Below are 57,671 nucleotides of genomic sequence, written 5' to 3'. Positions count from 1 at the left end.
TGAAACGTATTTTGATCGTGACAGGTCAATCGGGTTCAGGAAAATCTTCGGCATTACAAGTGTTGGAAGATTTGGGTTATTACTGTATTGATAATTTACCTTTGGCATTGCTCCCCGAAATTGTGGATAAACTGGATCAGGAAAATAACTTGGAACAGTTGGCATTGGGGGTAGATGTACGCAGTACCCGTGCCGACTTGCAAGAGTTTGATTTGGTATTTGAGCAACTGCAAAAGCATGGTTCAGTCGATATTATTTATCTGACCACGCAAGATCAGGAATTGATTGCCCGTTTTAGCGCATCACGCCGTCCGCATCCACTCTCTAGCCGTTTTAAAAGCTTGAATGAATGTATTCAAGAAGAAAAAAACTTGTTGATGCCGATTCAGTTCCGCTCTACGGTTCATATTGATACCACTGACAAAAGCGTGCATGATTTAAAACATGTGTTGTTGTCTAAGCTTGGGCAAACTGACAAATTGATTGTAATTTTACAATCCTTTGGCTATAAGCACGGAATCCCCTTAGATGCCGATTATGTGTTTGATGTGCGTCATTTGCCCAATCCACATTGGGATTTGGAGCTCAGGAAATATTCAGGCTTAGATGCCCCTGTGCAGGAATTTTTGCAACAAAGTTCACAAACGCATGAAATGTTTCACGACATTCAGCAGTTTTTAGAAAAATGGTTGCCAGCCTTTGCCGAAGGACATCGACACTACATCACCATTTCAATTGGCTGTACGGGTGGGCAACACCGTTCCGTTTATATCGTAGATAGACTAAAAAAAGCACTTGAGGCAAAATGGTCTATTCAAGTCTTACACCGAGAAATGAAGCACTGGTCATGATTGACACAACTGTTGACGTAATTAATAAACTAGGTTTACATGCACGGGCATCTGGGAAGCTGATTGAAGTGACCACCAAATTTCGTTCGTCAATCCAAATTGGTAAAGGCGACAAATTGGTTGATGCCAAAAATATTATGTCCTTGCTCATGTTAGGTGCAGGCAAGGGAACTACTTTACGCTTGGTGATTGATGGTGCAGATGAAGAAAAAGCTTTATCTGATATTCAAGCACTGTTTGCAGCAAAATTTTACGAGGCAGATTAATCGTGGCACGTCGACCGCAACGTTTTACCGAAGATGACTTTGAATCTTTAGAAGGGCGTGCAAGTAAAACCGAACAGAAAAAAGCCGTACAACGTATGGCCGCGCTTGGCGAACAATTGGCGCAGTTAAGTACTAAACAAATTCAAAAACTTCCAGTAGAAGAGCGTTTAATTGATGCTTTACTGGAATTGCAAAGTATTACTTCACATGAAGCACGTCGTCGTCAGTGTCAGCGTATTGGTAAATTGTTGCGTAATGAAGATGAAAGCGTAATTTTGTCTTATTTGACGCCGCAGCAAGGTGCGAAAAAAACCGCACAGTTACAGCGTTGGGTAGAGCGAATTATTAAAGACGGCGACCCTGTGATTAATGATTTTAGTAAAACCTATAAAGCAGCTGAGCGTCATACGCTGCGTCAGCATGTGTTGCGTATCCACCGTGATATGAAACAGGAAGTGTCTGCGGAAGAACTTGAAGCATCTAAACTTAAGTTGTTTAACTATGTGCAGCAAGTGGCTTTGCTGTCAGAAAACTAAGCTATCAGAGAACCAAGTGATCAAACGCGAGCTTGTCTGATTGCAATAAAAAACGACTCATAACGAGTCGTTTTTTATTGTCTTTTATATGTAAGGATTTTTAAATTTTAGCCGAACTCACCGACTGAACGCTCTTTGGCCCATTCACGCAGTACAAATTTTTGTAATTTACCTGTCGACGTTTTGGGAATTTCAGTAATCACCACATCCTTTGGTACTTTAAAACGCGCCAAATGTTGACTGCAATAGGCAATAATTTCTTCAGGGCTGACCTGCTTGCCTTCTTTCAGTTCAATAAAGGCACACGGGACTTCCTGCCAACGTGGATCTGGTTTTGCCACCACTGCAGCAGTCAAAATTGCAGGATGTTGATACAACACCTCTTCCACTTCGAGTGAAGAAATATTTTCACCACCTGAAATAATCACATCTTTAGAGCGGTCAGTAATTTTGGCGTAGCCATCGGGTTGGCAGACAGCTAAATCGCCCGTATGGAACCAGCCACCTGCAAATGCTTCTGCGGTGGCTTCTGGGTTTTTCAAATAGCCTTTCATCACGATATTGCCACGGAACATAATTTCGCCCATGGTTTTGCCGTCTTTTGGTACAGGTTGCATGGTTTCTGGGTCTAAAACTTTCATGCCATCTTGCAGCGGATAAGGCACGCCTTGACGCGAATGTAATTGTGCTTGTTCTTGAATGGATAGGTCGCTCCAGCCTGCTTGAGAAGCACACAGCGCAGATGGGCCATAGGTTTCAGTTAAGCCATAAACGTGAGTTACGTTAATGCCAATATTGCGCATACCTTCAATAATTGCTGCTGGCGGTGCAGCACCCGCAACCATCACTTCAACACGGTGATCAAACTGGGTCTTTTTCTCCTCAGGGGTGTTGATGAGCATCGACAAGACAATTGGCGCACCGCAGAAATAATCGACTTTGTGCTCTGCAATTAATTTAAAAATCAGTTCAGGGTCGACTTTACGTAAGCAGATATTTGTGCCACCGTTGGCTGCCATCGTCCATGCAAAGCACCAGCCATTACAGTGGAATAGGGGCAGTGTCCATAGGTAGGTTGCACGTGGGGTCATCCCGCAGGCAATAATATTACTGGCTGCATTAATGTAGGCACCGCGATGATGATAGACCACGCCTTTCGGGTTGCCTGTCGTGCCAGACGTATAGTTCAGGCTAATTGCATCCCATTCATCTTGTGGCAAATGCCATTCAAAATTTGGGTCACCTTCAGCCAGCCAAGTTTCGTATTCAATCTGTCCGATGCTAAGGGCATTGGCAGCATGCTCATATTCTGCATCGTTGACATCAATCACGTAAATTTCATGATTGACCATCGCTAAGGCTTCTTGTGCCAAAGCCGCAAATTCAGGGTCAACCAAAAGCACTTTGGATTCTGCATGATCGAGCATAAACGCCAGTGTTTTGGCATCTAAACGAGTGTTTAGTGTGTTCAGCACTGCACCCGCCATTGGCACAGCAAAGTGTGCTTCTAGCATGGCAGGAACATTCGGAAGCAGCACCGAAACAGTGTCATTTTTGCTGATGCCTAAATTTTGAAGTTGATGTGCAAATTGGCAGCAGCGCAAATAAGTTTCGCGCCAGGTAATTTGACGTGAACCGTGAATAATCGCGTTTTGGTGCGGGTAAATATAAGCTGCCCGTTCTAAGTAACGTAACGGGGACAAGGCGACAAAGTTCGCAGGGGTACGCGGTAATTCATCGTATGCGCTGACCATTGTTATTCTCCATAATATGTGTCGTTATTTTATCCAACTTAAAAAGATAGGGATTTTATGACAGCTTTGCAGTTATGCTTTAGTCGAAAATCTGTTGTTTTTGTTTTGAATCGCTTGTAAGTAAATTTAAAAAATAGTTTAAGTAAAATTTAGCAGCTATTTTTTATTCAATAAAAATAGTAGCTTATTGGAAAATATTAACTTATTCTGTCATTTGGCTTTTATAGAGTGATGGGCTGAGACCTGTCCAACGCTTAAATGCACGTCGAAATTCGCGTAATTCACTAAAGCCAAGTTGTTGGCTAATTTCAGTCATGCTCAAAGGCTGTTGTAGCAGTTGTTTGGCTTTATTTTCCAAAACGTGTTGGCGCAGGTTTTGGAAGTTGCAGCCTTCGGCAAGTAATTGTCTGCGTAAATGTCTTTCGCTCATTTGAAAATGTTGTGCCGCTTGGTGCATATCAAAGTGCTGAGGTAAATGCTGTTCGATTAGATAACTCAACACGTGTGCATATTGCTGTTGATTAATCGCCTGCATATCCTGATACGCTTGTTGGCAGACACGCAGGGCGGTGCTGTAATTGGCGGCACTAGAGGTTTTAATTTGGCGTCCTAAAATCTCTGGTCGGAACACCAAAGCATTCATGTATGATGAAAAGTGCAGAGGACATTGATAATGCACCTGATAAGCCTCTAAATAGTCGGGTTGGGCAAAACTAAAATGCACTTCGACCAAATCTTGATGATTGCCAAGCATGACGTCTAAGCAGCTAACAATACTGGAGAGGACTTCATCGCAAAAAAAGCGCAGTAAGTTCCCCGTGGGATAACGCTCTTTCATCACCAGTGTAGGAGAGGTCGAGGAAAAATCGTACTCTAAATCCATCACACTGCCTGAAATGGGATGGTACTGCAGTCCTGTCTGTAAGGCTTCTACAACATTTTGACTGGACACCATGGCAAAACCGAGCATGCCCATGGAAATCAGCCCCTTGTCACGTCCAATTTCTAAGCCTAAATGTGCACATTGAGTGTCTTGCAGGGCGCGTGTCACCACTTTGCAAATATCTTGAAATGAAACAAAACCATTGCCTTGGACGATTTGATCAAGATCTTGAGAAATTCCCTGAAACCATGGTTGATAGGGGATCTGTTGTTCTTTGGCGTAATGAATCAGACCTGACAATAAGGCAGGCGGCACGTGCTGCAGCAAGTAGTTTGAAGTTGCTGACATAAGTCCGATTATCCCCCCATGCCATTGTCGCTTTGACCCTTATTTGCCGTGATGCAATTTTGTTTAATGGCGTTGATCAGCGTCATGACTGATTGTATAGATGAAAAGGAATACGATTGCAATGTATTTGGTGGGTTGGGATAAACAGGAAATTCATATTCAGCCAAAAGGGCTTGCCATGTTTGGTTATGGCAACTGGAAACATCGTGCCTATGAACAACGAACAGCTTTATTTGCCCGCAGTATTTGTATTCGAACCTTAGACAATGACTTATTAATTTTTTGCTGTCTGGATATGGGGTGTGTGACCTATGCCATGCGTCATTTAGCGATACAGCGTTTACAGCGTAAACTGGGGGAGCGTTTTCAGCCGCAGCGTTTGGTATTGATGGCAACGCATACTCATTCTGCACCTGGCGGCTGCGGCTATGAAGCCCTCTATAATATGCCAACTCCAGGCTTTGTACCCGAACATTTAAATGCAGTAGTCGATGCAATTGTTAGTAGTGTAATTAAAGCCTTAGCCACACAGAAAAAAACCGATATTTACATGAGTAAAGGCTGCTTTGATGAAGACACTCCAGTGGCATGGAATCGTGCTTTGGACTCTTACAACCGTAACCCTGATATCAGCCGAAAAAATCCTGAGCAATGTCATTTGGCGGTTGATCGTGACATGCAATTGCTTGGTTTTTATAGAGAGGGTGCGTTACAGGCTGTCTTATCTTTATTTGGCGTGCATGCGACTTGTTTAAGCAGTCGTTTGAGTGCGCATGATGGTGACAATAAAGGCTATGCTGCAACTTGCACAGAACGGGTATTACAGCAGCGTGGAGTGAAAAATCCTGTCGCTATTTTTGCGCAGGCTGCTGCTGGTGATGTTTCACCGCATTATCATGGGCCTGAACAGTCACAGATACGCGCTGCAATCTGTGGTGAAAAAGAATACGAATATGCGCAGCAAAATGGCCGCTATCAAAGTGAATTGGCACTGAAAGCTTTGGCACATAGAGGTACGCCGTTAATGGGAGCTTTAGATGCTGTGTGCCATTATGTCGATTTAAGCAATATTGAAATTCCAGTTGAATTTGCGATGGGGCAAACAGATGCAAAAACCAGTGCAGCCTGTCATGGTGCAGCATTTTTTGCAGGAACACCTGTAGATGGTGCAGGTGTGGCACAACCGATTTTTAAAGGTATGCAATGGTTAGCGCAGCGAGTGAAAAAGAAAAAGTTGAGTAATCCTCAAGCCGCAGATTATACCTATTATCAACAGCTATATGCCTCACAAGGCCCCAAAGATATTGTGCTGGAATGTGGTTCTAAAACCATTTTTGGCAAGCCACTGAATCATTATCCTAAATTTTTAGACAAACTGATTGCAGAAATGAACAAGCAGGCCAGTGTAGGCGCAATTGATCATAGCTTGTTGGTACCGAATGTAGTGCCATTACAATTAATTAAAATTGGCGACTTAACCTTGCTGTGCTGTCCTGGGGAAATTACTACTGTTGCAGCTAAGCGGCTCAAAGTAACCGTACAACAAGAATTGGAATCGACTCAAAAAGTATGGTTGGCTTCATATTGCAATGATTATATGGGCTATGTGACCACCTTCGAGGAATATCAACAACAAGCCTATGAAGGTGGTCACACTTTATATGGACAGTGGACTTTGGCAGCGTTGCAAACTAAATTTCAATATTTCGCAGAGCAATTGAATTTGCCTATTCCACAACGCGATACAGCATCGTTATTACCGCCCGCTGTACCTTTGGATGAATTAGAAAGAAGAACATATCGTGACAGTTTGAAAGCTAATGCGCTAAATGAATTGTAGTTTTTTTATACATTGTTCCATGTGAAACATATTCTAAATCATGTACTAGTCAGGAGGTTAATCTAAATCAATATGGATAGAGAGGTCATTTATCTCATCCATGTGTCTCTATTTTTTTAATGCGGTACTTTAAAAAGTAACGCAAAACAAACTGCAATAAAAATAAATGCCACGCAGAAAAAGGAAGGATTATGAAACAGCGTTGGAGTAACTGGTCTGGAAAGCAAACAGCCTATCCAGACTTTTTACAGCCGAAAAATGTAGATGAACTGAAAAAAATTGTGCGAAAGCACGACAAAATTAGAATGGTCGGAGCAGGGCATTCCTTTAGCCCCTTAGCCACAACCGATGATGTGATGGTGAATTTAGATCATATTCAGGGGGTGCATCAATTTAATGCACAAAAGCAGCAATGCACCTTACATGCAGGGACTCGGCTGTACAAACTGGGTGAATGTCTAGCTCCGATTCATCAGGCGCTGCAAAATCAGGGCGATATTGATCATCAGAGTTTGGCAGGTGTGGTTGCAACAGGAACACATGGCACAGGTGTGGATTTACCTTGTCTATCGGCTTTGGTGACTGATTTTGAACTGCTCACAGCAGAGGGTGAGGTGTTGCAATGTTCACCTGAACACAATGCTGAAATTTTTCAGGCAGGTCGGGTCGCGCTGGGCAGTTTTGGGGTGATGACCAAAATCACTTTACAAAACCGTTCGCGCTATAAACTCAAAGAGCAGCTACGTTTATGTGCCTTGAGTGATATTTATCAATATATAGACCGTTGGAAGCATCAACATCGCCATATTGAGTTTTGGGCATTTTTACACAGTGATCAGGTGATTTTAAAAACCTTAGATGAGAGCCGAGGATTGACGGATCCTCGTCCGCAATATTGGTTATCAGAAGACCGTTTATTAAATTTTTGTTCGGAAATAACCCGTGTTTTTCCACAGTTAAATCCGTATTTACAATCTTTGTTGGGCGTGTTTATCAAACCGAGTACTCATGTCGATTGGTCGAGTCAAATTTTCCCAACGCCACGCAATACCAAATTTAACGAAATGGAATACCAATTGCCTGCCGAGCAAGGTTTGGCGTGTTTAGAAGAATTATTGGCGGTTTTGAAACAACAGCGTGTCGCCATGTTTTTCCCAATCGAGTTTCGCTATGTCAAAGGCGATGATATTTGGCTGAGTCCTTTTTATGGACGGGATTCGGTGTCTATTTCAATCCACCAATTTTATAAACAAGATTGCCAACATATTTTTAAATGGGTCGAACCGATTTTACAAAAATATCAGGGACGTCCACATTGGGGCAAATTGCACAGTATGCAAGCGGATCAATTACGTGAGTTATATCCAAAATGGGATGATTTTATGCAACTTCGTGAGCAGCTTGATCCACAGCAAAAATGGATTAATCCATATTTAAGACAAATTTTCACGATTCCAAGTTTGAGTGCAGCGTGATGTTCAATAAACAACTCAAGCAATCGCAAAATAAGAGCATTCAATTAGGGAGCGTGACATGCAAAGTGATTATTTTCAGCAACTCACCCACAGTTTGCAGCAACAGGGTACAGGAACACCGCAACTGATTGTGGATATGGCACGTTTTCAGCATAACTTGGATTATGTTGCAGCCCATTTGCCTGCACGGTTGCAACCACGACTGGTGGTGAAATCGCTAGCGTGTTTGGAGATATTGCAACACGCAAGCCAAAGTCTGAATACGCAGCGTTTTATGTTGTTTCATCTGCCACATTTGTATGAAGTGATGCAGCACTTTCCACAAGCAGATGTACTGTTTGGCAAGCCAATGCCAATACGTGCGGTAGATGCTTTTTATCAGCAGGTGATGGCGTCTGCTGAGAATATCCAATTGCATTTACAATGGTTGGTTGATCAACCTGCACGTTTACAACAGTATTTACATTTGGCACAACAACGCCAGCTTTGTTTGAATATTAATCTTGAAATTGATATCGGTTTGCATCGTGGTGGGGCGCAAGATCATGCTGGATTTATGCAAATGCTGGAATTGATTCAGCAGCATCCACAACATTTAAAACTGTCAGGTTTGATGGGGTACGATGCGCATGTGGTGAAATTACCAAATGTATTTCATGCACAAGCCAAAGCCTATCAACACTCACAGCAGCAATATAGAAATTATAAACAACTGATTCAGCATCATTTTCCAAAGTTGTGGCAGGATGACTTGTGTTTTAACGGTGGTGGTAGCCTGACATTTATGCAGCATTGTCAGCACAGTGAATGTAATGATCTGGCTTTTGGTTCGATGTTGCTTAAACCCAGTGATTTTGATTTAAAAATCTTGTCAGATTTGCAATCGGCTTTGTGGATTGCAACACCTGTTTTAAAGGTATTGGCTGCGGTACTAGTGCCTGGCTTAGATCGTTTGCAGTCCTATTTGCCACAATCCAATCAAGCCGTTTTTGTTTATGGTGGCTATTGGATGGCAGATTATGTTTATCCTGAGAGCAGTCATCCACATGCTTTATACGGACGCAGTAGCAATCAAGAGTTGATTCAAGTACCCAAACAGCATCGCATCCAAATAGATGATTATGTATTTTTACGCCCGCAACAGAGTGAGGCGGTGTTGCCACAGTTTGAAGCGGTGTATGCCTATCAACATGGACAATTCACGCCGTGGGCAACCTTTAGGGAATAAAAACAGCTGAAATGCCGATTCTTTGGCTTTTTTAGTACACAAAGGTTTAAACCTGTACGCAAGCCGTGTAAAATTTAAGGCGCTTTTTATTTATACACCGTTTTTATCTTTTGAGGGTCTCCCTTAATCATAATCTCGCGGTGATATGCTCCATGGTACGGGGCATCACTCCTTAAGGATTTTTATCTATGCCTATTATCACTTTGCCAAATGGCGATCAAAAACAGTTTGATCAAGCCGTATCTGTGATGGAAGTTGCTCAAAGCATCGGTCCGGGTCTTGCCAAAAATACAGTTGCTGGACGTGTGAATGATCGTTTGGTCGATGCCTGCGATTTAATTACCGAAGACGCAACCCTACAAATTATTACGCCTAAAGATGAAGAAGGCGTAGAGATTATCCGTCACTCATGTGCGCACTTGGTGGGGCATGCGGTAAAACAGCTTTTTCCTGAAGCGAAAATGGTGATTGGTCCTGTCATTGAAGAAGGTTTCTACTATGACATTTGGATGCCACGTCCATTTACGTTAGATGACTTGGCAGCAATCGAAGAGCGCATGAAAAAGCTCATCGACCAAGATTATGATGTTGTAAAAAAAATGACCCCGCGTGATGAAGTGATTGCAGAATTTACAGCGCGTGGCGAAGAATATAAATTACGTTTGATTGCAGACATGCCAAACGAAACCCAAATGGGCTTGTACTATCATCAAGACTATTTGGATATGTGTCGTGGTCCACACGTTCCAAACACTAAATTCTTAAAGTCGTTCAAACTCACCAAAATTTCAGGCGCTTATTGGCGCGGTGATGCGAAAAACGAACAGTTACAACGTATTTATGGTACGGCTTGGGCGGACAAAAAACAGCTCGCGGCGTATATCAAACGTATTGAAGAAGCAGAAAAGCGTGACCACCGTAAAATTGGTAAAGCTTTGGACTTGTTCCATATGCAAGAAGAAGCACCAGGCATGGTGTTTTGGCATCCAAATGGTTGGACGATTTACCAAGTACTTGAGCAATACATGCGTAAAGTACAACAAGACAACGGTTACCTAGAAATTCGTACCCCGCAAGTGGTCGATTTCACGCTATGGGAAAAATCAGGACATGCTGCCAACTACGCAGACAATATGTTTACCACCCATTCTGAAAACCGTAACTATGCAGTAAAACCAATGAACTGCCCATGTCACGTACAAGTCTTTAACCAAGGGCTAAAGTCATATCGTGATTTGCCAATTCGTCTGGCAGAATTTGGTTCATGTCACCGTAACGAGCCATCAGGTTCACTGCACGGCATTATGCGCGTACGTGGCTTTACTCAAGACGATGCCCACATTTTCTGTACCAAAGAACAAATTGGGCCAGAAGTTGCAGACTTCATCAAACTGACTTTAGATGTTTATAAAGATTTCGGTTTTGAAGAGGTGCAAATGAAACTGTCTACACGTCCTGAAAAACGTGTGGGAGATGATGCACTTTGGGATATGGCAGAAAAATCTTTGGCTGATGCCTTGGATGCTGCAGGTCTGGAATGGGAGTTACAACCGGGTGAAGGTGCGTTCTACGGCCCGAAAATTGAATTCTCACTGAAAGACTGCTTAGGTCGTGTGTGGCAATGTGGTACAATTCAGTGTGACTTTAACTTGCCTGAGCGTTTAGAGGCATCTTATGTCACTGAAGACAATGATCGTGATCAGCCTGTAATGTTGCACCGCGCAATTCTTGGCAGCTTTGAACGATTTATTGGTATACTTATTGAGCACTATGCAGGCTTTATGCCACCATGGTTAGCGCCAGTGCAAGCTTGTGTCATGAATATTACCGATTCACAAGCTGCTGCAAGTGAACAGGTCGTCGCAAAACTTAAAGAAAACGGTATTCGTGCTATTTCTGACTTGAGAAATGAGAAAATCGGCTTTAAGATTCGTGAGCGTACATTAGAGCGTATTCCATACTTACTGGTACTTGGGGACCGTGAAGTGGAAGAAGGAACGGTAAACGTCCGTACTCGCTCAGGAACAAATTTGGGTACTATGTCAATTGATGCTTTCATTGACCTAGTGAAAACAGCCGTCGCAGAACGCGGCCGGTATATTGTGGAGTAACAGCGATTAAACAGCCTGACCGTAATCAACAGGGCGGAAAATCTAACCGTCCTGCTTTGAATGATGAAATTCGTGCAAAAGAAGTCCGTCTTGTAGACGAAAATGGTGAGCAAAAAGGTATTGTAAGCTTGGCTGATGCATTACGCGCAGCAGAAAGCGTTGACCTTGACTTGGTGGAAATTGTGGCAAATGCCGAACCACCGGTGTGCAAAATCATGGACTTTAACAAGCATTTGTTTGATCTAAAGCAAAAGCAGAAAGAAGCGAAGAAAAAACAGCATCAAGTACAGGTGAAAGAAATCAAGCTCCGCCCTGCGACTGATGTTGGTGATTACAACGTAAAATTACGTGCAATTATCAAATTCCTTGAAGAAGGGAACAAGGTAAAAATCACTTTACGCTTCCGTGGTCGTGAAATGGCTCACCAACAGTTAGGTTTGGCTCAATTGCAAAAAGTTGAAGCAGATGTAATTGAATATGGTGTAGTTGAACAAGCACCAAAAATGGAAGGTCGTCAAATGGGTATGTTGCTTGGTCCTAAAAAGAAAAAGTAATCCCATCTTGAACAAAAGAAGCACTGCACCTTGGCGGTGCTTTTTTTTGCGTGATGAAAGTGAGCATCTATGTTTCATGTTTATGAGATATGCCATTCGATAAAAAAACTCTACGCAGCGACACGCAACAAACGCTTAAAAACATGCTATAACTAAAACCGCAGTAGAAGAATGCTGGTCAAAAAGCAAAAAAAGTAATGAAGGATAAAACATGATTGATCTTTATTATTGGGGCACCCCCAACGGTCATAAAATTAGTATTGCACTTGAAGAAATGGGTTTGGAATATCAAATTTTCCCCATCAATATTTCAGAAGATGATCAATTTCAGCCAGATTTTTTAAAAATTTCGCCCAATAATAAAATTCCTGCAATTGTCGATCAGAACGGTCCGCGTGGTGAGCCAATCTCTGTGTTTGAGTCGGGTGCAATTTTGCAATATCTAGGGCGCAAAACTGGCATGTTTTATCCTACCGATGAACAGGAGCGTGTTGAAGTAGAGCAGTGGCTCATGTGGCAAATGGGTGGTTTTGGTCCAATGTTAGGACAGAATCATCATTTTAGCCGTTATGCACCAGAGAAAATTCCTTATGCGATTGAACGCTATATCAATGAATCCAAGCGTTTGTATGGCGTGTTAAATAAGCAGTTGATGGGGCAAAAGTACGTGGCGGGCGAATATTCAATTGCTGATATGGCTATTTTGCCGTGGGCGTTACGTCATGACTGGCAAAATATTTCGCTGGAAGATTATCCGTATGTACAAGACTATATTACACGGCTGACTGCGCGCCCTGCAGTGCAGAAAGCACTCGCGATTCAAGTTTAAATCTACTTTTATGCTAAGATGCCAGCCACCTGATACCTCACTTTTTCAGGTGGCTTTTTTATTGGATGAGCTATGCAAGAATTTTTTTTAAACTTTACCAAGATTGTTGAGCAAAATGCCAAAGTGTATTGGAGCATTATTTTGGGCATTGTGTCTTGCTTGATCTTATTTGTGATCGAAGCATTTCATGTGCAGAATATGATTGTGGCTTTAAATAGCACAGATCAACAGGTTTTACGTGCTGCGATTGAGCCTGTTACTCAGCGTTATACATGGGCACGTGCGGCACTTATTTTGCTTAGTATTTTTTGGGCGAGCTGGGAATATCGTAAAACCAAGCAGGCTTTAGGGCTTTAAATCGTCTATGCTTTGGACGCTGTTTGGTTTATTTTTATCTGCATTTGGTGCGGCAACTTTATTGCCTTTACAGTCCGAAGCTGTGTTGTTGGGGCTGTTATATGAAGGCAGCTATGCACCCATTTGGCTGATTAGCATTGCCAGTCTAGGCAATATTTTAGGTTCTTGTGTGAACTGGTATTTGGGACTCAAGATCGAACATTATAAAGATAAAAAGTGGTTTCCTGTTTCGGCTACACAATTAGAAAAAGCACAGCACACCTACGCCAAATATGGGTTTTGGTCTTTACTGCTCAGTTGGGTGCCGATTATTGGTGATCCAATTACGCTGATTGCAGGTTTAATGAAAGAACATTTTGCCCGTTTTGTGTTGATGGTGAGTCTAGCCAAAATCGGGCGTTATCTGTTTATTTATTTTGTTTATACATGGGTTTAAGCAAGCAACCCCTATTATCTATAGACACTTATGACTGTTCTTGAGCATCACACGTGTTTAAATCAAAATAAATTTCATCTTTTAATTTTGACTTTTTATACAGCCAAAATTGACGCGGTACATCTACTTGAGCAGCTTTCACTGCAGCTAAAACTTGTTGATCAAGTGCGTATTGTCCCGAACCTTGTGTCAATTTCACACGTTTCACTTCGCCATGCTTATTTACTTTGAATTGAAACTTTAACTTACGTGAGTGATTTTTTAAATCTTCCGCACTTAAGTTTAATTGTGGTTGACTACGATACTTAAATTGAACTTTTTGCTGTTGTTGCTGTGCTAACCATTGTTTAGATTGAAAATCAAACTGGCAATCTTCGTGCTGGTTATCCTGAAATCTTAAATTAAAGCTTTGAAAACCAATGGTCGGTACGGCAGTATCTTCTACATAGGTCGGTTGAATTTCAGCAGTGCGAACCGCTTGTAATAAGGCATCATCTAATTTTTTCAGCCCTGTACTTTCTTGAATAGTGGCTTGACTGATTTTGCCGGTTTCATCTGCATAAATACGCACAATTGCAGCTCGGTTTTGTTGATTTAAATCTTCATTTTTATATTTGGGTTGTGGAAACTTGCGCCATGCTAAGCGTGTGGTGAGATGAGCAGGCAAGGCAGCACTTTTTTGTACTTCGAGTGTGGCTTTTGGTGTCGATTTCTGCTGCGGTGGTTTTGCAAAAAGATGCGTCGCACTGAGTCCAAGCAATAGAGTTATATATAAAGATGTTTTCATCATATTACGGTCTTTTTTATCTCACACAAGACGAGGCGAAGTATTGATGGAATTGTGAATAATCGCAAGGGTAATCCGCAACTTATTGCAAGTTTTTAGGGTGTTGATCTGCACAATTTTTGACAGAGCTTTAGCTTTATTTTGAATTGTAGTGGGTGTTCACAATTCCAGTATTTTTTCCTGAGTTGAATTACGGCAAATGAGTGAGGTAATGATCATTTTTTATTTAGCCAATATGCTTTTGTTTTAAGCAAAGATGCTTTAGAATACTCGCTCCCTTACCTGCAGGTCGTTTTTGCAATGGTGCAGACGTGCCGAACAGGTGTTTAAAGAGGTTGTTATGGCTAAGTTAAAAACTCGCCGTGGTGCAGCTAAACGTTTCAAAGCGACTGCTAACGGTTTCAAGCGTAAACAAGCGTTCAAACGCCACATTTTGACCAAAAAATCTGCTAAACGTATCCGTCAATTGCGCGGCTGTGTAATGGTTCACGTGAGTGACGTTGCTGCTGTTCGTGCTATGTGCCCATACATCTAAGGAGATTATAAATGGCTCGTGTAAAACGTGGTGTACAGGCTCATCGCCGTCATAAAAAAATTCTTGCTCGTGCTAAAGGTTACTATGGTGCTCGTTCACGCGTATATCGCGTAGCGTTCCAAGCGGTAATCAAAGCAGGTCAATACGCTTACCGTGACCGTCGTCAAAAGAAACGTCAATTCCGTGCTTTATGGATTGCGCGTATCAATGCGGGCGCTCGTCAAAATGGTTTATCGTACAGCCGTATGATCGCTGGCTTGAAAAAAGCACAAGTGATTATCGACCGTCGCGTACTTGCTGACATCGCTATGCATGACGCAGTTGCATTTGCTGCTTTAGCTACAAAAGCTAAAGATGCATTAGCTGCATAAGTCTTTATGACTTAAAAGAAAGACCGCATTTGCGGTCTTTTTTTATGCCTGAAATTTAGGGTCTCTGCCAAGTTTCATAACTCAATCTGAGAAATTTTTAGCCACAGCCTGAGCAAAAACAAGCACTGCTTTGTTTGCAGCGGAAGGCGCAGCGAAGGACAAGCATATTTTTTGCTGCTATTGCGTTATGTGCCGGTCATTTAGAATGACTAAATTTCCTGTCCCATGCCTTATATCAGCTAAAAAATATGCGTTGTCGCAAACATAGACGAATTGTCAACAGCCCCTAAGCTTATAAACCAAAATAATAGGCAGCTGCACAAATAACCACAGTCATTAAAATCAGTTTAATCACGGCAGATGTACCCACTTTATGCGTAGCTGCAGGTGTTGGTATTTGTGGTGAAGCGATGTTTTGTACTTGGCTAGGCGTTGATTCAAAAGGATCAGGTGTTTGCACTGGCGTGAGCTGTGCGGTCTGATAATGGTTCGCAACCTTGGTGATAAATTTGGCGTGTAAATCTTCAAGTTTCTGAGAAAAATGACGTAAATTGAGTTGTTCGCTTGGTTCAAGTTCTGTGCCATCGGCATGATAAGGATGCTGGATTTTATTCTGAATGTGTTGATCCAGTGCATCTAAATGATACAGCATCTGATGTGCATAGGCAGCAGGGTAGTCTGCGGGAATTAACGCCAAAGTTGGGTACATGCTTTCAGTTGCGTTTTGAGTAAGATCTACACCGAAATAAGGTTTAGCGCTTTGCTCTGGTTCAACAAACTCTGTAGCACAAGGATTTAAAAATAACTCGGAGCGAATAAAGCGATCAATTTCATCCCAGTTTGGAGAGGCAAAATCTGTATCGAGCTGTCTGGCAAGTTTGTGATTTAATTGATAACGCCACATGACTTCTTGACGTAGCTCGCTCTGTTGGGAAACAGGCGCCATATAATCTTGTTCTGCGGTATACCATTCTGCAAGCTCTTTTCCGAAAATCCAAGCAGATTTGTGCTGTGCCTCGTGACTCACAATAAAGTGTGCAAAAGGCAATAACTCTACATTTGGATTGGGGTTTTTTTCATCATTTAAAATACTTGCCTGATGTAGGCTTAAACGTCGCACACCTTGTTGTTTAAGATGCTCTAACCAGATTTGAAAGTGTTGTGCCAGTAAATGTTGTGACAATAAATCACGAAACTGAATTTGATGCTGGTTAAACACTTGATGCTTGAGCCAATGATTAAAACTTAAATCTTGAGCCAAATATTCATTGCCATAAGTCACAAGGGCAAGTTGCTGTTTCCAAATCTGATCGAGCGCCATAATGTTGAGATCTCGTGGTGATTGGCTTTATCTTATACTTTTTGTATTTCAAGATGCTAATCTAATTTTCATTACATCGAAGCTTCATCAAAGCGACTAAAAACTGTTAGAATACGGGGTTTTTAAATTATTTCTAAATTGTTGCTTTTGAGAGTTACTATGTCACTGGAAGCCCTGACCAATGAAGCGCTCGCTGCAATTGCAGCAGCAGAGGACCTTGCTACACTCGACCAGGTGCGAGTGCAATTTACGGGGAAAAAAAGCCAGCTTGCGGAACAATCCAAAGCACTGGGTAAAATGGACCCTGAACAGCGTAAAGAATTTGGTGCACAAATTCATGCTGTGCGTGAAGCAATCAATGCGGCATTAACTGCGCGTCAAACTGAATTACAACAAGCGGCTTTGGCACAAAAACTGGCGAATGAAACCGTTGATATTACTTTGCCAGGTCGTGGTCAAAGCATCGGCAGTATTCACCCAGTTACGCAGGTACAGGAACGTATTTGCCAATTCTTTACCAAAGCAGGTTTTACCGTGGCAACGGGCCCAGAAGTTGAAGATGACTATCACAACTTTGAAGCGTTGAATATTCCAGGACATCACCCTGCGCGTGCCATGCACGATACTTTCTATTTTGATGTGAATCATTTATTGCGTACCCACACGTCGGGCGTACAAATTCGCACCATGGAAAATCAACAGCCGCCTATTCGTATTGTTTGTCCTGGTCGTGTGTATCGCTGCGACTCAGACCAAACACACTCACCAATGTTCCATCAAATTGAAGGCTTATACGTCGCAGAAAATACCAGTTTTGCAGAACTCAAAGGTTTGTTGATTAACTTATTAAATGAATTCTTTGAAAAAGACTTAAAAGTACGTTTCCGCCCATCTTATTTCCCATTCACAGAGCCAAGTGCTGAAGTGGATATTATGGATGAACGTGGTCGCTGGTTGGAAGTTTTGGGCTGCGGCATGGTGCATCCAAACGTGTTACGCGCTTCAGGCATCGACCCAGAAAAATATAAAGGTTTTGCCTTCGGTTTAGGGGTAGAGCGTTTTGCGATGTTGCGTTATGGCATCAATGACTTGCGTATGTTCTACCAAAATGATGTGCGTTTCTTGCGCCAGTTTGCTTAAAACTTTTTAAACAACCTTTCCTAAAATTAGGAGAGGGAAAAGAGATTATTTTTAAATTTTAAAAATCCCCCTAAATCCCCCTTTGTAAAAGGGGGACTTACGCGAAATAAATAGAAGTGTGGGAATTCCCCTCTTTATTAAAGAGGGGGTAGGGGAGATTCAGGAAATGAATGTATGAAAATTAGCGAAAATTGGCTACGCACGTGGGTTAACCCAGCCATTGACAGCGATACTTTATCGAATCAACTCACGATGCTGGGTCTAGAAGTTGATGATATGTCACCAGCAGCAAAGCCATTTACAGGCGTTGTGGTGGGTGAAGTCTTAACGGTTGAACAGCATCCAGATGCAGATCGTTTACGTGTGACTACGGTAAATATTGGTTCAGGTGAGCCGTTGCAGATTGTGTGTGGTGCGCCAAACGTGCGTGTAGGTATGAAAGCACCTGTGGCAACCATTGGTGCGGTATTGCCAGGCGACTTTAAAATCAAAAAAGGCAAACTGCGTGGTGTGGAATCACAAGGGATGCTCTGTGGCGCATCAGAAATTGACCTTGAAGATAAACTTGATGGTTTATTGGAACTGCCTGCAGATGCACCTGTAGGTGTGAATGTACGTGAATATCTTGATCTAGATGACCATGTCATTGATATCAGTATTACTCCAAACCGTGGTGATTGTTTCAGTATTCGTGGTATTGCCCGTGAAATTGGGGTGATTAACCAATTGCCAGTGAATACACCTGACATTCAGGCAGTAGCGGCAACTATTCAGGATGAAAAAACTGTACAAAGTTTGACGGAAGGCTGCCCACGTTATTTAGGTCGTGTGATTAAAAATGTAAATACCAAAGCCGCTACACCTGAGTGGATGGAGCGCGCGTTGGCACGTTCAGGTATCCGTCAGCACAGTATTTTGGTTGATATTACCAACTATGTCTTGATTGAATTGGGTCAGCCAATGCACGCTTTTGATGGTGCTAAAATTCAAGGTGGCATTCAAGTTCGTCAAGCGACTGCAGCAGAAAAATTGGTGCTGTTAAACGAGCAAGAAGTTGAGCTGCAAGATGATGTGATGGTGATTGCCGATGACGCAAAAGTATTGGCGATGGCGGGCATCATGGGTGGTTTATCTTCTGCGGTAAGTGATGAAACCACAGAAATTTTCCTTGAATCCGCTTTCTTTGCACCATTGCATATCGCAGGTCGTGCACGTCGTTATGGTTTGCATACCGATGCCTCACAGCGTTATGAACGTGGTGTCGATTTTGAATTGCCATTATTGGCGATGAACCGTGCATCACAACTGATTGCAGAATTTGCTGGCGGCGAATTTGGTCCAATTACAGTGGCAGAACAAGCAGCACAATTGCCAACACGTGAAGCAATTGCGTTAAATCAAGCGCAAGTCGATCAGCTCTTGGGTTATCACGTTGATGCTACATTTATTACCGATGCTTTAACTCGTTTAGGCTGCGAAGTTACTGTTCAAGCTGAAGGTCAGTGGAGCGTTGTACCACCATCACATCGTTTTGATATGGCAATTTACCAAGACTTAATTGAAGAGGTTGCTCGTATTCACGGTTATGACAACATTCAAATCAGTTTGCCTGTGATTGATGTGCAATTAGCAAAATACCAAGATCAGTTTGAAGTTGCGCAATTACGTCAAACCGCAGTGACTTTAGGTTATCAAGAAGCAATTAGTTTTAGCTTTGCCGATGCAAAATTGGAAAAACAATTAAACCCTGCAGTGAATCCGTTGGCATTGGCGAATCCAATTTCAAGCGATTTGGCAGTAATGCGCTCAACGTTGTTATCCAGCTTAATTCCATGCGTTCAGTACAACGTGAATCGTCAACAAAACCGTGTGCGTTTCTTTGAGTTGGGTTTACGTTTTGATTATCAACATGCAGCAAGCATTCATGACTTGAAGCAAATTCCAACTTTGGCATTGATTGCGGTGGGTGCTAAACATGCAGAATCTTGGCATGCTAAAGCTCAGCCTATGGATTTCTTCGATTTTAAAGGCGATATTGAAGAAATTTTAGCTGCAGGTCGTGTGCAGGTAGAGTATGTTCGTTCAGAGCGTACTTGGTTGCATCCTGGACAATCTGCTGAAATTTTGGTAGATGGTCAGTCTATTGGTTACTTTGGTCGTTTACATCCATCTTTAGAAGATGAGCTGGATTTAGGCACGGCTTGGGTAGCAGAACTCGATCAAACAGCAGTTTTGCAAACTTATGTATCTAATTTTACAGAATTATCACGTTTTCCATCGGTTAGACGTGATATTGCGCTTTTAATTAGTGATAAGATAAATGTAAGCGAAATTCAGCAACTTATTGAAAAAACGGGTGGAGCGCTGTTAGACTCAACTTGGTTATTCGATGTGTATACTGGACAAGGTGTTGAACAAGGCAAGCGTTCTTTGGCTTTTGCTCTGTTATGGCAACATCCAACACGTACACTTGAAGATGCTGAAATTAAATCTGGTATGGATAACATTCTGCAAGTGTTGGAAAACACTTACCAAGCGACATTGAGGGCTTCATGACAGCATTAACAAAAGCAGAAATGGCTGATCATTTAAGTGAGCTCACGAGTTTAAACCGCCGTGAAGCGAAACAAATGGTCGAGTTATTTTTTGATGAGATCAGCCAAGCACTGATCTCTGGCGAGCAAGTTAAACTTTCAGGGTTTGGGAACTTCGAGTTACGTGATAAACGTCAACGACCTGGTCGCAACCCGAAAACAGGCGAAGAAATTCCAATTTCAGCCCGCCGTGTAGTCACATTCCGCGCAGGGCAGAAATTCCGCCAGCGTGTGGGAAATGAGCAGATCGATTGATCTGCTTTTTTTTATGCTTTTTATAAGAGATTTTAGAAAGACGCTGTGATTTAGCAAGACATAGTGATTGATCTTGCAATTGAGAGACTTGAATCAAACTATGGATATGAATGAAAACACTGTAGAGCTGAACAAGACGCTACCTAAGAATTGAGCGTGGAGATGAGAAACCAAAAGGTTATATCGAAATAAATGCCGAATGGGGTTAAGTGTTTTGGTTAAATGCTTTTATATGCTGAATCATCTACTTGAAAAAGATGGATTGAGCGATTTGGAGATATTGTGCTGAGTAAAATAAATTTTAGACAAAATATTCAGAAATAAAAAAGAGAGCCATCGGCTCTCTTTTTGTACTGCATAATCGTATCGATTATTGAGCAGCAGCTTCAGAAGCAGCAGCAGCAGCGTCTACAGCAGCATCAGCAGCGTCAGTTGCAGCAGCAGCAGCAGTGTCAGCAGCATCTACAGCAGCTTCAGCGCCAGAAGCAACTTCTACAGCAGCAGCGTCAGCAGCAGCTTCAGCTTCAGATGCAGCTACAACAGCTTCAGATGCAGCAGCGTTAGCGTCAGCAGCAGCTTCTTCAGTTTTTTTAGCACAACCAACGAAAGCTAAAGTAGTAGCAACTGCAGCAGCAATAGCGATTTTTTTGAATAACATGGCATCACTCTCTAAAATATGAGATTAAAAAAAACCGACGTTAGTCTGTTGTATGCTTTTATTATTCCTAAATTTTGTTAGGCACTAACAACGCAGGCGCAGTCTAACTGGTCTGCGAATATGCTATCACTGCGCTTTTTGAATTGCTACTAGGTTGATTGAAAAAAAGGCAAAAAAACGCGAAAAATACGTGCTTTTTTAACAGAAAATAACAATTAATTTGGCATTTTAGATTGGAGAGTTGCACGGTAACTGGCTAAAAACTAAAAGGTTTTTACTAAATATTTTTTTATAATCATTTACTTAAAAATAAGTTTACATATACCGCGTGCAATTGTGTCTTTATGTAAATTTTGTCAACCAAATAAAAAAGCCATCGTTTTAAGATGACTTTTTTAGGTGTTCTAATATTTATAGCCGTTTAATTGGCTGCTTTACGTTTCATTTGATCAAAGAAGTCGTCATTAGTTTTGGTTTCTTTCATGCGATCAAGCAAGAATTCCATTGCTGCCAATTCATCTTGAGTGTGTAACAATTTACGCAAAATCCAAACTTTACGCAAATTATCTTCACTCATTAAGCGCTCTTCACGACGTGTACCTGATTTTTTGATGTTCATGGCAGGGAAAACACGTTTTTCTGCAATACGACGGTCTAAGGTAATCTCTTGGTTGCCTGTACCTTTAAACTCTTCGTAAATCACTTCATCCATTTTACTGCCAGTTTCAATCAGTGCAGTCGAAATAATGGTGAGTGAACCACCTTCTTCAATATTACGTGCAGCACCAAAGAAGCGTTTTGGACGTTCTAAAGCGTGCGCATCAACACCACCTGTTAAAACCTTGCCTGAAGAAGGTACGACAGTGTTGTAGGCGCGTGCCAAACGGGTAATCGAATCCAGTAAAATCACCACGTCTTTTTTATGTTCAACTAAACGCTTGGCTTTTTCAATGACCATTTCTGCAACTTGAACGTGACGAGCAGGTGACTCATCAAATGTTGATGCAATCACTTCACCGCGCACGGTGCGTTCCATTTCAGTCACTTCTTCAGGGCGTTCATCAATGAGAAGTACAATCAAGAACACTTCTGGGTTGTTACGAACAATCGACTGAGCGATGTTTTGTAGCAACATGGTTTTACCCGCTTTAGGCGGAGCCACAATAATTGAACGCTGACCTTTACCAATTGGCGCAACCAAATCTACCACACGTGCAGTTAAGTCTTCAGTTGTTCCATTACCTAACTCCATCACCAACTGTTCTGTTGGGAAAAGCGGGGTTAAGTTTTCAAATAAGATTTTATTACGTGAATTTTCAGGGGTGTCATAGTTAATTTGATTGACTTTGAGCAAAGCAAAATAACGTTCGCCTTCTTTTGGTGGACGAATCGTACCTGTAATGGTGTCACCCGTGCGCAGGTTAAAGCGACGAATTTGCGAAGGGCTGACATAAATATCATCTGGGCCAGCAAGGTATGAACCTGCAGCTGAGCGTAAGAAACCAAAACCATCAGAGAGAATTTCTAGAACGCCATCACCAAAAATCTCTTCACCATTCATGGCATGGCGCTTTAAGATGGCAAAAATAATGTCTTGCTTGCGGTTACGCGCCATTCCTTCAAGGCCCATAAACTCGGCAATCTTGATGAGTTCGCCAATCGGTTTTTTCTTGAGTTCGGTTAAATTCATAGAGGTTCTGATAGAATTAAAATTCTGGGGTACAGGTTAGAGAGGGAGCAACATTTAGCCGCATTCATACAATAAAATGAAAGCAATTGTATTTGCACAATAACGATTCAGAGCACTGATTCATTGTTTGATTGAAAAATGTGAAAAACAATTTCTGTTGCCGAGCGGCATTTTTGTGTTGTGTCTTTTCAGAAAGAGGATGAAAGATCCTGCGTTTCCTGAGCATGCAATATAAGAGAGAAACGTCTACTTGTCAATTTGTAGGCAAAAAAAATACGCCAATGCGTGGCGTATTTTTTTTCATCATCTCTATAAATAGACGATGGATCAATCGACTTAGATATTTTCGTCAATAAACGCAGTCAATTTAGATTTAGGTGCTGCACCGACTTGCTGTGCAACCACTTCACCATTTTTGAACATCAATAATGCTGGAATATTACGGATGTTGTAGTTCACTGCAGTTTGTTCGCAAGAGGTTACATCAACTTTTACAATTTTAACTTTGCCTTGGTATTCGTCTGCAAGTACTTCAAGTACAGGTGCAATTGCTTTACATGGCGCACACCAGCCAGCCCAGAAGTCAACCAATACAGGAGTATCCGATTGAAGAACATCTGCTTCGAAGTTTGCATCAGTGGTGTTTACGATGTTGCCAGACATGGATTACGCTCCAAATAATTTTTAAGATAGCTTTAGTTAGTATTACATAGCCATCTTGAACAAAGTAGGGGAATCTGTGGATTTTCCATTCAAAATACAAATTTGTCTAATTGATCGTGACGATAACGCTAAACGAAAATGCTAATTCTGTAACACAATTGTCATATATGCAGAAAATTTAAATAGTCGTCAAATTGTGCTGATAAATGGCTTTTAAATTAGGTGTATGTGAATTACTCTAGGCACAATTCTGTCTAGGTTTGTTTGAAGAATGTCTGATTTTTTAATTGATGAAGAGTTACTCGCAGCCATCGATATGGGGTCGAATAGTTTTCACTTGGCAATTGCACGGGTGGATCATGGTGAAGTAAAAAAAATGGCATCAATGTCAGAAAAAGTACAGTTGGCCGCAGGTTTAGATGAAAATAAGAATTTGACCGAAGCTGCTCAACAACGTGGTTTGGCATGTTTGGCGCGTTTTGTAGGACGTTTAACTGCGGTGCAGTCAAATCGTTTGCGTATTGTGGCAACCAACGCATTGCGTCAGGCCAAAAATGGACATGAATTTATTCAAAAAGCCGCAGAAATTTTGCCTAAACCTATTGAAATTATTGCAGGGCGTGAAGAAGCCCGTTTAATTTATTTAGGCGTATCGCACACGATGGCAAATAGTGGTCGTCGTTTGGTAATTGACATTGGCGGTGGTTCGACAGAGTTGATTATTGGCGAAGAATTTGAGCCAATTCATACCGAATCTTTACAAATGGGCTGTGTGGCCTATACCAAAGCCTATTTTGCCGATGGTGAAATTAGCAAGAGCAGTTTTGAAAAAGCAGTGGTTGCAGCGCGTAAAGAACTGTATTCGATTGCCAATACTTATAAAGAAGCAGGTTGGGATACCGTTGCAGGTTCGAGCGGTACCATTAAAGCCTGTCGTCAAATTACGGTAAATATGGGCTGGAGCAATGAGCAGGAAAATCTGACTCGTGAAGGTTTAGAAAAACTCAAAGACCGTTTGCTCAAGTTTAAACACGTATCAGAAATGGAATTTGATGGTCTAAAAGAAGACCGTCGAGCAGTTTTGCCAGCAGGTTTGGCAATTTTATATGCGGTATTTGATGTATTAGATATCGATAAACTGGTGTATTCCGATGGGGCTTTGCGTGAAGGCGTAATGTATGACTTGTTGGGACGTTTCCAGCATGAAGACATTCGTGATCGCAGTGTACAGGCCTTGATGGGGCGTTATAACTCAGACCCGAAACAGGCTGGACGTGTGGTGAAAACTGCGCAACATTTATTTGACAGCGTGGCAGAATCATTAAAATTAAATAACGAAGATAGTGACTTATTGCGTCGTGCTGCGTACCTACATGAAATTGGTTTAGCCATCAGTCACAGCAGTTATCATCGTCACGGTGCATATTTATTGCAACATTCGGACATTCCCGGTTTCTCACAAATTGACCAAAACTATCTCTCGCATTTGGTCGGCAACCATCGTCGAAAGTTGCGCCAAGACGCGAAAACAGAAGCACTGAAAGCGGGTGGCAATAAAATTGTTTACTTAAGTTTGTTGCTTCGCCTTGCAGTTTTGGTCAACGCAAGTCGTAGCGATGCGATGCTTCCTGCCATTGAATTAAGCATCCGCAATGCGCAACAATGGCAGCTCAGCGTGTCGGGTGATGCCAAACAATGGCCATTGCTTGTCGCTGAATTGCACGATGAACAAGTGCAATTCAAGAATTGGGACATTGAATTGAATATTCAGTCGGAACAATTTGTCGATTAAGATTTGGTTAATTTAGGGATAACAGTCGACTTATGAAAAAAGCTGCTCAATCTAAAGCATGGAAAACCGTGCAAATTGCACGTCATCCTGAACGTCCGCAATTTCTAGACTATGTGGGTGAAATTTTCACTGAATTTGATGCCTTACATGGCGATCGTTTATTTGGTGATGATGGTGCAATGATCGGTGGATTGGCACGCTTTGATGGTCAGCCTGTCATGGTGATAGGTCAACATCGTGGTCGCAGTACCCGCGAAAAATTACAACACAACTTCGGGATGTGTAATCCAGAAGGCTACCGTAAGGCACAGCGTCTTATGGATATGGCAGAGCGTTTTAATCTGCCAGTTTTCACTTTTGTTGATACGATGGGTGCATACCCAGGTGTAGGTGCAGAGGAACGTGGTCAGGCAGAAGCGATTGCGACCAGCTTGGCACAACTGTCGAACTTAAAAGTACCTGTAATTGCTACAGTATTGGGCGAAGGTGGTTCAGGCGGTGCGTTGGGTATTGGTGTGGCTGACCGTGTGGTGATGTTGTCACACAGTATTTACTCTGTTATTTCGCCAGAAGGCTGTGCGTCTATTCTGTGGAAAACTGCAGAAAAAGCCGAACAAGCCAGTGAAGCATTGGCATTGACTGCAGAAAAACTGCAAAAGATTGGTATTGTAGAATATGTGGTTGATGAAGGTGAGGGTGCGCATTTAAACCCTGAACAAGTCATGCACAGTCTGAAAAATGTGTTAAAAGAAGCTTTGGATGAATTGCAAGCGATGGATGCAACACAACGATGCGAAGAACGTTACCAGCGTTTAATGAAGTTTGGCAGCGACAATTTAGGTCTAGCGTCTTAAGTCAATTACAGGCTTTTCCTGCACAGACAAAATTTTTAATCGGATGTAGTGGCGGTATGGATTCCATGCTGCTACTGCATCTTTTGTCATTTTTGTGTCCTGAAAAAGTGCGCGCGATTTACATTGATCATCAATTGCAAAGCTCAAGTGCTGAGTGGGGTGCATTGGTGCAAGCCACCTGCCAGAATTTAAATGTACCGTGTGTGTTGCAAAAAGTTAATGTGTCTGAGGGTAATTTAGAAAACCAGGCACGTCAGGCGCGTTATCAGGCCTATATGCAGCACTTAGATAGCAACGAAGTTCTAGTGTTGGCACATCATCAGCAAGATCAGGCAGAAACCGTATTGCTGCGTTTGTTTTCAGGCGCAGGTGTGCAAGGACTTGCTGCCATGCAAGCTGTCGATGTGCGTGATGACATCAGTATTTGGCGTCCGTTATTGGATATTTCGCGTGAGCAGATTTGCCAATGGAGTGCTGAATTAAAGCTCGATTATGTGCAAGACCCAAGCAATCAGGATGTGCATTATGACCGAGCTTGGGCAAGAGGAATATTGTGGCCTGTCGTGCAACAGCGTTTTCCTAAAATGCAGCAAGCTGTGACGCGTACTGCAAACTTGATGCAAGATACTGAAAACATTTTGGCAGAAGTTTTGGCGCAGGATTTAGCTGCATGTGGCACAGACTCGCAGTTGAATTTAATTCAGTTACAACAATTGTCTTTGTCACGGCAACGTCAGCTATTATCGGCATGGATGAAAGGACAGGCACAATATCGCCCAAGTTTTGATATGGTCGAACGCTTGCAACGTGAGGTGATTCAAGCCAAAGCCGATGCACAAGCGGCATTACATTGTCAGGATTATTATTATCTGCGTTATCAGCAACAATTATTTCGTTTGCCGAAAGCGGAGTATTTAGCTGCAGAACATTTTGAGGCAGAAGAACAAGTGTTATGTTTGCAGGCAGATCAGACTTTTCAAGTGTGGTCTGGCTGTTATCAACTGCAACAAGCCAAAGTCGGTTTATCTGCAACTTTGCTGAATCGTCCGTTAACTTTACGGCCACGTTTGGGTGGTGAAAAAATTCATTTGTATGGTCGGGTGGGCACATGGCCACTGAAAAAAGCCATTCAGGAAGCACAAATTTTTCCGTGGACGCGTCATACAATTCAAATATTAAGCCTAGATAATGTTATGCTAGGCGTTTTTAGCCCCAAAGGCTTTTGGCTTGCACAGTCGGACTATTGTGTCGCAGATGGATGGCAACCGAATTTAGTCTCTTAACGACAAAGAACTCAACGAAGAGCGTGAATCATGAGTGCAGTATTGAATTGTAATATTAGTTTCATTGGCGGTGGCAACATGGCGCAAGCCTTGATTGGTGGTTTGATTGCCAGAGGTTTGCCGCCAACCCGTATTACAGTTTCAGACCCTGTAGAACAAGTGCGTGAATTATTAAAAGAAAAAGATGTGCATGTCACTGAGGATAATTTGGCCGCGATTGCAGATGCAGATATTGTGGTATTTGCAGTCAAACCACAGGTTTTGGCACAAGTATTGCGTCCATTGCACGGTCAGTTTGAAGATAAGCTGGTGATTTCGATTGTTGCGGGCGCAGAAATTGCCACGATTTCTGAGTTATTACGTACAGAACGTGTAGTGCGGGTAATGCCAAATACGCCTGCTTTGGTGCAAACAGGTGCACATGGTTTGTATGCAACCGAACAGGTCAATAGCACTGACCGTGAATTGGCAAGTCAGGTTTTGGCAGCGACAGGTTTAACTATTTGGGTAAACTCTGAGGCGCAAATTGATGCTGTGACTGCAGTATCTGGTTCAGGGCCAGCATATTTCTTCTATTTGATGGAAAGTATGATTCGTGCAGGCAAGAACTTAGGTTTAGATGAAAAAGTGGCGACAGCACTGACGTTACAAACTGCTTTGGGTGCAGCACAAATGGCAATTACCAGCTCGAATACACCTGCAGAATTACGCAAAAATGTAACTTCACCAAATGGCACGACCCAAGCGGCAATTGAAGTGTTTGATCATGCGCAAATTTCACAAAATATTCAGGCGGCATTGGCTGCTGCTAAAACGCGTAGTCAAGAATTAGCGCAAGAGTTGAGTGATAGTATTTAATTATTGAAAAACAATGAATTTAAATTTTAGGAAAGTTTAAGTATGGGTGCAAATTCTGCGCTAATTTTTGGCATTATCATTAACGTAGCGATTTTGCTCGTATTCTTCCGTTTCTTAATGCAATTGGCAGCGGTGAGTCCTTATAACCCTGTGGTGCTTTCAACCATTAAAGCCACCAAAATTGTAGATGTATTTGGACGTATTTTTCCAACGGTTGGCAAAGGTCGAGTTAACTCTGCAGCCTTGGCTTTGTTGGTGGTGTTGTATCTACTCAAAATTTTTGGTGTTATGTATCTCAATGGTGCGATGCCGAATAGTCCAATTCACTTACTGATTCTGACTTTTGTGACCATGATTCAGGATTTAATCCGTTTCTGTCGTTATTTGATTTTTGCCACCATTATTTTGAGTTGGGTGGTGATGTTTACTCAATCTCGTGGCCCGTATATTGAGGTGATTCAAGAGTTGGCAGAGCCGTTATTAGCACCATTTCGTCGTTTATTGCCGAACATGGGCATGATTGATTTGTCGCCAATTATTGCATTTTTGGCTTTATATATCGCTGAAATTATTATGAATCAGGTAGCGATTGTATTGCTGACTGGCTTATAAGTCGCATTATCCTAAAACATTAAAAAGGACTCAAATCGAGTCCTTTTTTTGTAGTTTAAGTTTGGGCTGACGACCTTAATGAGTCTTCAGAAATACAAATAACCTGCATCCTGACCTCCTTCTAGGCGAAGGAAGGTGCTGAAAAAAGAGAGCGCAACGACTTTAGTGCGCTTCATCCCAGTTATTGCCTTTTCCGACTTCCACCACCAATGGTACAGAAATTTCCACCACAGATTGCATGACTTCTGCCAACTTCGGCGCGAGCTCATCTGCCGCATCTGCATCGACTTCAAATACCAATTCATCGTGTACTTGCAGCAACATTTTGGCTTGCGCTTGCGGTAACATTTTGTCGACTTCAATCATCGCCATTTTAATAATATCAGCTGCAGAGCCTTGTAATGGCGCGTTAATTGCCGCACGTTCTGCCGCTTTACGTACCATCATATTACGTGCAGCAATATCTGGCGTATAGAGGCGACGACCTAAAATAGTTTCTACAAAACCTTGTTCTAGCGCGACTTGGCGGGTACGTTGCATATATTCATAAATGCCCGGATAACGCTGGAAGTATTGCTTGATGTAGTTTTGTGATTCTTCACGGGTAAACCCAAGCTGACGAATTAAGCCAAATTCCGACATGCCGTAGAGCAGACCGAAGTTTACAGCTTTGGCCTGACGACGCTGATCTGAGGTTACGTCTTCTAAGGCAATACCCAAGACTTCTGCCGCAGTACGGCGGTGCACGTCTTGTCCATGGTTAAAGGCATCGAGTAGGGCATCATCTTGTGAAAAATGTGCCATTAAACGCAATTCGATTTGCGAGTAGTCGGCTGCCAACAACACGCGACCTTCAGGTGCGACAAAGGCTTTACGAATTTGACGACCAATTTCAGTACGAATTGGAATGTTTTGTAAGTTTGGATCAGTAGAAGATAAACGCCCTGTTGCAGTCAAAGCTTGGTGATAACTGGTATGCACTCGATGCGTATCGTTGTTGGCTTGCTTCAGTAAGCCATCGGTATAGGTGCTTTTGAGTTTAGATAAACCACGGTAGTCTAAAATTAAACTACTGATCGGATGCTCAATTTTTTCCAAAACACTTTCACTGGTACTGTATTGACCTGTTGCGGTTTTCTTGCCGCCTTTGAGTCCGAGTTTATCAAACAGGATTTCGCCCACTTGTTTCGGTGAGCTGACATTAAAGTTTTCACCTGCCAATTCTACAATTTGGTTTTCCAAATCTTGCATGGTTTGGGAAAAATCGACACCCAATTGATCTAAAAATTTCAGATCAAGCTGAATGCCATTTTCTTCCATACTGGTCAGCACACGCGCCACAGGCATTTCGATGTTGTGCAAAATATTGACCAATTCAGGATGCTTTTGTAGCTTCGCAGACAGCACTTCATATAAACGATACGTAACATGCGCATCTTCTGCAGCGTAGTGCGCAGCCGTTTCAATTTCAATTTGATTGAAAGTTTTTTGCTTGACGCCTTTGCCTGCAATTTGCTCATAAGATGTGGTCAGGTGGCTTAAATATAAGCGTGCCACATCATCCATGCCGTGACGGGTTGCGACAGAGTTAAGCACATAAGATGCCAACATGGTATCGAAATACCAACCTTGTAAATGAATACCGTGATTTTCAAGCACATGCGCATCATATTTTAAATGATGCCCAATTTTATCCACCGCATTATTTTCTAAAATAGGTTTGATTTGTGCCAAAACCTGATCACGGTTGAGCTGCTGTGGTGCGCCCTCATAATCATGCGCCAAAGGTACGTAATAGGCATCTTTGGCATCGAACGCGATAGAAAAACCAACAATTTCTGCAACGCGATAATCCAGACTGGTGGTTTCTGTATCAAAGGCAAAACGCTGTGCAGTTTGCAAGCGTTGCAGCAAAGCATCCCAATGCGCCTGATCTAAAATGGTGTGGTATGTTGCTGCACCGAGTTGATCATCAACACTGCTTTGCGTGGCTTGATCTTCAGTTTCAATTTCATTGGCTGTCGGTGCGGCGACTGTTTTTGCAGCTTGTTTATAATTGCTGTTATTTGGATTATTTGGATGATCGAGCGATTGTAATTGATTACGGAATTCTAGCTCGGTATATAAATTGCGTAAGGCTTCAACATTAGGGTCTTGTAGTTTTAGATCGGCATAACCAAAGTTCAGATCAAGGTCACAAACAATGCTGGCGAGTTGATGATCTAGCGCGATGCCATCGGCATTGTCTTTAATATTTTGTCCGACTTTGCCTTTAATATGATCGACATTTTCTAAAATCGCACCAATCGAGCCATATTCGGTCAGTAGTTTTGCAGCAGTTTTGGCGCCAATGCCGGGCACGCCCATAATACCATCGGAAGCATCACCCATGAGGGTCAGATAATCAATAATTTGATGCGGCCATACGCCAAACTTGTCAAATACAGCCTGAATATCCATTGGCTTTTCTTTGAAGCTGTCTTCAAGGGTAACTTTTTCAGTCACCAACTGCGCCATGTCTTTATCGCCCGTAGAAATCAGTACTTGCTGTCCTTCGGCTTCGGCACGTTTGGCTAAAGTTCCAATAATATCATCGGCTTCTGCGCCTGGTAGCATGTAAAGTGGAATACCCAAAGCACGAATTAAAGCATGTAAGTATGGAATTTGCTGAGAAAGTTCCTCAGGCATACTTGGGCGGTCACCTTTATAAATTGGCGATAGTTCGTGACGGAAAGTCGGCTCAGGCGTATCAAAAATTACCGCCATGTGAGTAGGCTGAGTACGACGCATCAACTTTTGAATCGCAGAGATCGCGCCACGAATAGCATTGGTATGTAAACCAGTTGACGTGGTTAATGGTGGTAGTGCGTGAAAGGCACGAAATAGAAAATATGAGCCATCGACCAAGACAAATGGTGGCATGGATTGATTCCTTCTGCAAATAAGCAGTTTATTGTACGTGATTTTTGCAGTTGTCGCAGAAACTGATTTTTAAGGCAAGTGTTGCAGACGCACAGTTACCGAATTGCTGATGAATCCTGATTCAGAATCGTGCTGTCTGTTGTATGATCGGAGCCATGACAATATCAATAAAATGAAGAGCAATGCAGACAGGGCAGAATGAAATTCGAATCATTTGGTTCATGCTATTAATCATAATTTCAATTGGCGCATGGTGGCTCGGTGTGCCGATGCTGAGTTATATCTGTGCAGTTGCTGCGGTGGTCAGCGTGATGTTTTTTGTGGGACGAGTGCAGAACTCACTGGAACAGGTTGTGGATGCACAGTCACAAGTACAACGCCAAAGCTCTAAAACTCCTTTATATATCGCCGCTTTTATTGCTTTTTTAGGAATATTGCTGGATTGGTATTTACTGACATCTATTGCTTTAAGTGCATGGATTTTTATGTTGTTGCGATGGTTGCAGCGTTTGGAGCAAGGACTGTATCAATTACAGCAATTACAAAGTGCCGCTAAGCTTCAGGCGCATGCTCAAAAGAGCTATCCTCAAAAGACCAATGCTCAAGAGAAAAAGGTTCAAACGCAATTCGCAGAGCATATTTTAGCCAATACATCTGAAGTTGATGCAAGTCTTTCATCAGTTAAGGCAAATGTGGATGATGGTGTTATATCAACCGCTTCTCAACCTGAAACCATCGCTATTCAATCTGATTCCACATTATCGAGCGAGCCGAATTCTGTTCGGGAACAAGCAGCTCAAGTTTCTTATCCATATCAAGACCAAGAGTATCTACATCAAGAATATTCAGCTCCAGATTTAGCCAAATCCTCAAGGTCTGTTGCACCTTTTGCAACTCAGTCGCGCTCATCAAGTAACAGTTTATTGCAACAAGCTCAATCATGGCTGATACATGGTAATCCTGTATTAAAAGCAGCAATTGTAGTGTTACTCATAGGCGTGGTGTTACTGCTACGTTTTGCTACTGAACATTGGCAATTTAGTTTGGCAGTGAAACTTTTGTTCGTTGCTGGCGTGAGTGCAGCAGTGACAGTATTCGGTTATCTGTTACGCAACAAAAATCGCAGCTTTGCTTTGGGTGTGCAAGGTTTGGGGTTGGCTGGGCTGTGTCTGACCTTATTTTTTGCCTATTACAATTTGGTCATTCCAAATTTAGCTATCGCCAGTCTGTGTTTTATTGTGGTGATGTTGCTCACGCTCTGGCTGAGTTTAAAACAACAATCAGTCGAACTTGCCCTCATGGCAATGCTGATTGCGTATTTCGCACCGTTTACTTTACCTGTTCGTAATGCAACAGCCATTGAATTTATTGCCTATTATTTGCTGATTAATATTTCGGTTGCCATTTTAAGTAGTTTACGTCCGTGGAAATATTTAAATCAAATTGCGTTTTTAATGACGGTTGTGGTGGGTGGCAGCTATGCCTTTTATCATGGTTATATCTTTGAACGGCAGGTGCTAACGCTTTTAGTTTTGGCGCATGCGGCTATTTTTATTTGGTTGGGTTTTCGCTTTAGTCAGCTTTTGGCACAGGAAGATGTCGCCACGTTTCAGCTGAAACCTATTTTAGACCTTGCCTTGATTTTTGGCGCACCCATTGTCGGTTATGCCTGTTTATATCTGATGTATTTTGAAGAAACAGCAGAGCAGGCAGCCTTTAGTTTGTTATTTGCGGTGGTTTTTGCAGGTTTGTATTGGCTGATCAAACAGCATCGGCAGACACAATTTATTGCACAAAGTTATTTCAGTTTGATGCTGATTTTTAGTGTGTTGATTCCACCTATTTTACTGCCTGAACAATGGAGTGTCATTGGTTGGGCATTACAAGGCGTGGCTGTGTTTATTTTTGCCTTTATTCAATATTCTAAAATTAGCCGTTATTTGGCACTAGGTTTGTTTGCCGTAGCGGGCTTATCTGGGCTGTATTATTTAGTAGAGTTGCCTTATTTCGAGCGCAGTATTTATTGGGTACTGAGCCTAAGTTATGCCACGGTTGTGGTGTTTTCCAACAGCCGTGCAGCTTTCAGACAACAACTGAGCACAGCAACCACGAGCGTACTGTGTTTAATGATGTTGTCTGCAACCAGTTTATGGCTATGGTTAGGTTTAGATTACTTTGATGGAGAACTTGCAACCGTACAGACGCTTTTGGCGGTGGTGGTCATTTATTTACTTATCAACGAAGTACTACTTTCTCGTCAAGCGACATGGTCATGGCTATTGCCCAAATGGTTAGGTCTAACGCCAGTTTCGCTCACTGCAGCAGGTTTATTATTCAGCCGTAGCTATGATGGAGCGGTGCATTGGGTTTCGGGTACTGAACGTCTGCTATTTGCCTTGTTTGCAGGCGTGCTCAGTGTGTTGTGGTTGCGTCCTTTATGGACTGTCCGCAGCGACAAAGAATGGCTGAGTTTAGGACTGTTACCCATTTTGGCGATGGCGAGTTTAACGCTGTTACCACAGCATCCGTATAGCAGCGTGGTGATTTTACCATTGCTCTTTGCGGCGTGGTGTTGGTGGCAACAACCGGATTCAGATTGGCGCAAATTTTGGTATGCGCGTAGCAATTTAATCTTCATGTTGATGTGGATGCTATGTTCACAACTGTTGACTGAACACGCATTTTACGGCTATGTACTGCCTATTTTGAATCCATTTGATTTGGTCAGTATAGCCATGTTGGTGGCTATTTTGTGGATGTTGAATCTGCAACGCAAAACCCATTTAGACCAAGGCCTGGCAGCGGTAATTATGGTCTTGAGTTTACTGTGGCTAAGTAGTTATGTGCTATTACGTGCCTTACATCTGTATTTGGGAACGCCAATCAACCAAATTGCTGTTTGGCAAGATGCCACTGTGCAGCTCAGTTTGACCTTGCTTTGGGTGAGTTTGGCTTGTATCGCCATGTGGATTGCCAGTCTGAAACAATTACGTGCCTTGTGGATTTTAGGCAGCAGTATTTTGGTGATTGTGACCTTAAAATTGGTGCTTTTAGATTTATCTAATATTGGAACTTTAATGCGCGTGCTGTCATTCTTTGCTGCAGGTTTAGGTATGCTACTGATTGCATATATCGCCCCAATTCCTGAGCCAGATCTCGCAAAAAACAACACTTCGCCGTCTTCCAAAGCTTGAGCAGATCCTCAAGTTTAGTTAGAGGCAAAGTGTCGAAGACTGAAACGATTACTTTAAGTCAGGTTCTCGTTTCAGTGCTTGGGCATTGGCATATTGATCAAGTTCTTCATTATTTAAAGGGCGCGATAAAGGATGATCAACAAAACCCATTTTGGGTACAGGAATTTCGATTTGGTTGTCTAGGAAACCATTACGGATACGTTCCTGCATTTCATCACGTACCTTTAAAAAGTTTTCTTGCTGACACCACACCGCAAACAACAATTCAATTGAAGATTCACGGAAAGCTGTAACTGTCACCGCGGGTTTAGGGTCAGACAGCACGAGCGGATATTGATTGGCGACACTGAGCAACACTTCACGCACTTTAATAATATCTTCGTGAAAATTAATCGCGAGGGTAATGGGCACACGTCGGATTGGAAACTTGGACAAGTTATGCACGGGTGCACGAATCAATTGTTCATTGGGTAAACGCACATAAATATTGTCTTGGGTCAGCAATTTAACTGAAAGTAAGTCAATTGAGATCACTTCACCTTCAATGGTGTGTCCGCGAATCAGGGTGATTTGAATGGTATCGCCCACTTCAAAAGAACCTTCGCCAATCAGGAACATACCACTAATTAAATTGGATGCCGAGGTTTGTGAGGCAAAACCCAAAGCCACGGTTAAAATACCCGCTGCACCTAAAAACACGCTGAGTTTAAAGCCTGCTTCTTTCAGGCTCGCCATCACAAACAGCAGGAAAATAAAGTAAAAAATCCCGCGTCGCCAAACTAAGCGTTGATGCGCATTAAAACGTGCGCCAATAGTGCGTACAAAAGTATTGGAAACAAAACGTGCAATTAAGAAACCAATCAAAGACAATACAATTGCGACCAAAATTTCGGTCAGACGATCTGTATTGATACTGGTAAAAATTCCTTTGAGGCTGTTGGTGATTTCTTTGGAAATATTGGAATCTGCCATAACATCCTCTTAGAAAAATGAATCAAACATATTAAATAAAGCACCTGCCGTTTCACGCGGTGGTTGCAAATAGGTCACTTCACCTGCATGTGGCGGGGTGCGATTTTCAATCCGAATTCGTGGCGGGCGGTCTAAACCTTCATGCATCACTTTAATTTGTGAAGTCCATAAACGACCTGTACTTTCGCTGAAAAATAAAGGCAGCGCAGGCACAGGCACATTCATTCGGTCAAAACGCAATTGTTGATTGCTGGTGTTGTGAAATTCAATCGGCGTGACGGCACGAAATGCACGTGGTTTTAATTGATGTAATTCGGTACGGCCATCGACTGCTGTGGCATAGCAAATTTCACCTGTACGATGATTGGGGCCAAACCAAGTATCTTTCGGGCGAATAATCGGCAAATCAAAAATGGGTTCACGTTGACCATCGACAAAGGCAGACATCCACAACGGTGTGCTGATATACAAGGTGCCGCGTTGCCCCGCAGGAATATAAATTGGATCGACAGGTTTAATCACCACTGAACGGTCTGCCAAACGAGGCATGAGCTGTAATTTACTTTGTGTAGATTTGAACATATAGCGTTCAATTTTCACAGGTTGTGGAAAGGCAAATTCAGGATCATCAATGTTATGCCATTGCTGTTCATAATCGTATTGAACCTGCGGGCGATAATATTCCAAACGCCATTCTTGCATACCACGGGTCAAACGTACTAAGAGTGAGCCAAATTGCCACGTTTTAGGACGATTGAGCTCAAACTCATAGTCACCCCACCATTTTAATTTAGCCGAATCAGTTTCTGAAATCTCATGATTTTGTGACAATGGCCTATCCCTTTCTTGATAAATCAGCGAAAACAGACTTCACGCTGTCATATGCTTAGAGTACACTCAAATTAAATTTTTTCATCATTATTATAATCGCTGATGCAAGTACTGAAACAATTACAAATACCGTATAGCTTTGCCAAACGCCATGGGGTGTTAATTCGTTATGAGGGCGATCATGCCTTTATTGTACGTCGTGAAAATACGCCGATGCTTGCCATTCAGGAGGCGCGTCGTTTTTTGGGGCATCCTGCACAGCATCAACTTTGTAGCGATCAGGAATTTCACCAATTATTAAGCAGCAGTTTTGCAGGTGATACAGGCGAGTCGCAGCAAGTCGCTGCGGGATTGGAAGATCACCCTGACTTGCTTAGTTTGGCAGATTCAGTTCCTGAAGCAGAAGACCTGATGGATCAGGAAGATGATGCACCGATTGTACGTTTAATCAATGCTTTACTGTCTGAAGCGATTCGGGTTGGCGCATCGGATATTCATATCGAATCTTTTGAGAAAAAACTGTCAGTCCGTTTGCGGGTCGATGGTCAGTTGCGTGAAATCGTGCAACCGCGCCGTGAACTTGCGCCTTTATTGGTGTCACGTATTAAAGTCATGGCAAAACTGGATATTGCCGAAAAACGTATCCCTCAAGATGGTCGTATTTCGCTCAGACTAGCAGGTCGTGAGGTCGATGTACGTGTGTCAACGCTGCCATCTTCGCATGGTGAGCGGGTGGTAATGCGTTTGCTGGATAAGCAAGCAGGTCGTTTAAACATGACGCACTTGGGGCTGATGCAAAATGATTATGAGCGCTTAAAGCAACTGGTACATCGACCACACGGGATTATTTTGGTTACAGGGCCGACAGGTTCGGGTAAAACTACGACCTTATATTCAGCTTTGTCAGACCTGAATGACGGTTCTAAAAATATTTTGACTGCAGAAGACCCGATTGAATATCAACTTGAAGGGATTGGGCAAACACAGGTCAATACCAAAGTGGATATGACCTTCGCTCGTGCTTTAAAAGCCATGCTGCGCCAAGACCCAGATGTGGTGATGGTGGGGGAGATTCGTGACTTAGAAACCGCCGAAATTGCAGTGCAGGCTTCCTTAACTGGTCACTTGGTACTGTCTACCCTACATACCAATACGGCCATTGGTGCAGTCACCCGTTTAAAAGATATGGGCATCGAGCCGTTCTTGCTGTCAAGTTCATTAATTGGGGTGATCGCGCAGCGTTTAGTGCGCACCTTATGTTCGCACTGCGCCACATGGCATGCTGCAGATGACTTTGAACAAGAACTCTTTAAAAGTGTGACCGATGCAAGCGATTTAAAACTTCCGCAACCGAAAGGCTGTGAACATTGCTCACATACAGGTTTTACTGGGCGGACTGCAATTTATGAAATTGTCCCTGTGGATGAAGCAATGCGCCGTTTGATTCATGGCAATGCCGCGGAATATGAACTGGAAGATTATGCACGACAGCAATCAAGTTCGATTCGTGAAGATGGATTGCGTAAGGTATTGGCAGGTAAAACCACTTTGGAAGAAGTGCTGCGCGTGACCAATGAAGCGGCTGAATAGCTAAAAAGTAAGGTTAAGATAAGAAATACAAAGAGTTGATCACTATATTGTTGATCAACCCTTTTTATTGAAATTCAATTTTAAAATTGCAATAAACGACGATGCTGCATTAACGGCATCGACTCTCGAATTTTGCTTTGTTCATCTAAATCAAAGGGCACTGTAATCAGTTGCGTACCTTCGTCTTGCACCATTGACAATAACTGTCCGCGTGAATTGGCAGCGCCTGAATGTCCCCAAGTCTGACGTTTTTCACCATGCCAACCTTGTTGGGCTGCACCTAAAACCTGACATTGACTGTCCATGCCACGCGCCTGCAAGAGCAATTGCCAATGCATTTGACCTGTGGTGTAAGTAAAAGCCGATGGCGCAGTTAAAATATTGGCGCCTTGCGCACGTAAAGTTAAGGCCAATTCAGGAAAGCGCAAGTCATAACACACCATTAAGCCAATGTTGCCAAACGGTGTTTTCGCCACAACGACTTCAGAGCCGGGTTCAAAAAACTTAGATTCCTGATAACCACCAACAGAGTCACCAACTTGCACATCAAACAAATGAATTTTGTCATAACGTGCTTCAGTTTTTTCTGGGCTAATACATAAACTGACCGTACGCACACGACCATCTGCAATTGTTGAACCATCAGGGCGATATGGGCAGGGCAATGTACCCGCCACAATCCAGATTTGATATTGATGTGCAAGCTGTTCCAAACGCTGTTGAATACTTTCAAACTGTGCCGCGGTTTCGCATTGTTTGCCTGCTGCAAAGCAAACAAAGTTTTCTGGAAAAACGATCAGTTCTGCACCATCGGCTTTACTTTGTTGAATCAATGTTTCAATGATTTTGAAGTTTTCCTCAATATCATTTTGTGAGTTCATTTGAGCAACAGAAAGTAAAGTCATCAAAGCATTCCTGAGTGAAGATCAAGCGTTCTGCTGATTTTGCTCAGCACATTGATCGAGATTATCTTGTTCTTTTTGTAGCTGTTTCACCAAAGGTTCGAACATATTTTGGTTGTTTTCATTCAGCTTCATGAGGGTTTTATGGGCATCTAATACCGTAGTGAGCATATTGCTATGCGTGACGTGTTCTTCTACCAGCTCACGCGTGCAGACAGTTGGGTCACCACAGTAATTTAAAATCACAAACACCTGTCCTAAGCCCATGCTATTGGCGAGCGTAGTAATGTCTGGATTAGTAGATAGCATAACTGCTTGAATGTTATGGATTTGTTTCAGTTTTAAGCCTAGCTTGGCCAATACACCTAAAACTGTACTGTCAATAAATGTAGTTTGGGTTAAATCTACAATTGCACCCACCACATTAGATTGCTGTTCAATTTTACTGAGTAGTTTGTCTAGACTAATACAAGATTGGGCACGCACTTCGCCAAAAAGCTTAAAGATATGCGTTCCATTCAAACTTGCATATTCAACATGACCTGTTGACATATAAATGCCATTTGCAGAGAAGGATTAGATAATTATCCCATAGCGACTATATAGACTCAAGTGGCTTACAGTCGTATATCTTGGGTTGAGAAGTTAACTGGCTGATTTATTGGTTATTTTGTTCGACACAAACTCAAGATCGCAATATCATCTGCTACATGATCGGGGGCTTGGAATGATTGATTTTGCAAGTGAAAGACCAATTGTTCAAACTGTTCATTCAAACCACCACTATAAGGTTCTAACGCACCATCGGAGCAGATAATAAACCGCGCCTGTTTATTTAATACGCACTCAAATTCCTCAACTTCTAAATCTTCAGTCAGTCCCAAAGGAAAACTACTGGTATTTAAAATTTTAGGTGCTTGATTGGGTTCGATAATAATGGCAGGTGGATAATGCCCCGCACTCGACCAACGCAGTTCGTGGGTTTCAATATTTAAAATCCCACTAATCATGGTGATATGCTTTTCAATATTTTCTTGAACCAACATGCCATTCAGCTTCTTAATCAGTTCGCGTGGTGTTTTGGAGCGACCATGAAATGCAGCCATCCAAGACGTTAGTAAACTACTAGTTACACCATGCCCAGAGACATCGGCTAAATAGAACATGATTTCTTTATCACTGATTTTCCAGTAATCAAACCAATCGCCTGACAAATAAGCCGAAGGCTTAAATAACGTATCTACACGGTAGTTGCACAGTTCGATAGGATTGGGCAGTAATTTTTTTTGTAGTTCAGCAGCTGAAGGTAAGTCGCGGCTGTCTTGATTGCGTTTATATTGTGCGTCTATTTTGCGTAAGGCTTGTGGTGGATTTTCTGGTAAACGACTCCACAACCAACCTGCTAAAGCGCCTTGTTCCCATGCTTGCACCAATGCTGTGCCTTCATCTTCAAAGGCCAATACAATCGTGGGTAAATTCCATTGATGTGTTAAATAATCTTGCACATCGGCAATTGCAATAATGGTTGGGTCATACAAGCTGATGTCATCTATGTGAATCATTTGCACACTAGGAAGTGTGTCGAGCACCTGTTCTAGATATGGAATATCACGTGTGGGTTGAATGAAATACATAGAGTTTTGTGTTGACCCTGAACCTAAACAAAGCGTTACTATAACAATGCCTGAATACTCAAGGAAAGTAAAAACTCACCTTGAGTAAAATGTTTTACAAATTATTCTTTGCTTTCTTCAGGCAGGTTTATTTCTTCTTGATCATCAAAAAGTTCTTCGGTTTCATCATCTACAAACGAAATACTGTCGGCATCGAGTCCTTTCTTTTCCGCAATTTCAAAGTTTTTACGTTGCAAGTAAATATCCCGAATCGCGGCATATTTATCGCCCTGTAATACTTGTTCTACATCCAAGAGTTGCGAGCGTGTATCTAGGCCGCGCATAACTTGCTCCGACCAATATAAACGGTCATTGCCATCTAAAATGTATTTTTGTGGACGCGCCTGACCATCTACAAGTGTGCCAAAACCATCACGGAAAGTACTTGGGCCGTAAATTGGTAGCATGACATAAGGCCCTGAAGGGACACCGTAGTAGCCCAAGGTTGTACCAAAATTTTCTTCTTCCGTGTCTAAACCTAAACGACGTGCAGGGTCAGCCATGCCTAAAGTAGTAATCGTATTTAAACTAAAACGACCTAAAGTTTTTGCGGCACGTAAAGGGCGGCCTTGAATCAATTGGTTAACCGCATTCCATGGTTCACCCAAGTTTTTACGAAATTGACGATATGAACCGCGCACTTCACCAGGGACTTTCTTTGTATATTGAACCGCAAGTGGACGCGCGATATTACGATCTAACATATCGTTGAATGCATAAATCTGACGGTTTAAAGGTTGCAGTGGGTCTTTGACTTCATCGGGTTGTGCAGCATTTGCATTCACTTTTAAATCTTTGGCTTTTACATTTTTTAATTCTTTAAGCGCATTCAAACGACTACTTTTAGTTTCAGAAGATGAGTCTGCCGCAATAACTTCAGTAGTTTCTTCTTGAGCAACTTCTTCAGTAGAAGGCGTTGTCGCATGTGTTGAGGTGATGAATCCTAAAGAAACAAGGCACACCCAAAGATATTTTTGTTGATACATAAAGAATCCTAGCGCTTAAATCTGAGTAAGCAAAAGCTGTTATATCGCCGATGGGTATATAGTAACAGTTAATTGAAACGATGTATTAAAGCAAATTTGCTCAAAATGTGTGTAGAAAAAGCAAAAATGAACAAAAAATAAACACCCGATATATTTCCTTTGAAAAAAGTCTTGCAAGGTAAAATATTTGCCCTATAATGCACATCCATCGGCGGTGATGAAGATTAAAACTTCTGATAAAACAATGACTTGGTTAGGAATGATTGAGTTGGGTTTTAGAAAGAAAGTTTAAAATAATTTAAATTACCAGTTGACACTTTAGAAATAAAGCGTAATATAGCCGACCTAGCTTGATGCTGACGAAGCATCGAGAAGATCATTAAGAGATTATGAAGAACAACTTGTGTGGATTTTTACTGATTGATCGATCGAACATATTTCATTGATTGATTGGTTTAAATTACTCGAAGTTTATTTGAGCGAAATTTAAGTCAGAAAATTGATGAGCCAGATTTGGAAGTTTAGATTAAAACTTCAAAATGATTTTAACTGAAGAGTTTGATCATGGCTCAGATTGAACGCTGGCGGCAGGCTTAACACATGCAAGTCGAGCGGGCGAGGTTGCTTCGGTAACTGAGCTAGCGGCGGACGGGTGAGTAATGCTTAGGAATCTGCCTATTAGTGGGGGACAACATTCCGAAAGGGATGCTAATACCGCATACGTCCTACGGGAGAAAGCAGGGGCTCTTTATGACCTTGCGCTAATAGATGAGCCTAAGTCGGATTAGCTAGTTGGTGGGGTAAAGGCCTACCAAGGCGACGATCTGTAGCGGGTCTGAGAGGATGATCCGCCACACTGGGACTGAGACACGGCCCAGACTCCTACGGGAGGCAGCAGTGGGGAATATTGGACAATGGGGGGAACCCTGATCCAGCCATGCCGCGTGTGTGAAGAAGGCCTTTTGGTTGTAAAGCACTTTAAGTGGGGAGGAGGCTTACCTGGTTAATACCTGGGCTAAGTGGACGTTACCCACAGAATAAGCACCGCTAACTCTGTGCCAGCAGCCGCGGTAATACAGAGGGTGCGAGCGTTAATCGGATTTACTGGGCGTAAAGCGCGCGTAGGTGGTTAATTAAGTCAAATGTGAAATCCCCGAGCTTAACTTGGGAATTGCATTCGATACTGGTTAGCTAGAGTATGGGAGAGGATGGTAGAATTCCAGGTGTAGCGGTGAAATGCGTAGAGATCTGGAGGAATACCGATGGCGAAGGCAGCCATCTGGCCTAATACTGACACTGAGGTGCGAAAGCATGGGGAGCAAACAGGATTAGATACCCTGGTAGTCCATGCCGTAAACGATGTCTACTAGCCGTTGGGGGATTTGATCCTTTAGTGGCGCAGCTAACGCGATAAGTAGACCGCCTGGGGAGTACGGTCGCAAGACTAAAACTCAAATGAATTGACGGGGGCCCGCACAAGCGGTGGAGCATGTGGTTTAATTCGATGCAACGCGAAGAACCTTACCTGGCCTTGACATAGTAGAAACTTTCCAGAGATGGATTGGTGCCTTCGGGAATCTACATACAGGTGCTGCATGGCTGTCGTCAGCTCGTGTCGTGAGATGTTGGGTTAAGTCCCGCAACGAGCGCAACCCTTTTCCTTACTTGCCAGCATTTCGGATGGGAACTTTAAGGATACTGCCAGTGACAAACTGGAGGAAGGCGGGGACGACGTCAAGTCATCATGGCCCTTACGGCCAGGGCTACACACGTGCTACAATGGTCGGTACAAAGGGTTGCTACCTCGCGAGAGGATGCTAATCTCAAAAAGCCGATCGTAGTCCGGATCGCAGTCTGCAACTCGACTGCGTGAAGTCGGAATCGCTAGTAATCGCGGATCAGAATGCCGCGGTGAATACGTTCCCGGGCCTTGTACACACCGCCCGTCACACCATGGGAGTTTGTTGCACCAGAAGTAGGTAGTCTAACCGCAAGGAGGACGCTTACCACGGTGTGGCCGATGACTGGGGTGAAGTCGTAACAAGGTAGCCGTAGGGGAACCTGCGGCTGGATCACCTCCTTAACGAAAGATTGACGATTGGTAAGAATCCACAACAAGTTGTTCTTCATGACGATGTGTCTTAAAAGATAATTCGAGGTTTTCGAATTGGATTGAGTAGCAGATACTACGCACTGCGTTTGTCTTGCGAAAAATACAAAGCGATGCTTTGATTTTCTCAGGGTCTGTAGCTCAGTTGGTTAGAGCACACGCTTGATAAGCGTGGGGTCACAAGTTCAAGTCTTGTCAGACCCACCATGAGCGAGGGGCAGCGAAACATGTTTCGCCCGAGCGCAAGACGAGAGCTATGCTCGAGTTAAGCATTCGCCTTAACACAGTTTACGATACATCGAATCACAGATGATAAGCTGGGGACTTAGCTTAGTTGGTAGAGCGCCTGCTTTGCACGCAGGAGGTCAGGAGTTCGACTCTCCTAGTCTCCACCAAATTTTAAGATCAGAAAAGCACTGTTTTTCCTTAAAATTTAAGCAAACAGCTATGCTGTGCGCAGGCACACATATACTGGAGCTTTAAGCTAAAGATTGCAGAACTTAATAAAAGATCGAATGATTAGATTTGATGGTTTATTAAGTTCTGTGATTTAAATATCACAGTATTTAGTGCGGTCTGACGAAGACGCATTAATTCATTAACAGATTGGCAAAAATTGAGTCTGAAATAAATTGTTCAACTCATTTAATTCAAGATTGACAGTAATACTTCGGTGTTACGGTTTAATTACGAATTGAAATGAGAACTAGCAAATTAACTGAATCAAGCGTTTTGGTATATGAATCTAATTGAAGCTGTACAGTGCTTAAGTGCACAAGACATCAAACTGTGAATTAAATAAATATTTTATATTTATTTAATTGTCTTAATCCTACTTGTAGGGATTAACGACTGTTTGGGGTTGTATAGTCAAGTAATTAAGTGCATGTGGTGGATGCCTTGGCAGTCAGAGGCGATGAAAGACGTGATAGCCTGCGAAAAGCTCCGGGGAGGCGGCAAATATCCTTTGATCCGGAGATTTCTGAATGGGGAAACCCACCTACCTTAAGGTAGGTATCGTATGATGAATACATAGTCATACGAAGCGAACGCGGGGAAGTGAAACATCTCAGTACCCGTAGGAAAAGAAATCAATTGAGATTCCCTCAGTAGCGGCGAGCGAAAGGGGAAAAGCCCATTAAGTTATGTGTGTTTTAGTGGAATGCTCTGGGAAGTGCAACCATAGTGGGTGATAGTCCTGTACACGAAAGGGCACACATAATGATGACGAGTAGGGCGAGGCACGTGAAACCTTGTCTGAATATGGGGGGACCATCCTCCAAGGCTAAATACTCCTGACTGACCGATAGTGAACCAGTACCGTGAGGGAAAGGCGAAAAGAACCCCTGTGAGGGGAGTGAAATAGATCCTGAAACCGCATGCATACAAGCAGTGGGAGCCACTTCGTGTGGTGACTGCGTACCTTTTGTATAATGGGTCAGCGACTTATATTCAGTAGCAAGGTTAACCGAATAGGGGAGCCGTAGAGAAATCGAGTCTTAATAGGGCGTATAGTTGCTGGGTATAGACCCGAAACCGGGTGATCTATCCATGAGCAGGTTGAAGGTTGGGTAACACTAACTGGAGGACCGAACCCACTGTCGTTGAAAAGCCAGGGGATGACTTGTGGATAGGGGTGAAAGGCTAATCAAACTCGGTGATAGCTGGTTCTCCCCGAAAGCTATTTAGGTAGCGCCTCGGACGAATACCATTGGGGGTAGAGCACTGTTTCGGCTAGGGGGTCATCCCGACTTACCAAACCGATGCAAACTCCGAATACCAATGAGTACTATCCGGGAGACAGACTGCGGGTGCTAACGTCCGTAGTCAAGAGGAAAACAATCCAGACCGCCAGCTAAGGCCCCAAAATCATAGTTAAGTGGGAAACGATGTGGGAAGGCATAGACAGCTAGGAGGTTGGCTTAGAAGCAGCCACCCTTTAAAGAAAGCGTAATAGCTCACTAGTCGAGTCGGCCTGCGCGGAAGATGTAACGGGGCTAAAACTATGTGCCGAAGCTGCGGATGTATACATTGTATACGTGGTAGGGGAGCGTTCTGTAAGCCGAAGAAGGTGGATTGAGAAGTCTGCTGGAGGTATCAGAAGTGCGAATGCTGACGTGAGTAACGACAAAACGGGTGAAAAACCCGTTCGCTGAAAGACCAAGGGTTCCAGTCCAACGTTAATCGGGGCTGGGTGAGTCGACCCCTAAGGCGAGGCCGAGAGGCGTAGTCGATGGGAAATTGGTTAATATTCCAATACTTCAGTGTAATGCGATGAGAGGACGGAGAAGGTTAAGTCAGCCTGGCGTTGGTAGTCCAGGTGAAAGGAAGTAGGCATGCATCTTAGGCAAATCCGGGGTGCTCTATGCTGAGATCTGATAGCAAGCTGTACTTGTACAGTGAAGTGGCTGATACCCTGCTTCCAGGAAAAGTCTCTAAGCTTCAGTTACACTGGAATCGTACCCGAAACCGACACAGGTGGTCAGGTCGAGTAGACCAAAGCGCTTGAGAGAACTCTGCTGAAGGAACTAGGCAAAATGGTACCGTAACTTCGGGAGAAGGTACGCTGTTGATGGTGATAGGACTCGCTCCTTGAGCTGTCGACAGCCTCAGAAACCAGGCCGCTGCAACTGTTTATTAAAAACATAGCACTCTGCAAACACGAAAGTGGACGTATAGGGTGTGATGCCTGCCCGGTGCTGGAAGGTTAATTGATGGGGTTAGCGTAAGCGAAGCTCTTGATCGAAGCCCCAGTAAACGGCGGCCGTAACTATAACGGTCCTAAGGTAGCGAAATTCCTTGTCGGGTAAGTTCCGACCTGCACGAATGGCATAATGATGGCGGCGCTGTCTCCAGCAGAGGCTCAGTGAAATCGAATTCGCCGTGAAGATGCGGTGTACCCGCGGCTAGACGGAAAGACCCCGTGAACCTTTACTGCAGCTTGACATTGAACTTTGACCTTACTTGTGTAGGATAGGTGGGAGGCTTTGAAACTTGGACGCTAGTCCGAGTGGAGCCGTCCTTGAAATACCACCCTGGTAATGTTGAGGTTCTAACTCTGTCCCGTTATCCGGGACGAGGACCATGTCTGGTGGGTAGTTTGACTGGGGCGGTCTCCTCCTAAAGAGTAACGGAGGAGTACGAAGGTGCGCTCAGCGTGGTCGGAAATCACGCGTAGAGTATAAAGGCAAAAGCGCGCTTAACTGCGAGACCCACAAGTCGAGCAGGTACGAAAGTAGGTCTTAGTGATCCGGTGGTTCTGTATGGAAGGGCCATCGCTCAACGGATAAAAGGTACTCTGGGGATAACAGGCTGATACCGCCCAAGAGTTCATATCGACGGCGGTGTTTGGCACCTCGATGTCGGCTCATCTCATCCTGGGGCTGAAGCAGGTCCCAAGGGTATGGCTGTTCGCCATTTAAAGAGGTACGCGAGCTGGGTTTAGAACGTCGTGAGACAGTTCGGTCCCTATCTACCGTGGGCGCTGGAAATTTGAGAGGATCTGCTCCTAGTACGAGAGGACCAGAGTGGACGAACCTCTGGTGTACCGGTTGTGACGCCAGTCGCATCGCCGGGTAGCTATGTTCGGAAGGGATAACCGCTGAAAGCATCTAAGCGGGAAGCCTACCTCAAGATAAGATTTCCCCGAGGCTTTATGCCTCCTAAAGAGCCGTTGAAGACTACGACGTTGATAGGTTGGATGTGGAAGCATAGCGATATGTGAAGCTGACCAATACTAATTGCTCGTGAGGCTTGACTATACAACACCCAAACAGTTGGGGTTGTATGCTCAATCGATTCAAATCCAATCAGTCAATTCAGACTGATCTTGATTTAGTTAACGCTAAACAATAAAATTCAGACCCAATACAGCCCAATCTGTTACAGATTCGGAAAACGCAGTGCATCACTATCGTGAGTAAGACCAATGCAAGTCTCCGTAAACAGTTGTGCTGGCGACCATAGCAAGAGTGAACCACCTGATCCCTTCCCGAACTCAGAAGTGAAACCTCTTCGCGCTGATGGTAGTGTGGGGTTACCCATGTGAGAGTAAGTCATCGCCAGCTCATTATTCAAACACCCTCAACTAGCGTTGGGGGTGTTTTTTTATGTAGGAAAGAAAAGTAGAAAGAAATCTGAACAGAACTTCTGATTAAAATCTTTATGTCTTTTGATAAATCTGTGCTATACCTAATAAAACGGCATAGAAATTGCTTATCAAAAACTTATATATTAAGTTGTTGAAAAACATAAATTTAAAAGAGTGGGTGAAAATGAAGTTATCGGTTGGATTAAAAGTTGCAAACTCCTTGTCACTGACACCGCAGTTACAACAAGCCATTCGTTTGCTTCAACTTTCGAGCTTGGAACTTGAACAAGAAGTTCAAATTCAGTTGGACAGTAATCCCTTATTAGAAAAAGTCGAAGAACAAAGTAGTGTCGAAAGTTTATCCACCTTAGAAGAGCAAGAGCATGATCAAAAGGATTTGACTAAAGAATTAAATGCAGATCATCTACCGAATGACTTGCCTGTCGATACAGACTGGGATGATGTGTACACTCATTTACCCACGAGTTTGGGAGCAGCGGAATATGAAGAGCGCGAGGATAATCGTCAGGGACATTTAGGTTTAAAAGAGCACATGATGCAACAAATCAATCTGTTGCATTTTTCTCAAGTCGAGCAGCTCATTGCCTACTGTATTGTCGATGCTTTGGATGACAATGGTTTCTTGGATTGTGAAATATCTGAAATCACTACATCTGTGCAACATTTATTGATCTCCATGGAATACGAAGATGAAGTTGAAGACGATGAAGTTTTGGTCGTTTTGAAACATATTCAGCGTTTAGAGCCGATTGGTATTGGTTCGCGTAATTTGGCGGAATGTTTATCTATTCAGCTTGAAAGTTTGGCTACAGATGTGCCTTATCGGCAGGAAGCACTGCAACTCTTGCAGCATTATGAGTTATTAATTTCGAATGATTTAGCCAAGTTAATTAAGCAAACGGGTTTAAGCGCAGATCAGCTACAGCATGCAGTGGCTTTATTAAAAACCTTGAAAGCGCATCCTGGTACAGCATTTGAAGATCAGGAGTCAGATTATCAAATTCCAGATGTAGTGGTCAGTAAAAAGCAGGACCATTGGCAGGTGCAGCTGAATCCTGATGTTGTACCGAAGCTTAGAATCAATTCATTTTATGCCAATATGATTAAACGTGCAGATCAAAGCGAAGACAATCAATATTTGCGCAATCAAATGTTGGATGCAAAAAACTTTATTAAAAGTGTCGATGAGCGTCATAAAACTTTATTAAAAGTCGCAACCTGCATTGTGCAACATCAACGTGAATTTTTAGAAATTGGTGCTGAAGGAATGAAACCGTTGATTTTGCGTGATGTTGCCGATGAGGTGGAGTTGCATGAATCTACAGTTTCACGGGTGACCACCAATAAATATATGTTAACTCCACGTGGTTTATTTGAATTGAAATATTTCTTTTCAAGTCATGTTGGAACAAGTTCAGGTGGAGAAGCATCCTCAACTGCGATTCGCGCCAAGATAAAAAAATTAATTGCAGAGGAAAATCCACGTAAACCTTTGTCAGACAACACAATTGCAAACCTTCTTAAGGAAGAGGGAATTGATGTAGCACGCCGAACAGTTGCGAAATATCGTGAGTCATTAAATATTCCGTCATCTTCTGAACGAAAAGTCTTGATCTAATTTTTAAAATTGGTCTATTCTAAGGATTCATTATGACCAAATAATGAATCTTTTTTGAAGGAATAGTTAGACATGATTTAAAGTGACCGCTACAGTGATCTGTTATTTGGCAATCAATCATGTGAACTATGCCTTCCTAATCCTAATGAAGGTGAGGGATAGAATTATGCAAATAACAATTCGTGGACATCACTTAGCTATCACCCCTGCAATTGAAGAAAATATTCGACTTAAATTTGCACAAATGACCAAACATCTGGATCAGGTCAATAGTATGCAGGTGAAATTAAGTAAAGATCATCAAATCGATAAACATTCTAAAAAAGGTAGCGCCAATCATATTGCAGAAGCGATTATTCGTTTACCTGGAACGGAGCTTTTTGCGCAGGCTAGTGCAGATGATATGTATACTTCAATTAAGATGATGACAGAAAAATTAAAACGTCAGTTAGAAAAACATCGGAAGATGCAGCTGGATTATCAGCCTTTAGCCATCTAGTTAAAATGTGATTTAAAAAGAGGTTTTGGATAAACCTCTTTTTTTATTGCGATAATGTATAGGATTAATGAATTATTTTTTCTATTTATAGTAAAATGACAGGTTTTTACACCGTTGGTCCTATAAGAGGTCTTTGTGATGAATAGTGAACAGCTCACTGAAATTTTAAAAGCTGCTTTTCCAGAGGCTGAAGTTGCTGTAAGTGGGCAAGGCGGCAAGTTTGATCTTCGTATTGTAGATAATCAGTTTGAAGGTAAGCGTCCTGTTGCTCGTCAACAAGCAGTGTATGCACCATTGAATAGCTATATTGCCAGCGGTGAAGTTCATGCGGTTACAATTCGTGCAATGACACAAGAAGAATGGCGTAAAGCAAGCTTATTTGGAGCTTAATAATTTAATGGATAAATTTTTAATTCAGGGCGGTAATAAGCTCGAAGGTGAAGTGCGTATTTCTGGTGCAAAAAATGCAGCCTTGCCACTTCTTGCTGCAATGATTCTTGCAGAAACGCCAATTACATTGAAAAATGTTCCAAATTTAAAAGATGTAAATACCTTAGTGAAGTTGATCGCAGGCTTGGGCATTAAAATGTCTTATGAAGGCGATACAGTCATTGCAGATACATCAACGTTGGACAACAAATTTGCACCTTATGAATTGGTAAAAACCATGCGTGCTTCTATTTTGGTGCTTGGCCCATTGGTCGCGCGCTATGGTAGTGCAAAAGTATCTTTGCCAGGTGGTTGTGCAATTGGTTCACGTCCTGTCGATCAACATCTTAAAGCACTCGAAGCGTTAGGTGCAGAAATTGAAGTCGAAAATGGTTATGTAAATGCCAAAGTCAATGGTCGCCTTAAAGGTGGCGAAGTGGTCTTTGATATGGTCACTGTTGGCGGTACAGAAAACATTCTCATGGCTGCGGTATTGGCAGATGGTGTTACTACTATTCGTAATGCTGCACGTGAACCTGAAATTACCGACCTTGCGCAAATGCTCATCAAAATGGGCGCTAAAATTGAAGGTTTAGACACCGATACTTTAGTGGTTACAGGTGTTGAACACTTGCATGGTTGTGAGTATTCAGTAGTTGCTGACCGTATCGAAACAGGTTCTTATTTGGCTGCAGCTGCAATTACGGGCGGTAAAATCAGAACCACACATACCGATCCTGCCTTGCTAGAATCTGTGTTAGATAAGTTTGAAGAAATGGGTGCGGAAGTCACACGTGGCGATGACTGGATTGAACTGGACATGATGGGCAGGCGCCCTAAAGCCGTGAGTTTCAGAACTTTACCACATCCTGAATTTCCAACAGACATGCAAGCACAGTTAATGGCGGTGAATGCGATTGGACGCGGTTTTGCTACCATTTCGGAAACTATTTTTGAAAACCGTTTTATGCATGTCCCTGAGTTGTCACGTATGGGTGCCAATATTCAGGTAGAAGGCAATGATGCGGTGGTGACAGGAGTAGAAAAACTTTCTGCTGCACCTGTTATGGCAACCGATTTACGTGCCTCATTCTCGTTGGTGTTAGCAGCATTGGCGGCAGAAGGCGAAACATTGATTGACCGTATTTATCATATTGATCGCGGTTATGAAAATGTAGAACAAAAGTTACAAGGTTTAGGCGCCCAAATTAAGCGAGTAAATTGATGAATGACATGAGAAACGATGATCCAAATTTTGACGTCATGGGCAATTTTGATCATGGTTTAACTTTGGCATTAAGTAAGGGGCGAATTTTAAAAGAAACTTTGCCTTTATTGGAAACTGCGGGAATTAATTTACTGGAAGATCCAGATAAATCACGTAAGTTGATTTTTCCAACCACACATAAACAAGTGCGTATTTTAATTTTACGTGCTTCTGATGTACCAACTTATGTTGAAAATGGTGCAGCAGATATTGGGGTTGCGGGTAAAGACGTGCTGATGGAGCATGGCGCTCAAAATGTATATGAGCCGCTGGATCTGAAAATTGCCAATTGTAAATTGATGACTGCGGGCAAAGTTGGTATGCAGCGTCCCAAAGGTCGTTTAAAAATTGCCACTAAATATGTGAATTTGACCCGTCAATACTATGCCAGCTTAGGCGAGCAGGTTGATGTCATTAAACTCTATGGCTCAATGGAATTAGCACCATTGGTCGGTTTGGGTGATTACATAGTCGATGTGGTTGATACAGGTAATACTTTACGTGCCAACGGTTTAGAGCCGCTAGAAGAAATCTGTAAAGTATCTTCACGTTTAATTGTCAATAAAGCCAGTTTTAAGCGCAAGCAAGATTTGCTCAATCCAATTTTGGCACAACTTGAAAAAGCAGTGGTAGAACGCGAGTTGGCAAAACAATCTACTTAACTTTGTATCCATCATCCTGCCCTCTCAAAAAACCGTCATTCAATGGCGGTTTTTTTATGTTCGTGCATGATTCTGTTCTTGAATGATTTCGAACGTGAATTTCCATCAAAACATACTGCTTTCGCCATGTATAGACTCCCACAAAGCCCTAGAAACAAGGTAAACTAAACTTTTCTATCAAACCTTGTGGGTAAATTGATGCGACGTTTATCGACTCAAGATCAAAGCTTTAAACAGGCCTTTGCAGACTTGTTGGCTTTTGAAACTGTCAGTGATCCTGAACTTTTAAAAACTGTAGATCAAATTATTGCTGATGTGCGTCAGCATGGCGATGCGCAGGTTCTTAAACTCACTCAACAGTTCGATCGACATCCAGCGCATCAATTTTCAGAACTTGAGTTAAGTCAGGAGCAACTGAAAGCCGCATTTGATGCTTTAGATAACGAAGTTCGTGAAGCTTTGGAATTGGCTGCTGCACGTATTCGTGAATTTCACCAAGCGCAAAAGCAGGATGGTTGGACTTATGTTGATGCTTTGGGCAACACGCTTGGGCAAAAAGTTACGCCATTAGACCGTGTTGGTATTTATGTACCAGGTGGTTTGGCATCTTATCCATCTTCTGTGCTCATGAATGCTGTGCCTGCGCATGTTGCTGGTGTACCTGAAATTATTATGGTGGTACCTGCACCGAATGGTGAACTCAATCCATTGGTTTTGGCGGCTGCATATTTAGCAGGGGTGACTCGTGTATTTACCATTGGCGGAGCGCAAGCTGTTGCTGCATTGGCTTATGGTACAGAAACCATCCCATCGGTAGATAAAATTACGGGGCCGGGTAATCGCTTTGTGGCAGCTGCAAAACGTGCTGTGTTTGGTCAGGTCGGCATTGATATGATTGCAGGGCCATCCGAAATTTTGGTTTATGCCGAAGGTGAAAATAATCCTGAATGGTTGGCGATGGATTTACTTTCCCAAGCCGAGCACGACACGGTTGCACAATCTATTTTTATTACACCAGATGCGCAATTGCTGAATCAGGTTGAACAAGCGATTGAACAGCACTTGGCGAATTTGCCTAAAGCTGAAATTGCCCGCACTTCTATTGCAAATCGTGGTGCATTGATCTTAGTCAAAGATCGTCAAGAGGCGATTGAATTGATCAACCAAGTTGCGCCCGAACACTTGGAGTTGTGTATGGATGATCCACAAGTGATGGCAGAAGAAATTCGTCATGCGGGTGCGATCTTTATGGGGCGCTATACACCAGAAGCTATTGGTGATTATTGTGCAGGGCCAAACCACGTATTACCAACGTCGGGTACAGCACGTTTTTCATCGCCATTGGGTGTTTACGATTTCCAAAAACGCTCAAGTCTGATTATGTGTTCAGCTGAGGGCGTGAAAAGTTTGGCGAAAACCGCTGATATTTTAGCGAAGCAGGAAAATCTGGATGCGCATGCACGATCAGCACGTTATCGTTATCAATCATAAATAGCATTACAACCTCTCCCTGACCCTCTCCTAATAAAGAGAGGGGAATTTAAACCACACAAATTTTGTGTCTTTAGTAATGAAAATTCCTCTCCCTTTGGGAGAGGTTAGGAGAGGGTTTAAAGAGAATACAAAATGAATATCACAGCAGAACAAATGCGTTTTTGGAGCCCTGAAGTACGTGAGCTAGAGCCTTATGTACCGGGTGAGCAGCCAAAAATTCAAAATTTATTAAAATTGAATACCAATGAAAACCCGTATCCACCTTCGCCTAAAGTGGTGGAAGCGGTGCAAAAGGTTTTAGAAAACTCGGCAGATGCACTGCGTTTATATCCAGATCCAGATGCGTCTGAGCTTAAGCAAGCCATTGCGAAACAGCAAAATGTAGCTGTTGGAAATGTCTTTGTTGGCAATGGTTCAGATGAAGTCCTTGCACATATTTTTAAGGCTTTTTTTGTTCAGGAACAGCCGTTACTGTATCCGGATATCACCTATAGTTTTTACCCTGTATATAGTCAATTTTTTGGGGTAAAAACTAAAATTTTGCCTTTAAATGATGATTTTGAAATTGTAGTTGATGACTATAAGCAAGCCAATGGTGGCATTATCATCACCAATCCGAATGCACCGACCAGTATTGCTTTAGGTTTAAGCGCTATTGAAGAAATTTTACAGGCCAATCCAAATTCAGTGGTCGTGATTGATGAGGCTTATGTCGATTTTGGTGCAGAGTCTGCAGTGAAATTGGTGGAAAAGTACGAGAATCTAGTGGTGTGTCAAACCACCTCTAAATCACGTTCTTTGGCAGGTTTACGTGTTGGTTTTGCGATTGCACAACCACATTTAATTGCCGCATTGGAAGCCGTAAAAAATAGTTTTAACTCTTATCCAATGGATCGTTTTGCGATTGCAGCAGCGGTGGCATCTTTTCAAGATCAGGCGTATTTTGAAGCCCAATGCCAAAAAGTTATTGCTAGCCGTGAGAAATTGGTGACGGATTTAACGAGCTTGGGCTTTAAGATATTGCCATCACACGCCAACTTTATTTTCGCATCACATCCTCAACAGGATGCGGGTGAATTAGCTGCAGCATTACGTGAACGCGGTATTATTGTGCGTTATTTTAATAAACCACGCATCAATCAATATTTGCGCATTACTATTGGTACAGATGAGCAAAATCAACGCTTGGTCGATACTTTAAAACAGGATATTTTGGCTTAATTGTTAAAATATAAATAGCAGCGAGTGAGGTTTCGAATTCACTCGCTTTTTTGTTTACTGCTATTGCGCAGGTTTGTACCAGCAGTTCAATAAGTCCAATATTGCTGAAACCTTGTCAAAACACTCTTGATATTCTGCTTCACAAACAGATGCAATCGTGACTCCACCGCCAGCCCATAATGAAACATTTTGCTGATATTTTTGAATAGAACGGATCAGAATATTCCAAGAACCCGTTCCATCGGCATCAAAATAACCCATAGAGCCGCAATAGGCGCCACGTGCTGCACCTTCGAGTTCATCTATAATTTGCATGGCACGAATTTTCGGTGCGCCTGTAATTGACCCACCTGGCAAGGCAGACATCAACACATCAAAAGGATTCATCTCGGCTTTTAGTGTTGCGGTCACTTCACTGACCATGTGATGCACTTGGTTAAAAGACTCAATATTGAATAACTTTGGCGTTTTGACGCTGCCAGTTTCGGCATAAACACTTAAATCATTACGTAATAAATCCACAATCATCACATTTTCAGCCTGATCTTTTTTAGATTCACTTAATTGTTGTTTCGATTGTCGGTCTAATTCAGGATCGCCATAACGTGGCATCGTGCCCTTAATGGGTTTTGTGGTAATTTTTCGATTTTCCTCAAAATCGATAAAGAGTTCGGGCGAACAACTTAAAATTTCAAAATCACCAATACGTAAATAACCTGCATAAGGTGCATTGGTCAGTTGCCAAAACTGAGCTGCAGTCTCTAAAAGTTGACCTTGAGCCTCAGCGCTAAACTCTTGCGTAAGATTAATTTGATAACAATCTCCTGCCACTATATAGTCTTGAACATGTTGAAAGGCGCGTTGGTAATCTGTGAAATTCCAGCGGGCTTGACACTTTTGGCTTAATTGGAACTGTTCAATTATGGTTGATTGAGTATATAAATTTAAAATAAAATCAAAGATTTGAGTAGCAGCATCGTCTGAACTATAAAAATACCAGCCATCAGTTTCTTGCTGTAAATAGCTTTTAAATTGACCTAAAAAAATACTTGGCTGGGGACGAGACTGCATATTGATGTGTTGCTGTGCTGCTGCATCATACGAAACAAACCCCATTACACTGCAAAATGGGGCGGTGTCAGCATCTTCTAAAGCACCGAGATGAGCTGTTAAATCTAATTGAGTTGGACTTAATTCATATTGATCCAATGCCGTTTTTTGAAAGTAAAAATGTTGATGGTTTTGCTGCACACAATAGCGTTCAGCCAAAAAAGCAATACGTGCCTTTCCATTATTTTGCAAATAAATACAATGTGAAAGTGCTGCCAAAGCTTGCAAAATTCTTGCAGCCTCATATTCAGGTTCACAGAATAATTTTTTAAAATGAGTAGGATAGGACATAAAGCGTAAACAGCTGAGAGATTTTAAAAGGCTATTTTACATGATTGCAGCAGATAAAAAGCAAATAACCGTTTGTCGGTAAGATGTGGATTGCGACCAACAGCAGTTGAACAAAAAATAACTCAGATATACCTTTGTATGTGCAAACCGGCTACTCAAGGAATGTGTGTTAGTGTTGTCCTCATCAAATAAAAAAACAATTACTAGCACTGAGTGGTAAAACCAAAAAAATAATACTCTCGGGAGAGTAACAAGATGAAAAAATTTACTAAACTTGCTTTGGTATCATCAATTGCGTTAACGACAAATGCAATGGCAATGCAGGCAATGGACGATACTGCATTAAGCGCAACTACTGGTCAAGATGGTTTAAGCATCGGGATTGGTATTTCTAAAATCGAAATCGAAAAACTTTTAATCCATGATAATGATGGTTTGGCTGCAAAAGGTGCTGCTGGTGATGCTGGTTTTGGTGGGACTGGTAATGCTGGTGCAATTGTTATCAAAGGCAATGGTGTTGATGGTAACGCTAACAAAACACATGGTATCGTGATTGGTGCAAACTATGATGATAATGGTGCTTACTTATTAACTTCGCGTAACTTAGCAGACTTGGTCATTGATACAGATGCAGGTTCTACTGCTGCAGGTGGAGCATTTATTAACGTTGCAGCTCAAGTATCTGGCTTAGATATCAAGATTGGTGAAATTGGCGTATCTGCATCAAATACAATTGACCCTAATGCAACCAATATTCGTCGTGGCCATAGTGATTCCAACTACAACGCAATTTTATCTGGTTTAGAAATCAAAACAGGTAAAATGGATGCCAATATCCAATTGGGTGCTGCCCCACAAGGCGCAATGGTTAAGTTGAATACGACGATGGTCGGCGGTTTAGAAATTAA

46 protein-coding genes, 2 tRNA genes and 3 rRNA genes (2 of these 51 cut by a window edge) are annotated in these 57,671 nt (G+C 42.5%); 36 read left to right on the top strand and 15 right to left on the bottom strand.

Annotated elements, in window-relative coordinates; translation table 11 throughout:
* The 3 genes in view from rapZ to yjgA are tightly spaced (at most 2 nt apart) and all read left to right on the top strand, a layout consistent with a single transcriptional unit that may run on beyond the window.
* Positions 1–851: the 3' portion of an RNase adapter RapZ gene (gene rapZ / locus J4G44_RS12505; RefSeq protein ID WP_179988665.1), read on the top strand. The gene continues 1 nt to the left of window position 1, outside the view; the window shows 851 of its 852 coding nt (coding positions 2–852); its start codon straddles the left edge of the window (only 2 of its three bases are visible, at positions 1–2); it ends in the stop codon at positions 849–851.
* Positions 848–1,117: an HPr family phosphocarrier protein gene (locus J4G44_RS12500; RefSeq protein ID WP_026438354.1), complete on the top strand. Its 270-nt coding sequence runs from the start codon at positions 848–850 to the stop codon at positions 1,115–1,117. The genes rapZ and J4G44_RS12500 overlap by 4 nt, the downstream gene beginning before the upstream one ends.
* A gap of 2 nt (positions 1,118–1,119) precedes the next feature.
* Positions 1,120–1,653, top strand: a complete 534-nt coding sequence (gene yjgA / locus J4G44_RS12495) for a ribosome biogenesis factor YjgA (RefSeq protein ID WP_167846246.1) — start codon at positions 1,120–1,122, stop codon at positions 1,651–1,653.
* Positions 1,654–1,760: 107 nt separating this feature from the next.
* Here the strand turns inward: yjgA and J4G44_RS12490 are convergent, their stop codons facing one another.
* Together J4G44_RS12490 and J4G44_RS12485 are read right to left on the bottom strand one after the other, a co-directional pair.
* Complete coding sequence (locus J4G44_RS12490; protein WP_180050482.1) at positions 1,761–3,407, bottom strand: acyl-CoA synthetase; 1,647 nt, start codon at positions 3,405–3,407, stop codon at positions 1,761–1,763.
* A gap of 202 nt (positions 3,408–3,609) precedes the next feature.
* A complete protein-coding gene (locus J4G44_RS12485) occupies positions 3,610–4,638 on the bottom strand; it encodes an AraC family transcriptional regulator (protein ID WP_004975134.1) in 1,029 nt (342 codons plus the stop codon).
* Between the two features lie 121 nt (positions 4,639–4,759).
* On the opposite strand from J4G44_RS12485, the gene J4G44_RS12480 reads away from it, so the two are divergent.
* The 8 genes from J4G44_RS12480 (at position 4,760) to J4G44_RS12445 (ending at position 13,468) form a co-directional block, all read left to right on the top strand.
* Positions 4,760–6,478 carry a neutral/alkaline non-lysosomal ceramidase N-terminal domain-containing protein gene (locus tag J4G44_RS12480; protein ID WP_180043991.1) on the top strand — a complete coding sequence of 573 codons (1,719 nt, stop codon included), beginning with the start codon at positions 4,760–4,762 and terminating at the stop codon, positions 6,476–6,478.
* Between the two features lie 191 nt (positions 6,479–6,669).
* On the top strand, positions 6,670–7,953 hold the full coding sequence (locus tag J4G44_RS12475; protein WP_167846245.1) for a D-arabinono-1,4-lactone oxidase: 1,284 nt from the start codon (positions 6,670–6,672) through the stop codon (positions 7,951–7,953).
* Positions 7,954–8,011: 58 nt separating this feature from the next.
* Positions 8,012–9,181 (top strand): alanine racemase, encoded by a 1,170-nt coding sequence (locus J4G44_RS12470; protein WP_104852460.1) that lies wholly within the window; start codon positions 8,012–8,014, stop codon positions 9,179–9,181.
* Positions 9,182–9,369: 188 nt separating this feature from the next.
* Entirely contained in the window at positions 9,370–11,292 is a 1,923-nt protein-coding gene (gene thrS, locus J4G44_RS12465; protein WP_004975142.1) for a threonine--tRNA ligase, read from the top strand.
* A gap of 5 nt (positions 11,293–11,297) precedes the next feature.
* Positions 11,298–11,846 carry a translation initiation factor IF-3 gene (gene infC / locus J4G44_RS12460; RefSeq protein ID WP_096902435.1) on the top strand — a complete coding sequence of 183 codons (549 nt, stop codon included), beginning with the start codon at positions 11,298–11,300 and terminating at the stop codon, positions 11,844–11,846.
* 211 nt (positions 11,847–12,057) lie between these two features.
* A complete protein-coding gene (locus J4G44_RS12455; RefSeq protein WP_004975146.1) occupies positions 12,058–12,675 on the top strand; it encodes a glutathione S-transferase N-terminal domain-containing protein in 618 nt (205 codons plus the stop codon).
* A gap of 72 nt (positions 12,676–12,747) precedes the next feature.
* Positions 12,748–13,032 carry a hypothetical protein gene (locus J4G44_RS12450; protein WP_207973718.1) on the top strand — a complete coding sequence of 95 codons (285 nt, stop codon included), beginning with the start codon at positions 12,748–12,750 and terminating at the stop codon, positions 13,030–13,032.
* A gap of 7 nt (positions 13,033–13,039) precedes the next feature.
* Positions 13,040–13,468 carry a YqaA family protein gene (locus tag J4G44_RS12445; RefSeq protein ID WP_004975149.1) on the top strand — a complete coding sequence of 143 codons (429 nt, stop codon included), beginning with the start codon at positions 13,040–13,042 and terminating at the stop codon, positions 13,466–13,468.
* A gap of 28 nt (positions 13,469–13,496) precedes the next feature.
* Here the strand turns inward: J4G44_RS12445 and J4G44_RS12440 are convergent, their stop codons facing one another.
* Entirely contained in the window at positions 13,497–14,255 is a 759-nt protein-coding gene (locus J4G44_RS12440; protein WP_026438356.1) for an energy transducer TonB, read from the bottom strand.
* A 340-nt stretch (positions 14,256–14,595) separates the two neighbouring features.
* On the opposite strand from J4G44_RS12440, the gene rpmI reads away from it, so the two are divergent.
* Positions 14,596–14,790 carry a 50S ribosomal protein L35 gene (gene rpmI / locus J4G44_RS12435; protein WP_004975152.1) on the top strand — a complete coding sequence of 65 codons (195 nt, stop codon included), beginning with the start codon at positions 14,596–14,598 and terminating at the stop codon, positions 14,788–14,790.
* 11 nt (positions 14,791–14,801) lie between these two features.
* Positions 14,802–15,161 carry a 50S ribosomal protein L20 gene (gene rplT / locus J4G44_RS12430; RefSeq protein WP_004975153.1) on the top strand — a complete coding sequence of 120 codons (360 nt, stop codon included), beginning with the start codon at positions 14,802–14,804 and terminating at the stop codon, positions 15,159–15,161.
* Between the two features lie 292 nt (positions 15,162–15,453).
* Here the strand turns inward: rplT and J4G44_RS12425 are convergent, their stop codons facing one another.
* Complete coding sequence (locus J4G44_RS12425; protein ID WP_207973717.1) at positions 15,454–16,482, bottom strand: hypothetical protein; 1,029 nt, start codon at positions 16,480–16,482, stop codon at positions 15,454–15,456.
* Positions 16,483–16,641: 159 nt separating this feature from the next.
* Between J4G44_RS12425 and pheS the strand changes: the two genes are divergently transcribed.
* The 3 genes from pheS to J4G44_RS12410 all read left to right on the top strand — a co-directional run bounded on the left by pheS (position 16,642) and on the right by J4G44_RS12410 (position 20,471).
* Positions 16,642–17,622 carry a phenylalanine--tRNA ligase subunit alpha gene (gene pheS, locus J4G44_RS12420; RefSeq protein ID WP_004975156.1) on the top strand — a complete coding sequence of 327 codons (981 nt, stop codon included), beginning with the start codon at positions 16,642–16,644 and terminating at the stop codon, positions 17,620–17,622.
* Between the two features lie 174 nt (positions 17,623–17,796).
* On the top strand, positions 17,797–20,178 hold the full coding sequence (pheT, locus tag J4G44_RS12415; RefSeq protein WP_131260746.1) for a phenylalanine--tRNA ligase subunit beta: 2,382 nt from the start codon (positions 17,797–17,799) through the stop codon (positions 20,176–20,178).
* Positions 20,175–20,471 carry an integration host factor subunit alpha gene (locus J4G44_RS12410; RefSeq protein WP_004649746.1) on the top strand — a complete coding sequence of 99 codons (297 nt, stop codon included), beginning with the start codon at positions 20,175–20,177 and terminating at the stop codon, positions 20,469–20,471. Before pheT ends, J4G44_RS12410 begins: the two co-directional genes overlap by 4 nt.
* Before the next feature lie 370 nt (positions 20,472–20,841).
* On the opposite strand, the gene J4G44_RS12405 is transcribed toward J4G44_RS12410, so the two are convergent.
* The 3 genes from J4G44_RS12405 to trxA all read right to left on the bottom strand — a co-directional run bounded on the left by J4G44_RS12405 (position 20,842) and on the right by trxA (position 23,482).
* The gene (locus tag J4G44_RS12405; RefSeq protein ID WP_004975160.1) at positions 20,842–21,129 is read right to left on the bottom strand and encodes a hypothetical protein; all 288 of its coding nucleotides are present in this window, start codon (positions 21,127–21,129) and stop codon (positions 20,842–20,844) included.
* A gap of 421 nt (positions 21,130–21,550) precedes the next feature.
* Positions 21,551–22,819: a transcription termination factor Rho gene (rho, locus tag J4G44_RS12400; protein ID WP_004975162.1), complete on the bottom strand. Its 1,269-nt coding sequence runs from the start codon at positions 22,817–22,819 to the stop codon at positions 21,551–21,553.
* Between the two features lie 336 nt (positions 22,820–23,155).
* Positions 23,156–23,482 (bottom strand): thioredoxin, encoded by a 327-nt coding sequence (gene trxA, locus J4G44_RS12395; RefSeq protein ID WP_004975164.1) that lies wholly within the window; start codon positions 23,480–23,482, stop codon positions 23,156–23,158.
* A 271-nt stretch (positions 23,483–23,753) separates the two neighbouring features.
* Here trxA and ppx point away from each other — a divergent pair, with 271 nt between their 5' ends.
* From ppx to J4G44_RS12370, 5 genes are read left to right on the top strand one after another with little or no spacing between them, the layout of a single operon-like run.
* Positions 23,754–25,274, top strand: a complete 1,521-nt coding sequence (gene ppx / locus J4G44_RS12390) for an exopolyphosphatase (RefSeq protein ID WP_207973716.1) — start codon at positions 23,754–23,756, stop codon at positions 25,272–25,274.
* 32 nt (positions 25,275–25,306) lie between these two features.
* A complete protein-coding gene (locus tag J4G44_RS12385) occupies positions 25,307–26,128 on the top strand; it encodes an acetyl-CoA carboxylase carboxyltransferase subunit alpha (RefSeq protein WP_004975170.1) in 822 nt (273 codons plus the stop codon).
* Positions 26,065–27,411, top strand: a complete 1,347-nt coding sequence (tilS, locus tag J4G44_RS12380; protein ID WP_207973715.1) for a tRNA lysidine(34) synthetase TilS — start codon at positions 26,065–26,067, stop codon at positions 27,409–27,411. The genes J4G44_RS12385 and tilS overlap by 64 nt, the downstream gene beginning before the upstream one ends.
* 30 nt (positions 27,412–27,441) lie before the next feature.
* Positions 27,442–28,269 carry a pyrroline-5-carboxylate reductase gene (proC, locus tag J4G44_RS12375; protein WP_096902428.1) on the top strand — a complete coding sequence of 276 codons (828 nt, stop codon included), beginning with the start codon at positions 27,442–27,444 and terminating at the stop codon, positions 28,267–28,269.
* Positions 28,270–28,311: 42 nt separating this feature from the next.
* Positions 28,312–28,881: a YggT family protein gene (locus J4G44_RS12370; protein ID WP_004975174.1), complete on the top strand. Its 570-nt coding sequence runs from the start codon at positions 28,312–28,314 to the stop codon at positions 28,879–28,881.
* A gap of 162 nt (positions 28,882–29,043) precedes the next feature.
* Here J4G44_RS12370 and polA read toward each other — a convergent pair whose 3' ends face one another.
* A complete protein-coding gene (gene polA / locus J4G44_RS12365) occupies positions 29,044–31,803 on the bottom strand; it encodes a DNA polymerase I (protein ID WP_004975176.1) in 2,760 nt (919 codons plus the stop codon).
* 182 nt (positions 31,804–31,985) lie between these two features.
* Here polA and J4G44_RS12360 point away from each other — a divergent pair, with 182 nt between their 5' ends.
* Positions 31,986–34,997 (top strand): DUF2339 domain-containing protein, encoded by a 3,012-nt coding sequence (locus J4G44_RS12360; protein WP_207973714.1) that lies wholly within the window; start codon positions 31,986–31,988, stop codon positions 34,995–34,997.
* A 48-nt stretch (positions 34,998–35,045) separates the two neighbouring features.
* Here the strand turns inward: J4G44_RS12360 and J4G44_RS12355 are convergent, their stop codons facing one another.
* Positions 35,046–35,969: a mechanosensitive ion channel family protein gene (locus J4G44_RS12355; protein WP_096902425.1), complete on the bottom strand. Its 924-nt coding sequence runs from the start codon at positions 35,967–35,969 to the stop codon at positions 35,046–35,048.
* Positions 35,970–35,978: 9 nt separating this feature from the next.
* A complete protein-coding gene (locus J4G44_RS12350; protein WP_004975182.1) occupies positions 35,979–36,800 on the bottom strand; it encodes a hypothetical protein in 822 nt (273 codons plus the stop codon).
* Positions 36,801–36,902: 102 nt separating this feature from the next.
* On the opposite strand from J4G44_RS12350, the gene gspE reads away from it, so the two are divergent.
* The gene (gspE, locus tag J4G44_RS12345; RefSeq protein ID WP_207973713.1) at positions 36,903–38,390 is read left to right on the top strand and encodes a type II secretion system ATPase GspE; all 1,488 of its coding nucleotides are present in this window, start codon (positions 36,903–36,905) and stop codon (positions 38,388–38,390) included.
* Between the two features lie 80 nt (positions 38,391–38,470).
* Here the strand turns inward: gspE and J4G44_RS12340 are convergent, their stop codons facing one another.
* From J4G44_RS12340 to J4G44_RS12325, 4 genes are all read right to left on the bottom strand, one after another.
* Positions 38,471–39,295 (bottom strand): carbon-nitrogen hydrolase family protein, encoded by an 825-nt coding sequence (locus J4G44_RS12340; protein WP_004975186.1) that lies wholly within the window; start codon positions 39,293–39,295, stop codon positions 38,471–38,473.
* Between the two features lie 21 nt (positions 39,296–39,316).
* A complete protein-coding gene (gene gigB, locus J4G44_RS12335) occupies positions 39,317–39,844 on the bottom strand; it encodes an anti-anti-sigma factor GigB (protein ID WP_004975187.1) in 528 nt (175 codons plus the stop codon).
* A gap of 113 nt (positions 39,845–39,957) precedes the next feature.
* Positions 39,958–40,926 carry an RsbU family protein phosphatase GigA gene (gigA, locus tag J4G44_RS12330; RefSeq protein WP_096902424.1) on the bottom strand — a complete coding sequence of 323 codons (969 nt, stop codon included), beginning with the start codon at positions 40,924–40,926 and terminating at the stop codon, positions 39,958–39,960.
* Between the two features lie 101 nt (positions 40,927–41,027).
* Positions 41,028–41,951 (bottom strand): MlaA family lipoprotein, encoded by a 924-nt coding sequence (locus tag J4G44_RS12325; RefSeq protein WP_167846234.1) that lies wholly within the window; start codon positions 41,949–41,951, stop codon positions 41,028–41,030.
* A 546-nt stretch (positions 41,952–42,497) separates the two neighbouring features.
* On the opposite strand from J4G44_RS12325, the gene J4G44_RS12320 reads away from it, so the two are divergent.
* The 12 genes from J4G44_RS12320 (at position 42,498) to hisC (ending at position 55,362) form a co-directional block, all read left to right on the top strand.
* Positions 42,498–44,034 (top strand): 16S ribosomal RNA (locus tag J4G44_RS12320).
* A 157-nt stretch (positions 44,035–44,191) separates the two neighbouring features.
* Positions 44,192–44,268: transfer RNA gene (locus tag J4G44_RS12315), tRNA-Ile, on the top strand.
* 112 nt (positions 44,269–44,380) lie between these two features.
* Positions 44,381–44,456 (top strand) — tRNA-Ala (locus J4G44_RS12310).
* A gap of 473 nt (positions 44,457–44,929) precedes the next feature.
* Positions 44,930–47,822 (top strand): 23S ribosomal RNA (locus J4G44_RS12305).
* Positions 47,823–48,013: 191 nt separating this feature from the next.
* Positions 48,014–48,128 (top strand): 5S ribosomal RNA (gene rrf, locus J4G44_RS12300).
* The 16S, 23S and 5S rRNA genes sit together here with 2 tRNA genes alongside, the layout of an rRNA operon.
* A 207-nt stretch (positions 48,129–48,335) precedes the next feature.
* Positions 48,336–49,790, top strand: coding sequence for an RNA polymerase factor sigma-54 (locus J4G44_RS12295; RefSeq protein WP_154320393.1), 1,455 nt, complete (start codon positions 48,336–48,338; stop codon positions 49,788–49,790).
* Between the two features lie 166 nt (positions 49,791–49,956).
* Complete coding sequence (hpf, locus tag J4G44_RS12290; protein WP_004975196.1) at positions 49,957–50,289, top strand: ribosome hibernation-promoting factor, HPF/YfiA family; 333 nt, start codon at positions 49,957–49,959, stop codon at positions 50,287–50,289.
* A gap of 138 nt (positions 50,290–50,427) precedes the next feature.
* Complete coding sequence (gene ibaG, locus J4G44_RS12285) at positions 50,428–50,679, top strand: BolA family iron metabolism protein IbaG (RefSeq protein ID WP_004975198.1); 252 nt, start codon at positions 50,428–50,430, stop codon at positions 50,677–50,679.
* Between the two features lie 7 nt (positions 50,680–50,686).
* On the top strand, positions 50,687–51,943 hold the full coding sequence (gene murA, locus J4G44_RS12280) for a UDP-N-acetylglucosamine 1-carboxyvinyltransferase (RefSeq protein WP_207973712.1): 1,257 nt from the start codon (positions 50,687–50,689) through the stop codon (positions 51,941–51,943).
* Positions 51,943–52,647, top strand: coding sequence for an ATP phosphoribosyltransferase (hisG, locus tag J4G44_RS12275; RefSeq protein ID WP_207973711.1), 705 nt, complete (start codon positions 51,943–51,945; stop codon positions 52,645–52,647). Before murA ends, hisG begins: the two co-directional genes overlap by 1 nt.
* Before the next feature lie 186 nt (positions 52,648–52,833).
* Positions 52,834–54,138, top strand: coding sequence for a histidinol dehydrogenase (gene hisD / locus J4G44_RS12270; RefSeq protein WP_179990908.1), 1,305 nt, complete (start codon positions 52,834–52,836; stop codon positions 54,136–54,138).
* 135 nt (positions 54,139–54,273) lie between these two features.
* Positions 54,274–55,362 (top strand): histidinol-phosphate transaminase, encoded by a 1,089-nt coding sequence (hisC, locus tag J4G44_RS12265; protein ID WP_207973710.1) that lies wholly within the window; start codon positions 54,274–54,276, stop codon positions 55,360–55,362.
* A 60-nt stretch (positions 55,363–55,422) separates the two neighbouring features.
* Here the strand turns inward: hisC and pabB are convergent, their stop codons facing one another.
* Entirely contained in the window at positions 55,423–56,763 is a 1,341-nt protein-coding gene (gene pabB, locus J4G44_RS12260) for an aminodeoxychorismate synthase component I (RefSeq protein WP_207973709.1), read from the bottom strand.
* A gap of 255 nt (positions 56,764–57,018) precedes the next feature.
* Here pabB and filA point away from each other — a divergent pair, with 255 nt between their 5' ends.
* On the top strand, positions 57,019–57,671 hold the 5' portion of the coding sequence (gene filA, locus J4G44_RS12255) for a putative pilus system protein FilA (protein WP_004975211.1). The gene runs 388 nt beyond the window's last position; only the first 653 of its 1,041 coding nucleotides appear in the window; it begins with the start codon at positions 57,019–57,021; the stop codon falls past the right edge of the window.

It is taken from the genome of Acinetobacter towneri, assembly GCF_017498585.1.
Classification (GTDB): Bacteria; Pseudomonadota; Gammaproteobacteria; order Pseudomonadales; family Moraxellaceae; genus Acinetobacter; species Acinetobacter towneri.
The sequence above is the reverse complement of the archived record's forward strand: the minus strand, read 5'-3'. Positions and strand labels throughout refer to the sequence as shown.

Coding starts and splice junctions, on each gene's coding strand:
- J4G44_RS12355 (WP_096902425.1), bottom strand. CDS start 35,969: ATGGCAGATTCCAATATTTCCAAAGAAATCACCAACAGCCTCAAAGGA.
- thrS (WP_004975142.1), top strand. CDS start 9,370: ATGCCTATTATCACTTTGCCAAATGGCGATCAAAAACAGTTTGATCAA.
- J4G44_RS12405 (WP_004975160.1), bottom strand. CDS start 21,129: ATGTTATTCAAAAAAATCGCTATTGCTGCTGCAGTTGCTACTACTTTA.
- gspE (WP_207973713.1), top strand. CDS start 36,903: ATGCAAGTACTGAAACAATTACAAATACCGTATAGCTTTGCCAAACGC.
- gigA (WP_096902424.1), bottom strand. CDS start 40,926: ATGTATTTCATTCAACCCACACGTGATATTCCATATCTAGAACAGGTG.
- J4G44_RS12410 (WP_004649746.1), top strand. CDS start 20,175: ATGACAGCATTAACAAAAGCAGAAATGGCTGATCATTTAAGTGAGCTC.
- ibaG (WP_004975198.1), top strand. CDS start 50,428: ATGAATAGTGAACAGCTCACTGAAATTTTAAAAGCTGCTTTTCCAGAG.
- J4G44_RS12485 (WP_004975134.1), bottom strand. CDS start 4,638: ATGTCAGCAACTTCAAACTACTTGCTGCAGCACGTGCCGCCTGCCTTA.
- ppx (WP_207973716.1), top strand. CDS start 23,754: ATGTCTGATTTTTTAATTGATGAAGAGTTACTCGCAGCCATCGATATG.
- pheT (WP_131260746.1), top strand. CDS start 17,797: ATGAAAATTAGCGAAAATTGGCTACGCACGTGGGTTAACCCAGCCATT.
- pheS (WP_004975156.1), top strand. CDS start 16,642: ATGTCACTGGAAGCCCTGACCAATGAAGCGCTCGCTGCAATTGCAGCA.
- J4G44_RS12385 (WP_004975170.1), top strand. CDS start 25,307: ATGAAAAAAGCTGCTCAATCTAAAGCATGGAAAACCGTGCAAATTGCA.
- rpmI (WP_004975152.1), top strand. CDS start 14,596: ATGGCTAAGTTAAAAACTCGCCGTGGTGCAGCTAAACGTTTCAAAGCG.
- hisC (WP_207973710.1), top strand. CDS start 54,274: ATGAATATCACAGCAGAACAAATGCGTTTTTGGAGCCCTGAAGTACGT.
- J4G44_RS12445 (WP_004975149.1), top strand. CDS start 13,040: ATGCTTTGGACGCTGTTTGGTTTATTTTTATCTGCATTTGGTGCGGCA.
- rho (WP_004975162.1), bottom strand. CDS start 22,819: ATGAATTTAACCGAACTCAAGAAAAAACCGATTGGCGAACTCATCAAG.
- J4G44_RS12480 (WP_180043991.1), top strand. CDS start 4,760: ATGTATTTGGTGGGTTGGGATAAACAGGAAATTCATATTCAGCCAAAA.
- J4G44_RS12500 (WP_026438354.1), top strand. CDS start 848: ATGATTGACACAACTGTTGACGTAATTAATAAACTAGGTTTACATGCA.
- tilS (WP_207973715.1), top strand. CDS start 26,065: ATGCGAAGAACGTTACCAGCGTTTAATGAAGTTTGGCAGCGACAATTT.
- J4G44_RS12325 (WP_167846234.1), bottom strand. CDS start 41,951: ATGTATCAACAAAAATATCTTTGGGTGTGCCTTGTTTCTTTAGGATTC.
- J4G44_RS12455 (WP_004975146.1), top strand. CDS start 12,058: ATGATTGATCTTTATTATTGGGGCACCCCCAACGGTCATAAAATTAGT.
- rplT (WP_004975153.1), top strand. CDS start 14,802: ATGGCTCGTGTAAAACGTGGTGTACAGGCTCATCGCCGTCATAAAAAA.
- J4G44_RS12470 (WP_104852460.1), top strand. CDS start 8,012: ATGCAAAGTGATTATTTTCAGCAACTCACCCACAGTTTGCAGCAACAG.
- J4G44_RS12475 (WP_167846245.1), top strand. CDS start 6,670: ATGAAACAGCGTTGGAGTAACTGGTCTGGAAAGCAAACAGCCTATCCA.
- J4G44_RS12425 (WP_207973717.1), bottom strand. CDS start 16,482: ATGGCGCTCGATCAGATTTGGAAACAGCAACTTGCCCTTGTGACTTAT.
- proC (WP_096902428.1), top strand. CDS start 27,442: ATGAGTGCAGTATTGAATTGTAATATTAGTTTCATTGGCGGTGGCAAC.
- J4G44_RS12295 (WP_154320393.1), top strand. CDS start 48,336: ATGAAGTTATCGGTTGGATTAAAAGTTGCAAACTCCTTGTCACTGACA.
- J4G44_RS12340 (WP_004975186.1), bottom strand. CDS start 39,295: ATGACTTTACTTTCTGTTGCTCAAATGAACTCACAAAATGATATTGAG.
- J4G44_RS12490 (WP_180050482.1), bottom strand. CDS start 3,407: ATGGTCAGCGCATACGATGAATTACCGCGTACCCCTGCGAACTTTGTC.
- J4G44_RS12450 (WP_207973718.1), top strand. CDS start 12,748: ATGCAAGAATTTTTTTTAAACTTTACCAAGATTGTTGAGCAAAATGCC.
- pabB (WP_207973709.1), bottom strand. CDS start 56,763: ATGTCCTATCCTACTCATTTTAAAAAATTATTCTGTGAACCTGAATAT.
- J4G44_RS12370 (WP_004975174.1), top strand. CDS start 28,312: ATGGGTGCAAATTCTGCGCTAATTTTTGGCATTATCATTAACGTAGCG.
- polA (WP_004975176.1), bottom strand. CDS start 31,803: ATGCCACCATTTGTCTTGGTCGATGGCTCATATTTTCTATTTCGTGCC.
- hpf (WP_004975196.1), top strand. CDS start 49,957: ATGCAAATAACAATTCGTGGACATCACTTAGCTATCACCCCTGCAATT.
- hisG (WP_207973711.1), top strand. CDS start 51,943: ATGAATGACATGAGAAACGATGATCCAAATTTTGACGTCATGGGCAAT.
- murA (WP_207973712.1), top strand. CDS start 50,687: ATGGATAAATTTTTAATTCAGGGCGGTAATAAGCTCGAAGGTGAAGTG.
- trxA (WP_004975164.1), bottom strand. CDS start 23,482: ATGTCTGGCAACATCGTAAACACCACTGATGCAAACTTCGAAGCAGAT.
- J4G44_RS12440 (WP_026438356.1), bottom strand. CDS start 14,255: ATGAAAACATCTTTATATATAACTCTATTGCTTGGACTCAGTGCGACG.
- gigB (WP_004975187.1), bottom strand. CDS start 39,844: ATGTCAACAGGTCATGTTGAATATGCAAGTTTGAATGGAACGCATATC.
- J4G44_RS12360 (WP_207973714.1), top strand. CDS start 31,986: ATGCAGACAGGGCAGAATGAAATTCGAATCATTTGGTTCATGCTATTA.